The organism is Janthinobacterium sp. BJB304 (genome assembly GCF_002735765.1).
Classification (GTDB): Bacteria; Pseudomonadota; Gammaproteobacteria; order Burkholderiales; family Burkholderiaceae_D; genus Janthinobacterium.
The window spans coordinates 56,702-103,509 of the sequence record NZ_PDZN01000025.1; the positions used below are offsets into that span (position 1 = coordinate 56,702).

At 62.6% G+C, this 46,808-nt stretch carries 39 protein-coding genes; 18 read left to right on the forward strand and 21 right to left on the reverse strand.

Going from position 1 to position 46,808, the window contains the following annotated elements; genetic code table 11:
- Positions 1-190 precede the first annotated feature (190 nt).
- Complete coding sequence (locus CSQ95_RS24355) at positions 191-1,921, forward strand: methyl-accepting chemotaxis protein (protein ID WP_099411358.1); 1,731 nt, start codon at positions 191-193, stop codon at positions 1,919-1,921.
- A 1-nt stretch (position 1,922) separates the two neighbouring features.
- Here the strand turns inward: CSQ95_RS24355 and CSQ95_RS24360 are convergent, their stop codons facing one another.
- Together CSQ95_RS24360 and CSQ95_RS24365 are read right to left on the reverse strand one after the other, a co-directional pair.
- Positions 1,923-3,074 carry an AI-2E family transporter gene (locus tag CSQ95_RS24360; protein WP_099411359.1) on the reverse strand — a complete coding sequence of 384 codons (1,152 nt, stop codon included), beginning with the start codon at positions 3,072-3,074 and terminating at the stop codon, positions 1,923-1,925.
- 162 nt (positions 3,075-3,236) lie between these two features.
- Entirely contained in the window at positions 3,237-4,253 is a 1,017-nt protein-coding gene (locus tag CSQ95_RS24365) for a hypothetical protein (RefSeq protein WP_180279148.1), read from the reverse strand.
- Between the two features lie 123 nt (positions 4,254-4,376).
- Here CSQ95_RS24365 and CSQ95_RS24370 point away from each other — a divergent pair, with 123 nt between their 5' ends.
- Entirely contained in the window at positions 4,377-4,745 is a 369-nt protein-coding gene (locus CSQ95_RS24370; protein WP_099411361.1) for a hypothetical protein, read from the forward strand.
- Here CSQ95_RS24370 and CSQ95_RS24375 read toward each other — a convergent pair.
- The 5 genes from CSQ95_RS24375 to dnaA all read right to left on the reverse strand — a co-directional run bounded on the left by CSQ95_RS24375 (position 4,724) and on the right by dnaA (position 12,489).
- The gene (locus CSQ95_RS24375; protein ID WP_180279149.1) at positions 4,724-5,785 is read right to left on the reverse strand and encodes a GGDEF domain-containing protein; all 1,062 of its coding nucleotides are present in this window, start codon (positions 5,783-5,785) and stop codon (positions 4,724-4,726) included. The two genes, CSQ95_RS24370 and CSQ95_RS24375, sit on opposite strands and share 22 nt — an antisense overlap.
- Positions 5,786-5,986: 201 nt before the next feature.
- Entirely contained in the window at positions 5,987-6,913 is a 927-nt protein-coding gene (locus CSQ95_RS24380) for a helix-turn-helix domain-containing GNAT family N-acetyltransferase (RefSeq protein ID WP_099411363.1), read from the reverse strand.
- 149 nt (positions 6,914-7,062) lie between these two features.
- Positions 7,063-9,561: a DNA topoisomerase (ATP-hydrolyzing) subunit B gene (gene gyrB / locus CSQ95_RS24385; RefSeq protein WP_070224768.1), complete on the reverse strand. Its 2,499-nt coding sequence runs from the start codon at positions 9,559-9,561 to the stop codon at positions 7,063-7,065.
- 152 nt (positions 9,562-9,713) lie between these two features.
- Positions 9,714-10,820, reverse strand: coding sequence for a DNA polymerase III subunit beta (gene dnaN / locus CSQ95_RS24390; protein WP_034754341.1), 1,107 nt, complete (start codon positions 10,818-10,820; stop codon positions 9,714-9,716).
- Positions 10,821-11,094: 274 nt separating this feature from the next.
- On the reverse strand, positions 11,095-12,489 hold the full coding sequence (gene dnaA / locus CSQ95_RS24395; protein WP_070224767.1) for a chromosomal replication initiator protein DnaA: 1,395 nt from the start codon (positions 12,487-12,489) through the stop codon (positions 11,095-11,097).
- Between the two features lie 624 nt (positions 12,490-13,113).
- Between dnaA and rpmH the strand changes: the two genes are divergently transcribed.
- The 6 genes from rpmH to CSQ95_RS24425 all read left to right on the forward strand — a co-directional run bounded on the left by rpmH (position 13,114) and on the right by CSQ95_RS24425 (position 17,581).
- Positions 13,114-13,248: a 50S ribosomal protein L34 gene (rpmH, locus tag CSQ95_RS24400; RefSeq protein WP_010401996.1), complete on the forward strand. Its 135-nt coding sequence runs from the start codon at positions 13,114-13,116 to the stop codon at positions 13,246-13,248.
- An 8-nt stretch (positions 13,249-13,256) separates the two neighbouring features.
- Complete coding sequence (rnpA, locus tag CSQ95_RS24405) at positions 13,257-13,709, forward strand: ribonuclease P protein component (RefSeq protein ID WP_257218203.1); 453 nt, start codon at positions 13,257-13,259, stop codon at positions 13,707-13,709.
- Entirely contained in the window at positions 13,706-13,966 is a 261-nt protein-coding gene (gene yidD / locus CSQ95_RS24410; protein WP_034754335.1) for a membrane protein insertion efficiency factor YidD, read from the forward strand. The genes rnpA and yidD overlap by 4 nt, the downstream gene beginning before the upstream one ends.
- 11 nt (positions 13,967-13,977) lie before the next feature.
- The gene (gene yidC, locus CSQ95_RS24415) at positions 13,978-15,705 is read left to right on the forward strand and encodes a membrane protein insertase YidC (RefSeq protein WP_099411365.1); all 1,728 of its coding nucleotides are present in this window, start codon (positions 13,978-13,980) and stop codon (positions 15,703-15,705) included.
- A 187-nt stretch (positions 15,706-15,892) separates the two neighbouring features.
- Complete coding sequence (gene mnmE, locus CSQ95_RS24420) at positions 15,893-17,272, forward strand: tRNA uridine-5-carboxymethylaminomethyl(34) synthesis GTPase MnmE (protein ID WP_070310263.1); 1,380 nt, start codon at positions 15,893-15,895, stop codon at positions 17,270-17,272.
- 9 nt (positions 17,273-17,281) lie between these two features.
- A complete protein-coding gene (locus tag CSQ95_RS24425; RefSeq protein ID WP_099411366.1) occupies positions 17,282-17,581 on the forward strand; it encodes a hypothetical protein in 300 nt (99 codons plus the stop codon).
- 92 nt (positions 17,582-17,673) lie between these two features.
- On the opposite strand, the gene CSQ95_RS24430 is transcribed toward CSQ95_RS24425, so the two are convergent.
- Entirely contained in the window at positions 17,674-19,371 is a 1,698-nt protein-coding gene (locus tag CSQ95_RS24430) for a M1 family metallopeptidase (RefSeq protein WP_099411367.1), read from the reverse strand.
- A 179-nt stretch (positions 19,372-19,550) separates the two neighbouring features.
- Here CSQ95_RS24430 and CSQ95_RS24435 point away from each other — a divergent pair, with 179 nt between their 5' ends.
- On the forward strand, positions 19,551-19,748 hold the full coding sequence (locus CSQ95_RS24435) for a hypothetical protein (RefSeq protein ID WP_070224761.1): 198 nt from the start codon (positions 19,551-19,553) through the stop codon (positions 19,746-19,748).
- 18 nt (positions 19,749-19,766) lie between these two features.
- Here CSQ95_RS24435 and CSQ95_RS24440 read toward each other — a convergent pair whose 3' ends face one another.
- Positions 19,767-20,402, reverse strand: a complete 636-nt coding sequence (locus CSQ95_RS24440) for an Hpt domain-containing protein (protein WP_070224760.1) — start codon at positions 20,400-20,402, stop codon at positions 19,767-19,769.
- Between the two features lie 104 nt (positions 20,403-20,506).
- Positions 20,507-21,457 (reverse strand): CAP domain-containing protein, encoded by a 951-nt coding sequence (locus CSQ95_RS24445; protein WP_306532786.1) that lies wholly within the window; start codon positions 21,455-21,457, stop codon positions 20,507-20,509.
- 267 nt (positions 21,458-21,724) lie between these two features.
- Between CSQ95_RS24445 and pssA the strand changes: the two genes are divergently transcribed.
- On the forward strand, positions 21,725-22,465 hold the full coding sequence (gene pssA / locus CSQ95_RS24450; RefSeq protein WP_227742191.1) for a CDP-diacylglycerol--serine O-phosphatidyltransferase: 741 nt from the start codon (positions 21,725-21,727) through the stop codon (positions 22,463-22,465).
- 3 nt (positions 22,466-22,468) lie between these two features.
- On the opposite strand, the gene CSQ95_RS24455 is transcribed toward pssA, so the two are convergent.
- Positions 22,469-23,395 (reverse strand): aldo/keto reductase family oxidoreductase, encoded by a 927-nt coding sequence (locus CSQ95_RS24455; RefSeq protein WP_070224759.1) that lies wholly within the window; start codon positions 23,393-23,395, stop codon positions 22,469-22,471.
- 56 nt (positions 23,396-23,451) lie between these two features.
- On the reverse strand, positions 23,452-24,015 hold the full coding sequence (locus CSQ95_RS24460) for a TetR/AcrR family transcriptional regulator (protein WP_205602303.1): 564 nt from the start codon (positions 24,013-24,015) through the stop codon (positions 23,452-23,454).
- Between the two features lie 230 nt (positions 24,016-24,245).
- On the opposite strand from CSQ95_RS24460, the gene CSQ95_RS24465 reads away from it, so the two are divergent.
- The 3 genes from CSQ95_RS24465 (at position 24,246) to CSQ95_RS24475 (ending at position 28,252) form a co-directional block, all read left to right on the forward strand.
- Positions 24,246-24,938 (forward strand): gluconate 2-dehydrogenase subunit 3 family protein, encoded by a 693-nt coding sequence (locus CSQ95_RS24465; RefSeq protein ID WP_099411368.1) that lies wholly within the window; start codon positions 24,246-24,248, stop codon positions 24,936-24,938.
- A gap of 117 nt (positions 24,939-25,055) precedes the next feature.
- Positions 25,056-26,843 (forward strand): GMC family oxidoreductase, encoded by a 1,788-nt coding sequence (locus CSQ95_RS24470; RefSeq protein WP_070310267.1) that lies wholly within the window; start codon positions 25,056-25,058, stop codon positions 26,841-26,843.
- A 14-nt stretch (positions 26,844-26,857) separates the two neighbouring features.
- Positions 26,858-28,252 (forward strand): cytochrome c, encoded by a 1,395-nt coding sequence (locus CSQ95_RS24475; RefSeq protein ID WP_099411381.1) that lies wholly within the window; start codon positions 26,858-26,860, stop codon positions 28,250-28,252.
- A 71-nt stretch (positions 28,253-28,323) separates the two neighbouring features.
- On the opposite strand, the gene CSQ95_RS24480 is transcribed toward CSQ95_RS24475, so the two are convergent.
- The 9 genes from CSQ95_RS24480 to CSQ95_RS24520 form a co-directional block, all read right to left on the reverse strand.
- Entirely contained in the window at positions 28,324-29,469 is a 1,146-nt protein-coding gene (locus CSQ95_RS24480) for a D-alanyl-D-alanine carboxypeptidase family protein (protein ID WP_070224754.1), read from the reverse strand.
- Between the two features lie 113 nt (positions 29,470-29,582).
- A complete protein-coding gene (locus CSQ95_RS24485) occupies positions 29,583-30,236 on the reverse strand; it encodes an alpha/beta hydrolase (RefSeq protein ID WP_070224815.1) in 654 nt (217 codons plus the stop codon).
- Positions 30,237-30,271: 35 nt separating this feature from the next.
- Positions 30,272-30,589, reverse strand: coding sequence for a ferredoxin (locus CSQ95_RS24490; RefSeq protein ID WP_034781335.1), 318 nt, complete (start codon positions 30,587-30,589; stop codon positions 30,272-30,274).
- Between the two features lie 40 nt (positions 30,590-30,629).
- A complete protein-coding gene (locus tag CSQ95_RS24495; RefSeq protein ID WP_099411369.1) occupies positions 30,630-31,817 on the reverse strand; it encodes a VanZ family protein in 1,188 nt (395 codons plus the stop codon).
- Entirely contained in the window at positions 31,814-32,422 is a 609-nt protein-coding gene (locus tag CSQ95_RS24500) for an ABC-type transport auxiliary lipoprotein family protein (RefSeq protein WP_099411370.1), read from the reverse strand. The genes CSQ95_RS24495 and CSQ95_RS24500 overlap by 4 nt, the downstream gene beginning before the upstream one ends.
- A gap of 12 nt (positions 32,423-32,434) precedes the next feature.
- Positions 32,435-33,394: an MlaD family protein gene (locus CSQ95_RS24505; RefSeq protein WP_070291995.1), complete on the reverse strand. Its 960-nt coding sequence runs from the start codon at positions 33,392-33,394 to the stop codon at positions 32,435-32,437.
- Positions 33,394-34,299, reverse strand: a complete 906-nt coding sequence (locus CSQ95_RS24510; RefSeq protein WP_099411371.1) for an ABC transporter ATP-binding protein — start codon at positions 34,297-34,299, stop codon at positions 33,394-33,396. Before CSQ95_RS24510 ends, CSQ95_RS24505 begins: the two co-directional genes overlap by 1 nt.
- Positions 34,299-35,432: an ABC transporter permease gene (locus CSQ95_RS24515; protein WP_070224749.1), complete on the reverse strand. Its 1,134-nt coding sequence runs from the start codon at positions 35,430-35,432 to the stop codon at positions 34,299-34,301. The genes CSQ95_RS24510 and CSQ95_RS24515 overlap by 1 nt, the downstream gene beginning before the upstream one ends.
- A gap of 57 nt (positions 35,433-35,489) precedes the next feature.
- Positions 35,490-37,010 (reverse strand): B12-binding domain-containing radical SAM protein, encoded by a 1,521-nt coding sequence (locus CSQ95_RS24520; RefSeq protein ID WP_099411372.1) that lies wholly within the window; start codon positions 37,008-37,010, stop codon positions 35,490-35,492.
- A 135-nt stretch (positions 37,011-37,145) separates the two neighbouring features.
- Here CSQ95_RS24520 and CSQ95_RS24525 point away from each other — a divergent pair, with 135 nt between their 5' ends.
- Genes CSQ95_RS24525 through CSQ95_RS24545 form a run of 5 tightly spaced genes read left to right on the forward strand, consistent with a single transcriptional unit; the run spans position 37,146 to position 46,411 of the window.
- Positions 37,146-38,762, forward strand: a complete 1,617-nt coding sequence (locus CSQ95_RS24525) for a DUF2138 family protein (protein ID WP_099411373.1) — start codon at positions 37,146-37,148, stop codon at positions 38,760-38,762.
- Complete coding sequence (locus tag CSQ95_RS24530; RefSeq protein ID WP_257218204.1) at positions 38,759-39,424, forward strand: DUF1175 family protein; 666 nt, start codon at positions 38,759-38,761, stop codon at positions 39,422-39,424. The genes CSQ95_RS24525 and CSQ95_RS24530 overlap by 4 nt, the downstream gene beginning before the upstream one ends.
- The gene (locus tag CSQ95_RS24535) at positions 39,421-43,962 is read left to right on the forward strand and encodes an alpha-2-macroglobulin (RefSeq protein ID WP_099411375.1); all 4,542 of its coding nucleotides are present in this window, start codon (positions 39,421-39,423) and stop codon (positions 43,960-43,962) included. Before CSQ95_RS24530 ends, CSQ95_RS24535 begins: the two co-directional genes overlap by 4 nt.
- A complete protein-coding gene (locus tag CSQ95_RS24540; RefSeq protein WP_099411376.1) occupies positions 43,962-45,653 on the forward strand; it encodes a DUF2300 domain-containing protein in 1,692 nt (563 codons plus the stop codon). The genes CSQ95_RS24535 and CSQ95_RS24540 overlap by 1 nt, the downstream gene beginning before the upstream one ends.
- A 29-nt stretch (positions 45,654-45,682) precedes the next feature.
- Positions 45,683-46,411 carry a YfaP family protein gene (locus CSQ95_RS24545; protein ID WP_099411382.1) on the forward strand — a complete coding sequence of 243 codons (729 nt, stop codon included), beginning with the start codon at positions 45,683-45,685 and terminating at the stop codon, positions 46,409-46,411.
- The last annotated feature ends 397 nt before the right edge of the window (positions 46,412-46,808 follow it).

Sequence of the window (46,808 nt, forward strand, 5' to 3'; positions counted from 1 at the left end):
GTACAGGAAACCTCGACCTCGTTGCCCTGTCTTGCACTCCTGACGATATGCGCGGGCCGCCTTCCCCCCTGCCGCCGCACACGCCGTATCGACCTGTCCTGAACAATTCACGTGATCCGCCCATCTGGCGTTTGCCGCTATCTCGTCCGGCAGGCGGTGGCACGGTCGCGCCCTTACCAAGGAAAACTGCATGCTGTCGAATATAACAATAAAGATGCGTCTGATCGCTACCATGAGTGTGCTGGGCGTGTTGATCGCCTTGCTGGGCGTGATGAGCATCATCAGCCTGAAATCGGCCAACAACAGCCTCAACGAGGTCTACAGCAATCAGCTGGCCTCGACGCAAGCGATCGGCGAATCGCAAATTGCCCTGGGCCGCGCGCGGTTCACGATGGACCGCGTGATGGTGCATCCGGATGCGCCCGATGCCAAGGATACCCTGGCCCGCGCGGAACAATTTCTGGAAGCGTCCAACAAGTCGTGGAAGGTGTACCTGGCCTTGCCGCAAAGCGCGGAAGAAAAGCGCCTGTCCGACGACATGGACAAGAAGCGCAGCGATTACATGAACAATGGCGTGCTGACCATGAGCAAGGCTTTGCGTGAAGGCAACATCGCGCAAGCGGATGGTTTGATGATGAAAGGGCTGACGCCGCTGTACCGCACCCTGGACCAGGCTGCCGAAACCTTGACGCAATACCAGGCCAGTTCGGCCGCGAAGATGTATGCGGATAGCCAGTCCAGCTTCCGCACCCAGGTGACCATGGCCATCGGCGGCATGATCGTGGGCGCCTTGCTGACGATTATTTCCAGCATCTTGCTGCTGCGCGCCATCTTTGGCCCGCTGGACCAGGCCCTGCGCCATTTCGGCGCCATTTCCGACGGCAACCTGGCCAACGACATCGTCATCACGCGCCACGACGAGATGGGCGCCTTGCTGACGGGCTTGCAGAAAATGCAGGAACGCCTGTCGACCACCGTGCGCGGCGTGCGCGACGGCAGCGGCGCCATCGCCACGGCCAGCAATGAAATCGCCTCGGGCAACCTGGATCTGTCGAGCCGCACGGAGCAGCAGGCGTCGAGCCTGGAAGAAACGGCCTCGTCGCTGGAAGAGCTGACCTCGACCGTCAAGCAGAACTCGGACAATGCGCGCCAGGCCAACCAGCTGGCCGTCTCCGCCTCGGACGTGGCGGTGAAAGGCGGCGCACTGGTGGCGCAAGTGGTCGATACCATGGGCACCATCAGCGAGTCGTCGAAAAAGATCGCCGACATCATCGGCGTGATCGACGGCATTGCCTTCCAGACCAACATCCTGGCCCTGAACGCGGCCGTGGAAGCGGCCCGCGCCGGCGAGCAAGGCCGTGGCTTTGCCGTCGTCGCCACGGAAGTGCGCAACCTGGCGCACCGCTCGGCTTCCGCCGCCAAGGACATCAAGATGCTGATCGAAGCATCGGTACAGAACGTGGGCGCCGGCAGCGCGCTGGTCAGCCAGACGGGCACGACGATGGATGAGATCGTCTCCAGCATCCGCCGCGTGACGGACATCATGGGCGAAATCAGCGCCGCCGGCCGCGAGCAGGAACTGGGCATCGGCCAGATCAATCAAGCCGTGGCGGAAATGGATACCGTGACGCAACAGAATGCGGCGCTGGTGGAAGAAGCGGCAGCCGCCTCGGAGTCGATGCAGGAGCAGGCGGCGGCGCTGGCCGAGATGGTCAGCATTTTTAAACTCGACGCCAACCACAGCGGCCCGGCAGCGGCCAAGCCTGCCTTGCGCAAGCCTGTCGTGGCCGCCGCCAGCACGGCCTTGAAACGCCCGGCGTTGCGCCTGACGCCAAGCCGTACTGCCTCGGCAGCCGCTCCGGCCCAGCCACGTGCTGCCAAGCCCGCTGCAGACAGCAGCGGCGAATGGGAAGAGTTCTAACTTAGCGAGGTTCCAGGGCCGCCTTGCTGCCCTGTTCCTGCAATAGCGCCGCCTCGGCCAAGGCCTGGGCGCGCGCTTCCTCTGCCGCCTGTTCCGCTTTTTCCAGTGCATCATGGCGCGCCTGCAAGGCCGCGCGCGCGCGCACGAAGACGATCTTGATGGCCGCCATCACGGGCACGGACAGGAAGATGCCGACCACGCCACCCAACTGGTCGCCGGCCAGCAAGCCGACGATGACCATCAGCGGGCTCACTTCCACGCCTTCGCTCATCAAATACGGGTTGACCACGTAATCCTGGAACAAACGGTAGGCGGCGATAAAGCCGATCAGCCAGAACACGTGCTCGAAGCCGCTGAAACCGGCCACGACCACGGCGATGACGGCCGCCGCCAGCGGACCGGCAAACGGGATGAATTCCAGCAGGGCGGCCGCGCCGGCCAGCAGCAGGCTGTACGGCACGCCCATCAGGGAAAAGGCGATGCTGTAGGAGACAAACGTGGCGATCGACAACAGCAGCAGGGCGCGTACATAGCGCGACAGCAGGATGTCGAGGTCATCGATGATGGCGCCCCAGAGTTTCTTGTTGGGGCGGTTCAACAGGGACAGCAAGCCGTCGCGCATGTCCGGGCCTTCCTTGATCAGCAAAAAGCTCAGCACGGGCACCAGCACCAGATAGATCAGGTTGCTGGCCGCATGCATGACGGTCAAGCCCAGTTCCTTCGCCAGCGGCATGGCTTGTCCCGTACCGCTGCTCAGCTGCGTCTGCATGAAGGACAGCAGGCGCGCGCGCAACGGTTCCATGAATTCGGGCAATGGGATGCGTTCGGCAAAATTATTCCCCTTGAGCAAGGTCGGCAGCTGATCGCTGAGCTTGATCGCCTCTTCCTCGATGCGCGACCCGAAGATGGACCCCAGCACCGCCACCAGCAAGATCACCACGAGGAAGACGATGCCGATGGCGGCTGTGCGCGGCAGGCGTTTCGGGCCATGGCGCTCCAGCAGTCCGATCAGCGGATACACGAGGTAGCTGAAGAAAATGGCAAAGACCACCACGATCAGGGTCGACGAGACCTTGTAGGTGAGAAAGAGCAGGAAGGCGATGAGGAACGCCGTCCACACCATCTTGGCAACACGCAAGTTAAAACCGAACATATGAATTCCTTAGGGCAGGATGCGACGCAAGCGTGGCTGGCTTGAAGGGCAGGGTGGGCAAGGCAGGGATGAGGCCGCGCCGCACGGCCGGAAATCATACCGCAAAATGCCAAAATGCCATGCTCTTGTGCGTAATGGCAATGCTTTCCCTGTTCGCCTTCCTTAATTTTTCCGCCAGATGGCCACCGTGATGAGCACGCTGTCTTTCTTGCCCGGTTCGCGCAAGGTCACCGTGTAGCGGCCGCTCGTATCGCTGCCCGTGAACACGACCTTGTCGTCATGGCCCTGCACTTGCGCGCCCTTGGCCAGCTTGGCATAGGTGTTGAGCACCCAGTGGAAATCGGCATAGCTGCGCAGGGTGATGCTGGCATCGGGCATGGGCTCGTCGCCGGCCTCGGCCGCTTCCGTAGGCGTGCGCATGGGCAAACCGGCGAGGCCTGCCGGTGCGATGAGCTTGCCGCCGCTGGCGCTGCTATTCAATTCCGCGTCCGGCAGCAACAGGTGCAGCAAGCTGGGGGGAAAGCCGGGCGGCACGTCGCGCGGCTCCCAGCCGGGCTGGCCGGGAAGAGTGGTGATGTATTCCACCGCAGCAATGCTTTGCCGCTGTTCCGGCGCAGCCTGCGCCAGCATGGGCGGCAGTTGCCGCGCCCACACGAGCGGCGGCGCGGCCATCTCGTCCTCCGCGCCTGGCGGCACGAATACCGTCAAGATGGCGTGGGTGGACGGCAGGCAGGCGGGCAAGGCATCGCCGATGGCGGCCTGGCAATGACCGTTGACGAGGCCCAGGGCCAACAGCTTGCGTTGCGGATCGAACAGCATGGCGGCGCGCTGCGCGCCGTGTGTGTCGGGGTTGATGGACGCCAGCACGGAACGCCCGTCGGGCAGCATGGTGCGCTGGATGTCTGGCAGCGAACGCATGCTGTCGAGTACCTGGAGCGCGATCAGGGTATCGCCCTGCGTGTAGTTGGCGCGCGCATAACCGAGCAGCTTGAAGACGCCGGCGCGGATTTGCGGATGCTCGTTCAGGCTGAGCGGCGGCGATGGCACGGAGACGGGCACGGTGGCGGCCGCGAAGGCGGCGTCTTCGGCGGAAACGGCTTGAGCCATGCTGGCAAGCGGCAGGTACAGGGCGGCGCACAGCGATAGCATGCGCAGAGTGAATTTTCCTGGGATGTTCAATGGCAATCCTTGTCGAGACGCCTGGCCGGTCGGCTTGCCGGCATGCGCGCGCCGCGATCTTAGCATTTCAGGAATGAAAAGCTTTCTGCTAAGCTAGTCTATTGAATCACTGTCCCGCTTGCCATGGCCAAGATCACCATTTCCTGCAGTATGCCAGTCGACGATGAAGTCGTGACCGAGTTCTTGCACAAGTACGTGCTCCAATCGCGTGTCGGCGCGGCCAGGAAATTGCGCATGGGAGAGAAGGGCTGCTTCTATACCTGTTCTTTGTACCAGGAAGACCACGCCAAGGTGAGCCGTTTGATCCGCCGCATGCTGGCCTTCTTTGAGAGCAAGGACATTCCCTTGACCATCCTCAAGATCGGCGCGCAGGACAGCTGGTACGAGGTGGACCCCGAGCAGCGCGAGCCGTGGAAGATCGCGCCGCAAGCCTTGCTGGCGCTGCTCGACGCGACACCGGACGGCGGTATTCAGGCGGCGTTGAACACGTAGCGGTTCTTGCCGTTTTTCTTGGCCTGGTACAAGGATTCATCGGCGCGCCGGTAGCTGTGCGACAAGTCCGCTTCCTTGATCAGTTCCGCCATGCCGATGCTGACGGACACCTTGCGTTCCGGCACGAAAGCCGCCTCGACCGCATCGACCAGCTGCGCGGCAAAGGCGCAGGCCGCGTTCTTTTCGCCCACGTAGATGACGGCAAATTCCTCGCCGCCCAGGCGGCCGCACAGGTGATCGCCCGACAGCCCAGCGATCACCTCGGCGATCCTTTTCAGCACTTCGTCTCCCACGTCATGGCCATGCACGTCATTGATCTGCTTGAAGTCGTCGATGTCGATCATCAGGAAATACGCGGGCGTGCGCGCCGTGCGCTGCAAGGCGCGCGCGCTTTGCGTGAACATGCGCCGGTTATTGAGTCCGGTCAAGCCATCCTTGTAGGCCATCGTCGCCAGCTCGCGCTGGGCGCGGTAGTTATGGATGCGCAAGACGAGAAAATAGATGTTCAGCGCCAGGCCGATGATCACGCTGATGGTGACGGCCAGCACGGGCCAATGCTGGTCGGCCTGCCCCGCATGCACGGGAAACTGCCCCAGCCCCAGGATGGCCCACACGCACAGCGACACGCCCAGGTAATACGCGATGCCGCTGAAGATGGGCGCCGTCGTCAGCGTGATCATCACGCCCAGCGGCAATACCCAGAAAGCGGGGTCTTCCGTGCCCAGCATCAGCACGCGAAAGCCGAAAGCGATGAACAGCACGCTGATGGTGCCGCTGGTGATAATCGCCTGCAAGGACTTCGCATACACGGTCAGCAGCAGCCCGGCCAGCATGCCCGTCACGCCCAGCGCCGCCTGCGCATGATCGAGCGACGCGCGCGGCAGGGTCAGGCTGAACGTGACCAGCCAGCAAGCCAGGCCAAACGTCAGGATGGCTATCGAAATGAAATGCAGTTCCTTGAAAAAGCGCTGCTGCTGCTCCCGTTCTCCTGAAAAGAACAGGTAATAGAAGGCAGGCGACATGCTGCGCGAAGTGAACATTGCATTTGTCCAGAGACAATACGCCTTGCGGCAGGGGCGCCTCCCGGCAACGGCAGGCGGCATGACGCGCGTACAAAATTAGTTGCGCTCAGGAACTAGTGTACTGGTTTCTTGGGGGCAGTGGTGATCCGGGCGAGGAAAACGGCGGCCAGTGTACTGCCGCCGCCACAGTGGCGTACGGCGGCGCGGCGGCGAGGGGCGTCACAGCTCGCGTGCCAGCACCTGGCCAACCAGGTCCTTGCCAAAGCTGTGATGCGCCTCCTCTTCGACCAGCTGGAAGCCGGCCTTGTCGTAGATGCGCCGGGCATCGGTGAGGATGCTATTGGTCCACAACACCATTTTCGTGTAGCCGACCTGACGGCTGAAGCGCAGGCATTCATCGACCAGGCGGCTGCCGATGCCCAGGCCGCGCGCGCAGGGATCGACATACAACAGGCGCAGCTTGGCCGTCGTGTCATCCTGGCGCACGATGAAGACGGAACCGATCACCTTGCCGTCCTTCTCGGCGATCCAGCAGCGCTCGCGGGCAGGATCGAATTCCCGCACGAATTTGGCGAGAATCTCGGCAACGAGTGCCTCGTACTCGTTGTTCCAGCCATACTCCTGCGCATACAGCACGGCTTGCCGGTGGATGATCCAGCCCATGTCGCCCGGCTGCGGATTGCGCAGGATATAGCTGGGCGATGAGCTGGGCGATGGCTCCCCCAGCAAGCCCTGGATTTGCTCCATGGCCGCGACCAACTCCTGCTGCGCCGTCGGCGGCAAGCGCTCCAGCATGGCCGCCACTTCGCGCCGCGATGCCTCGATCAGCGGCGCGAGGGTGAGCTGTCCCTGTTCGGTCAGCTGCAATTGCGTGGCGCGCGCATCCGTCGGCGAGCGCGTCTTGGCGATCAGCCCCTGCTTTTCGAACCCGGCAATCACCCGGCTCAGATAGCCCGCGTTCAAGCCCAGCTCGCGGCACAGGTCCGCACTGGTCAATTGCTCCCGGTGCGCCAGTTCGTAGAGGATGCGCACTTCCGTCAGAGAGAATGCGCTGTCCAGCAGGTGTTCATGCAGCACGCCAATCTGGCGCGTATAAAAACGATTAAAACGGCGCACGATCTCCGTGCGTTGGCCGAGTTGGTCCATATGCATCTGACGCCTCCCATATACTTGCTTATGGCAGATTATTGCTTGCTTTTGGCAAGCATGTCAATGCAAGGGCAGGACTTTGGCGCGCATAAAAAAAGCGGCCCCGAGAGGGCCGCCTTCGTTGCAACGCAAACCAACAAGCTGGCTTACACGTCGATATTGCCCGCGCGCAGCGCATTATTTTCAATAAACGCGCGGCGCGGTTCCACGTCGTCGCCCATCAAGGTCGTGAAGATTTGGTCCGCCGCAATGGCGTCTTCGATCTGCACTTTCAACAAGCGGCGCACGGTCGGGTCCATCGTCGTTTCCCACAGCTGGTCCGGGTTCATTTCGCCCAGACCTTTGTAGCGCTGCTTCGAGACCGTGCGTTCGGCTTCGTCGCGCAGCCATTGCATGGCCTGGTGGAAGTCGACCACGGCGATTTCCTTCATGCGCTCGCCTTCGCCGCGGCGCACAAACGCGCCTTCGCCGATCAGGCCTTCGAAGGTGGCGGCGCCGCTGCTCAGCACGGCGTAGTCCGGGCCTTGCACGAAGTCGGCGTCGATGGCGCTGACTTTGATGTTGCCGTGGTGCATGCGCTCGATGCGCAGCATGTGTTTTTCCGACAAGTCGTCGGAACGCACATGCACTTTCACGGCGCTGTCGTTGATGGCCGTCTGCAGGGCCAGGGCGGAAGCTTCGGCCAGGTCCAGGGTCGACAGGTCCAGCTGCACGCCCGTCATGATGGCCGTCAGGGCGGCGCGGTCGATGACGCGCGTCAGACGCGTCATGATGGTGTTCGACAGGTTGAACTTGCGCACCAGTTCCGTCAGGGTGTCGCCGGAAATGCCTTCCGCGCCTGTGCGCGGCACCAGCACGGCCGTGTTCAGCGCCACCGTCATCATGTAGCTCGCTTCCTCGGCGTCATCTTTCAGATAGCGCTCGTCGCGGCCCGCTTTCACCTTGTACAGCGGCGGTTGCGCGATATAGATGTGGCCGCGCTCGACCAGTTGCGGCATCTGGCGGTAGAACAGGGTCAGCAGCAGGGTACGGATGTGGGCGCCGTCGACGTCCGCATCGGTCATGATGATGATGCGGTGGTAGCGCAGCTTCTCGACGTTGAATTCGTCCGGTCCGATCGAGGTGCCGAGGGTGGCGATCAGGGTGGTGATCTGCTCCGACGACAGCATTTTCTCGAAACGGGCTTTTTCCACGTTCAAGACTTTACCGCGCAGCGGCAGAATCGCCTGGAACTTTCGGTCGCGTCCCTGTTTTGCCGAGCCGCCTGCCGAGTCACCCTCGACGATGTACAGTTCGCACAGGGCGGGGTCTTTTTCCTGGCAGTCGGCCAGCTTGGCCGACAGGCCCAGGCCATCCATGATGCCTTTGCGGCGCGTCAGGTCGCGGGCCTTGCGGGCCGCTTCACGCGCGCGCGCCGCTTCGACGATCTTGCCGCAAATGATCTTGGCGTCGTTCGGTTTTTCTTGCAGGTAATCGGCCAGGGTCTTGGCGACGATCTCTTCGACAGGACCGCGCACTTCGCTCGATACCAGCTTGTCTTTCGTCTGCGACGAGAATTTCGGTTCCGGCACTTTCACCGACAAGACGCAGGTCAGGCCTTCGCGCATGTCGTCGCCGCTGATTTCCACTTTCGCCTTCTTGGCGAACTCGTGTTCATCGATGTATTTGTTGATCACGCGCGTCATGGCCGCGCGCAGGCCCGTCAGGTGGGTGCCGCCGTCGCGTTGCGGGATGTTATTCGTGAAGCACAACACCTGTTCATTGTAGGCATCGTTCCACTGCATCGACACGTCGACCGAGATGTTCGTATTCTGGTCCGACAGGCGCTCGCCCGTAGCCTGGAAAATCGTCGGGTGCAAGACCGATTTGGCCTTGTTGATGTATTCGACGAAGCCGCGCGTGCCGCCTTCGAAAGCGAAGATTTCTTCCTTGCCCGTGCGCTGGTCGGACAACTTGATGTTGACGCCATTGTTCAGGAAGGACAGTTCGCGGATGCGCTTGGCCAGGATTTCGTAGTGGAATTCCACATGCGTGAAAATCTCTTCGTCGGCCCAGAAGTGCACGTCGGTGCCGCGTTTGTCGGTGTCGCCGATGACCTTGATCGGGGAGGTGGCGACGTCGCCGACCATGACGATCTGGCGGTCTTGCGGAACGCCGCGCACGAATTCCATGTAATGGACCTTGCCGTCGCGGCGGATGGTCAATTTCAGCAATTTCGACAGGCCATTCACGCAGGACACGCCCACGCCGTGCAAACCGCCCGAGACTTTATACGAGTTCTGGTCGAACTTGCCGCCGGCGTGCAGTTCGGTCATGACGATTTCCGCCGCCGAACGCTTCGGATCGTGCTTGTCGTCCATTTTCAGGCCGGTCGGCACGCCGCGGCCATTGTCGGTGATCGAGATCGAATTGTCGCTGTGGATGGTGACGTGGATTTCCGTGCAGTGGCCGGCCAGCGATTCATCGATGGAGTTGTCCAGCACTTCGAATACCAGATGGTGCAAGCCGGTGCCGTCCGAGGTGTCGCCAATGTACATGCCCGGGCGTTTGCGTACGGCTTCCAGGCCTTCCAGGATCTGGATGGAGGAGGCGCCGTATTCTTCCGTTTTGGCCTGGATCGGGGTGTCTTGTGGATTCTCGGACATGGACTGCTTTCTCAAATAACGATTGCTGATTGATTCGGGGCTGCTGGCTGATGACCGTAGGTCGGGTTAGCCGGAACGGCGTAACCCGACAGACGGCGCTCAGCATGTCGGATGACGCTGCGCTCATCCGACCTACGTCACTGCTGTGGTCTTTAGATCCGCATCGGCATGACGACATACTTGAAGTCGGCATTGTCCGGGATGGAGATCAGGGCGGACGAGTTCGAGTCGCCCAGCGCGATGTTGACGTATTCGCATTTCAGGTTGTTCAGCACGTCCAGCAGATACGTCACGTTGAAGCCGATGTCGACGGAGTCGCCGCCGTAGTCGATTTCCAGCTCTTCGACGGCTTCTTCCTGGTCCGCATTGGTCGAGCTGATCTTCATGCTGCCCGGGGTGATGATGCAGCGCACGCCCTTGAACTTGTCGCTGGTCATGATGGCGGCACGTTGCAGCGAGCGCAGCAGTTCATCGCGGCCGATGGTGAAGTCGTTCTTGTAGCCTTTTGGAATCACGCGCGTGTAGTCGGGGAACTTGCCTTCCACCAGCTTCGAGATCAGCTCGATGTCGGCAAAGGTCAGTTTCACCTGGTTGGCGGCGATGTCCAGCTGCACCGGTTCATCGTTCTCTTCCAGCAGGCGTTGCAGTTCGATGATGGTCTTGCGCGGGATAATCACTTCCTGGCGCGCGAACGTCTGCTCGGTGGCGACCTGGCAAAACGCCAGGCGGTGACCGTCGGTGGCCACGGCGATGACATTATTACCATCCAGAACCAGCAGCAAGCCGTTCAGGTAATAGCGGATGTCTTGCTGCGCCATCGAGAAATGCACCATGTTGAACAGGTGCTTCAGCGTTTTCTGGGGCAGGGTGACGGACGCGTTGTAGCTTTCCGCCTGTTGCACGGTTGGAAACTCTTCCGCTGCCAGGGTTTGCAGCGCGAAGCGCGACTTGCCCGTTTGCACGGTCAGGCGCTTGTTGAGCAGAGTCATCGTGACGTCGCCCGATTCGGGCAGGGCGCGCAGGATGTCGAGCAGCTTGCGCGCGGCCACGGTGGTGCCCGTGACATCCGCGCCGGAACCGATTTCCGCGTGCGTGGTGATCTGCACTTCGGTGTCGGTCGACAGGAAGGAGACATTTTCACCGTCTTTGCGGATGAGGATATTGGCCAGAATCGGCATAGTGTGCCGACGCTCGACAATACCGCTCACGATCTGCAGTGGCCGGAGAAGGGTATCTCGGGTGGTTTTGACCAATTGCATATTTATCCTCAATGTATAGGTTGAACAGTACGACGTTTAACGTATTAATTTAACAATTCTTGCCATAGGGAGCCCCGACAGACCGGCTGCGGCGCCCTCCCAGATAATAAGGGTAAAGCACGTTTTGAGCCAGTCTTGCCCAGTCGTGCTTGCAACGCCTGACAAAACCGTAGCGAGCGGCAGTGAGTCGTGGCCGAGACGCGGAGCTGTGCTTTAGCACAGTGAGCATCGGAGGCCGCGAATCGCGACGCGCAGTAGGTTTGGTCAGGCGTTCTTAGCCTTTCAATGTTTGCTCCAGCACATGCAGTTCATGGTTGCATTCCGGATTCTTGGTGCGGTCCAGCGCGATCTTGCGCACGGCATGCAGCACCGTGGTGTGGTCGCGGCCGCCGAACAGCTCGCCGATTTCAGGCAGACTCTTCTGTGTCAATTCCTTGGCCAGGTACATGGCGATCTGGCGCGGCCGGGCGATATTCGCGGGGCGGCGCTTCGAATACATGTCGGCCACCTTGATATTGAAGAAGTCGGCCACCGTTTTCTGGATGTTTTCCACGGAAATCTGGCGGTTCTGCACCGACAGCAAGTCCTTCAGGGCTTCCTTGACGATATCGATGGTGATGTCTTTGCCATGGAAACGCGAGTACGCCAGAATTTTGCGCAGCGCGCCTTCCAGCTCGCGCACGTTCGAGCGCAAGTGCTTGGCGACAAAGAAGGCCACGTCATCCGAGAAGGTCACGCCTTCCTGCTTGGCTTTTTTCAACAGAATCGCCACGCGCATTTCCAGTTCCGGCGGTTCGATGGCCACCGTCAGGCCCGAGTCGAAGCGCGAAATCAGGCGGTCGTCCATGCCCGTGATTTCCTTCGGATACGTATCCGAGGTGATGATGATCTGTTTCTTCGCAGCAATTAATGCCTCGAACGCATAGAAAAACTCTTCCTGCGTGCGGCTCTTGCCGCCAAAGAATTGAATATCATCGATCAGCAGCATGTCGAGCGAGTGATAGTAGTGCTTGAAATCGTCGAAACCCTTGCGCTGGTAAGCGGTCACTACGTCGCGGACGTACTGTTCCGCGTGGATGTAGCGTATCTTCGCGCCCGGATTGTCGGCCATCACCTGATTGCCGATGGCGTGGATCAAGTGGGTTTTACCGAGGCCGACGCCGCCGTAGAAGAACAGCGGGTTATACGACACGCCCGGATTGTTCGCCACCTGGATGGCGGCGGCGCGCGCCAGCTGGTTGGCCTTGCCGGTCACGAAGCTGTCGAAGGTCAGGTCGGTGTTGATGCGGCTCTGCTCGCGGCGGGGCGCGGCGCCGATGCTCAGTTCCGGCACGCTCGGCTGCGGCTCCGCCGGGCGCGCGCTGGGCGCGCCGCCATTCGGATCGCTGGCCGGGGTGCTGGCGGTGACTGGCTTTTTCGGCAGGGCCAGGCGCGGGTCGAGCACGAACTGCACTTCCGTCGGCGCTTCGAAGTACTGTATGGCCAGCGCCGTGATGCGGCTGGCGAACTGGGTCTTGACCCAATCGAGCTTGAAGCGATTGGGCGCAGCAATGCGCAGCTTGCCCTCTTCGTAATCGAGAGGGATAAGCGGTTTGATCCACGCACTGAATTGTTGCGGTGTCAGCTCCAGTTCCAACTGCGCGGAACAGGCCTGCCAGAAATTATCCATGTATGTCTATGTGAAAAGGTGTGGGAGGGCGTATCGATTCTGCCCTGCGGTCACCGTGTTGCAAGGCCGGCGTCGCGCGAGGGCTCGCCACACGTAACGCGCTATTCTACTCCCGACTGACAAAGTTATCCACAGGCACGACGCTTATTTTTGTGTGGCGGGGTGGGGCGCCATGTGCATAAGAAGCGACTTATCCCCCGGTTATCCCGTCACAGGCAGTGCTGGCGCGGCCTGCGGCGCAGGTGGGGAGCCGCGCGCAAATTTCCAGGCGATCACGGCAATCCTTGACAAGAGGGGGGCATATGCTGAATAATTCAGGGTTCCCCGCCCGTATTCCGTGTTTATTCATTTGGAACGACAATATGGACTAAGCGTGGATTAACGACGCAGTACCAAATCGTAGCGAGCGGTGATGAGTTGTGGCTGAGGCGCGCAACTGTGCGAAGGCACAGTGAGCACCGGAGGCCGCAAATCGCTCCGCGTAGTCGATTTGGTGCGCGTTCAAGCGGGCGATGAGATTGGCCAGCTTGTGCCTTGGCATAAGTGCGCGATTGTCATTGGCACCAAAAACTGACGGGACGTCAGACCCGATTTTGCATTTTTTTTGTTTTTAGCGAGACCAACATGAAACGTACTTACCAACCTTCCGTCGTTCGCCGCAAGCGTACGCACGGCTTCCGCGCTCGTATGGCTACCCGTGGTGGCCGTGATGTGCTCAACGCACGTCGCGCAAAGGGCCGCAAACGTCTGGCCGTCTAGGCTTGTCGTTGACAGCTGATCGCGTGGCTAGCTGTACTCCAGTCGGCAATCAACGCGAAGGTTCACACGACTTCGCGCGCTTTCGGCGTATCGTTAAAACGGATGAATTTTCATCCGTTTTTCGTTTGCGCCCTTCGCAAAAAACAGCGCATTTTGTGCTGTACACCCGACACAATCAATTGCCGCATGCGCGGCTGGGCATCGTTGTGGCCAAGCGTTTCGCGCCGCGCGCGGCGACCCGCAACACGATCAAGCGCGTCACGCGCGAGCTGTTTCGCAACAGCGCGATGCCGCCGGTCGACTGCGTGGTGCGTTTGTCGCGCGCCGTCAACAGCAAGGATGGCCCGGCCACCACGACCAAGCTCAAAGCCGAGCTGCGTGAGGAATTGAGCCGCCTGTTCGCGGCGCAAATCGCCGCCCAGGCCCGTTCTGTTGCTGCGCCACCACCATCCGCGCCATGAAAACCCTGCTGCTGTTCCTGCTGCGTGCTTATCAGTTGCTGATCAGCCCCATGCTGGGACAGAATTGCCGTTTCTATCCGAGCTGTTCGCATTACGCGATGGAAGCGCTGCGCGTGCACGGTACGGCCAAGGGCAGCCTGCTGGCTGCCAAGCGCCTGTGCCGTTGCCACCCCTGGAATGAAGGGGGCGTCGACCCGGTGCCGCCGGCCGATGGCAAACAATCTTCAACGACCGCTTGCGGTTGCAACCACTCCTGACAAATACCCTAATGGATATCAATAAACGTACCATCCTGTGGATCGTGTTTTCCGTCTCGCTGGTAATTCTCTGGAACGAATGGATGATCTCGAACGGCAAGCCGTCGATGTTCTCCGCGAACACGGAACAAACCGCCAAGGCGCCTGTCACCCCGGCCAAGACGGCCGCCCTGGCTGCTGCCGGCGCGACCGCCGTGCCTGGCGAAGCGACCGATCCCGCCGCGTTCAAGCGCGAAGTGATTACCATCACCACCGACGTCATCAAGGTCGATATCGACACCCTGGGCGGCCAGGTCAAGCGTCTGGAATTGCTGAAGTTCAAGGGCGCGGGCAATCCGGGCTGGTTCGGCGGCTGCTTCGGCCTGTTCAAATGGTGCCAGCCTGACGAAGGCAAGCAAAACGAAGTGCTGTTCGACGAAGGCGCGAACCACACCTACCTGGCGCAGTCGGGCCTGGTCGGCGGTCCGTTCCCCACCCACGCGAGCGGTTTCACCGTGCAGCCTGGCGTGCGCACCCTCGGTGACGGCAAGCAAGTGCAACTGGTGATGGAAGCGGTCGAAGGCGGCGTCAAGCTGACCAAGACGTTTACCTTCAAGCGCGGCGACTACGTCATCGACGTGCGCCACGACGTGGCCAACGTGGGCGCGGCCCCTGTCACGCCGCAGCTGTATCTGCAACTGACGCATGACGGCAACAAGCCGGTCGGCGACTCGTTCTTCAACAGCAGCTTCACGGGTCCGACCTTGTACACGCCGCAAGACAAGTACCAGAAGCTGACGTTCGAGAAAATCGAAAAAGCGGCCGTGGAAGACGAGAAGAAGGGCAACGACAACGCCATGAAAGGCCTGCATCCGGCCACGGCGAATGGCGGCTGGTTTGCGATTTCGCAACACTTCTTCGTCTCGGCTTTCGTTCCGCCTGAAAACGCCAAGCGCGATATCTTCACGAAAAAGCTCGGCACCAACCTGTACGCCATCGGCAACGTGCTGCCACTGCCGACCCTGGCGCCAGGCGCCACGGCCAGCATGGACAGCAAGCTGTACTCGGGTCCGCAAATCGCGCACCTGCTGGAAAACGTTTCGCCTGGCCTGGAACTGGTCAAGGATTACGGCTGGCTGACCATCATCGCCAAGCCGATCTTCTGGGTCATGGAACACATCCACAGCGTGCTCGGTAACTGGGGCTGGACCATCATCGCCTTCACGATCCTGATCAAGCTGGCGTTCTTCCCCCTGTCGGCCGCCGGCTACCGCAGCATGGCCAAGATGAAACTGGTCACGCCGAAGATGCAGGCGATCCGCGAGCGCTACAAAGGCGATCCGCAAAAGATGAACCAGGCCACGATGGAGCTGTACAAGACGGAAAAAATCAATCCGCTGGGCGGCTGCCTGCCGATCCTGATCCAGATGCCCGTCTTTATCGCCCTGTACTGGGTGCTGAACGCGTCCGTGGAAATCCGCGGCGCGCCATGGATCGGCTGGATCACCGACCTGGCCCAGCATGACCCATGGTGTATCCTGCCGGTGCTGTACGCGATCTCGATGTACATCACGACCAAGCTGAACCCGGCCCCGGCCGATCCGATGCAAGCGAAGATGATGCTGTTCATGCCACTGGCATTCTCGGTGATGTTCTTCTTCTTCCCATCGGGCCTGGTACTCTACTGGGTCGTCAACAACGTCCTGTCGATCGGCCAGCAATGGGTGATCACCAAGAAATACGCGCCTGCCGCCAAGTAATTCCGGCCAGCGAACAGAAAGCCCGCCTCGCGCGGGCTTTTTTTTGACATCGGACCCAGTGGGTCCGATGTCAAAAAAAAGTGGGTTTTTCCGGTTTTCCACAGACCTCCCTTTTCATGTGCGCCCGGTTTGTCGCTGACAATAGCGCGGCCCCTGCAGCCTTCCCCGAATACACTACAATTACGCCATGAAACTCGACTCTTCCCCTATCGCCGCCATCGCCACCGCTCCCGGACGCGGCGGCATCGGCGTGGTACGCGCCTCCGGCAAAAATCTCGCCCCGCTGATGACGGCCCTGTTCGGCGCGCAAACGCTGAAACCGCGCCACGCCACCTATCTGCCGTTCACGGAAGCCGATGGCAGCATCATCGACCAGGGCATCGCCATCCACTTCAAGGGCCCGCATTCCTACACGGGCGAAGACGTGCTGGAATTGCAGGGCCACGGCGGCCCCATCGTGCTGCAGCTGCTGCTGGCGCGCGTGCTCGAAGCGGGTAAAGATAGCGGCTTGCGCCTGGCCGAACCGGGCGAATTCACGCGCCGCGCTTTTCTCAATGACAAGCTGGACCTGGCGCAAGCCGAAGCCGTGGCCGACCTGATCGATGCCTCGACGGAAGCGGCGGCCAAGTCCGCCTCGCAATCGCTGTCGGGCGCGTTCTCGAACACCATCCACGCGCTGGTGGAACAGGTGACGGGTTTAAGGATGCTGGTCGAGGCCACCCTGGACTTCCCGGAAGAGGAAATCGATTTCCTGGAAAAATCGAATGCGCGCGGTCAATTAAAAGCCGTCATCGAAGCGTTAAATAAAGTGTTTGCGCAGGCGGCGCAGGGCGCGCTGCTGCGCGAAGGCCTGAACGTGGTGCTGGCCGGCCAGCCGAACGTGGGCAAGTCGTCGCTGTTGAACGCGCTGGCGGGCGCCGACGTGGCCATCGTCACGCCGATCGCCGGCACCACGCGCGACAAGGTCAGCGAAACCATCCAAATCGAAGGCATTCCGCTCAACATCATCGATACGGCCGGTATCCGCAGCGCGGGCGACACCATCGACGCCGTCGAGCGCATCGGCATCGAGCGCACCTGGGGCGAGATCGGCAAGGCGGACGTGATTTTGCACCTGCTCGACGCCGACCACGGCCCGACACTGGCCGATGAAACCATCGTCGCCGCCTTCCCGGAAGGCGTGCCCGTGGTGCGCGTGTGGAACAAGATCGATCTCTCTGGCCACAAGCCCGGCGTCGACAACATGCCGGACGCCACCCACGTGTATCTGTCGGCGCACGAGCACATCGGTATCGACCTGCTGCGCGCGGAACTGTTGCGCATCGCCGGCTGGCAGCAGACGGGCGAATCGCTGTACCTGGCGCGCGAACGCCATCTGATCGCCTTGAAATCGGCCGGCAAGCATCTCGATATTGCCGCCGCGCACGCGGCGCAGGACGACCAGTCGCTGGACCTGTTCGCCGAAGAGCTGCGCCTGGCGCAGGTGCAGCTGTCGAGCATCACGGGCGAGTTTTCGCCTGACGATCTGCTGGGCGTGATCTTCAGCCGTTTCTGCATCGGCAAATAAGGAGGTGCGATGAAGCTGCTGCTTGTTCTGCTGTTCAGTTTCCTGCCCCTGCTGGCCGGTGCGCAGGAAAAACTGCCGCAAGACGTGGCGAAATTCGTCGAAAATGCGCAGATGTGCGAGCACTTCGCCGGCGAATGGGATGACAACGACAAGGCGCGCCAGCGCGAGATCACGCAAGCCGTGGCCAGCTCGTGCGGTCAGGCGCAGCGGCAGTGGAAGCGCTTGCGCGTGAAATACGCGAAGCAGCCTAAGCTGCAAAAAGTCATTGCCGAGAATGCCAATGACGCGGTCAGGAGCTTTCGGAAATAAGTCCGAACGGCGAAAAGGCCGGGGTCAGACCCTCAACACCGCTAACACAAAGGTCATCGCTCAGGTGCGAGGGGGGCTGACCCCAGGTTTTGTCACCCCTTCTTCCCCTTTGCCTGTTCTTCCTTGAACTTCTGGAACGCCTCGATATGCTCGGCGCGGCGCAGCACGCGCGAGTGCGGGTCGAGCGTGTACGTGGCGCCCGCCGGCAGGGGCAGTTCGCCAAAGCCCAGCGACATGGGAACGGTATGGATTTCTTTGCCGATACGCACTTCCACCGGCATCGGGAAGGCGATGTCGGCAGGCGTCTTCCATAGCAGGCGCAAGGTGTCGCCGTCGCGCACGGCGGACAGTTCCGGCAATGCCGCCTGGTACAGATAAACCTGGAAGAACCAGTCGTAATTGCTGCCCGTGACTTTGTTGACGATGGCCATGAATTCCGCCGTGCTGCCGTAGCGTGGCTGGAACTGGCCCGGCAGCGGCTGTTCCGTGCCGTAGACGAGCAGGCGCACGGCGCGGAAGAAGGCCTCGTCGCCGATCAGGCCGCGCAAGGTGTGCAGCACCAGCGCCCCTTTTACATACAGGTCGCCGCCCGGTCCGCCCTTTTTCTGGTCGTAGACTTCTTCCTCGCTTCTCGGCTTGCCCGAAACCATGGGCGCCTTGTTGACGATGCCGGCCCGCATTTGCTGCAACGAAGCAAAATACTCTTGCTCGCCCCGCAGATACTGCATGTACAGCGGCTGCATATACGTGCCGAAGCCTTCGTGCAGCCACATATCGTCCCAGTTGCTGTTGGTGAGCTGGTTGCCGAACCATTCATGGGCAAACTCATGCTGCAGCAATTCATCGTAGCCATAGCTGGTCTTGGCGAATTTGTTGCCATAGGCATTGATGGTCTGGTGTTCCATGCCCTTGTGCGGGGTTTCGGCGATGCCGACTTTCTCATCGCCAAACGGGTAGGGGCCGATGACGCTTTCAAAAAAGTCCAGCATGGGCGGTAATTCCGCGAACAGGGCGCCCGCCTTGGCCTCGCTTTCCGGCAAGTACCAGAATTGCAGGGGGATGCGGTTGCCGTAGCGGCTCGCATACTCACCCTGCAGGCTGCGGTAGGGCGCCACGTTCAGGGCGATGCCATAGGTGCTCGGATGTTTGGCGCGCCAGTGCCAGGTGCGCCAGCCGTCGGTCTCATCCATGCCGAGCGCGATGCCGTTGCCGGCCGCCACCAGCGGCGCCGGTACCTGGATGTGCTGGTCGATCAGCCGGGCCTTGCCCATCGGGTGGTCGATGCAGGGCCAGAACAGGTCGCAGCCTTCGCCTTGCACGGCGCTGGCGATCCACGGCGCGCCATCGGCCGTGCTCGACCACACCATGCCGCCATCCCACGGTGCTTTCACGGCGACGTGCGGCACGCCGTGGTAGACGATGCGGATGGTGGTGCGCGCGCCTGCCGCGAGGGTGGCCGGCAAGGTCATGCTCAGGCGGCCGTCCGGGTTGGCATAGTCTTGCGGCCGCAGCGCCTTGCCGTCGACTTCGATGGCATCGATGGGCAGGTTGCGGTCCAGGTCCAGCGCGAAACGCGAGATCGGCTGCGTGGTCAGGAAGGTCAGGCGCGCATCGCCGGCAATGCTGCGGCGGGCCGGATCGATGCGCAGGGTCAGGTCGGCGTGTTCGAACACCACCGCCAATTGTTCCGGCGTGCGTTCGGCACCCGAATTGAGGGTGTAGGCGGTGGGCGCGCGCGTGGCGCAGGCGCTGAGCAGCAGGCAGGAGAGCAGCAGGGGGATGTGTTTCATGGCGTGCGCGCAAGTGAACGGAGCACTGATTGTAGTGTGAAGTGACAACGTTGTCGTTTGGAAATTTCAAGGTGCCGATGGGGCAAGCGTGGCCGCGGTTGAGAAATGTCATGGGCTTCAAACTGTGCTGACGTAATCTTGCTGAGCGGCCTTGAAGTGCCGCTAGGAAAGGAAGCGCCATGGACAGCGAACAGCCGGAAGTCGTGGAAAGCAGGGGCATGGCGGCGCCGCCATTGCCTTCCCTGCCGCAATTGATCGCAGCGCTGCCGCCGAAAGGTGCATGCTGGTACTGCGACAAGCCGCTCGATGCCGTGCGCCGCTTCTGTTGCAAGAGTTGTTGCGTGGCGTATGCGGAAGAGGCGCAGTTCAACAGCTGAGCGGCAGCTCGCTGTACGCTAGCGGCGCCGCAGCAGCGCCGCCAGGGCGCCTTCGAAATCGAACTCGTGCGCGGCGGCGGCCACCTCCTGGTACACGTTCACGCCCAGGCTGGCCGCGAGCAGGCTGGCCGAGTTTTCCAGGATGTCGATGGCCGCGCCGTCGCCTTCGCGCAGATGGCTGGCCAGGCGCGCCAGCAGCAGCTGGATGGCGGGCGCGGCCGGGTCGGGCGCCACGTCCTGCGCCGCCGTGTGGTTTGCCTCCGGCGTGCCCAGCATGCTGCTGACCGCGCCGAGCAATTGATCCTGCGCCAGTTCCAGCTGCAGCATCTGCTGGGCCAGGTCGGGCGCCTGCGCACGCAGTGCCGATTCCAGGGTTTCCGACAGGCTGTGCACATGGCGCGCCCCGATCATGCCGGCGGCGCCTTTCAGGGTATGCGCTTTCAGGCGCGCGGAAACGTAGTTGCCCGTGTCGAATTCGGCGCGGATCTGGCACGGCGTGGTGCCGTGGTCGTGCAGGAAACGGCGCAGGATTTTCAGGTACAGGATGCGGTCGCCCATGATGCGGCCCAGTCCGTTCTCAACGTCGAGAATACGGACCATGTCGGATGCCGCAACGGCGGCATCATCATCGCAAGTGGCGTGTGGTTTCAGCATGCTGTGCAGAGCGCCCCAAAACTTGTCAATGTCAGTAAAGCAGGAACTGCTATTTTACATCCAGTCGTACTCTGCACTGCGTCCGCTTGGCGCCAGCTTGCCGCCTAGCGCGTCGTGAATGACCAGCTTTGCGTGACGTCCGCGCCATTGACTTTCCCGATGAAACTCACGTCATAGCTGGTGTTCGCGTTCAAGGCCGCCAGCGGGATGATGGATGCGGCCGAGACCGGTGTATGCACGTCATTGCCGCTGGTGAGCAGGCGCACGGCCAGGTCCGCGGCGGCGCCGCGCTGGCGCACGCTGAACGCCGTCACGCTGACGGGCGTGCCGTAATTGGCATGCACGCTGATCGGGTAGCCGACCACGTCCTGGTTCGGCACGGGATCGGGCGATTCGTTATTGCTGGAAAAACTGACGGCCACCTTCTGCTGTCCGCTGTAGGGGTAAGTGACGATCTGTCCCGCCGCCAGCCCCGGGCCATAGCTGCGGTTGCCGGCCAGGTCGGTGGTGAAATACGCATAGCCGGCGCTGCTGACGGCCGCGCCCGCGCCGCCTTCCTTGAACAGCGGCTCGAAAATGACGAAGCGGTGATAGATGGCCGTGACCAGTTCTTCGGCCAGGTAAAAGCCGGACGTGTTGCTCGCGCCGGCGATCACTTCGCCCTGCAGCGAGGTGACGACGTAGCCGGCCTTGGCCAGGCGGTCGCCCAGTGTGACGCCTGTAAAGCCGGGCTTGCCCTGCACCTGTTCGTGCGCCACCGTATTGTTGAGATTGAGATAGCTGGAATGGCCGAGGGCCGCGCTGTCGATCAGGCTATTGCGCACCAGCGGCGACAGGCCGATCTGGCTGCGCCGGTAGTTGAACCAGTTGAAGCCATCGGTGGCAATATTGTTGCTGAGAACGGGAGCACCCGGCTCCTGCGTCAATTGCCCGGCCGGGGTCGAGTTGCTCAGCGACGTATTGCCGCTATCGCTGCCGCCGCCGCAGGCGCTCAGCAGGGCTGCGCTCAGCAGGGCAGGTATCCAGTATTTCCAACGCAGTGACGAGGCAATCAAGTCGACTCCTGTAGAGGTAGGCGGGCAGCGGTGGGGGCAGCGTGCTGTCCTGTAAAACGATTCTAAGGTATTTTGATCACGCGTAGAGCATCCGTGAAAAGATATGTCGCGCTCGTGCGGGGACGGTGCCGCCGCTGCGCAGGGTAGAATGGGCGCAGCGCAGCGTTTGCCGCTGCATTGCCTTACTTCCGATTTTTTTGATTGCCCATACATTTGAACACATTGCCCAAGTCGCGCCTGCAGCGCGCCAAATACGCCTTGCCCAGCATGGTGACTTTGCTTTCGATAGCCTGCGGTTTTGCCAGCATCGTCATTTCCGTCGACAACGCCGCCGTGGGCGACGCGGATGCCTACCGGCTGGCGGCGGCGCTGCTGGTGCTCGCCGGCGTGTTTGACGCGCTCGACGGCTACGTGGCCCGGCTGACGGGAACCAGTTCGCAGTTCGGCGTGCAGCTCGATTCGATCGCCGACGTGATGAATTTCGGCTGCGCCCCGGCCGTCCTGTTGTATTGCTACGGCTTCGTGCAGATGGGCGTGCACGATCCGCTGCTGCTGCGCTTTGGCGGCATGGCCAGCTTTTTCTTTGTCGCCTGCGGGGCCATGCGCCTGGCGCGCTTCAATGTGAACGTGGGGCGTACCGATCCTCTGTATTTCGTCGGCATGCCGATCACGGCCGGGGCCGCTTGCGTGGCGGCCGTGGTGGTAGCCTGGCCGGCGCCCATCGATTCCATGCTGCACAGCTATCTATTGATGCTGCTGCTCGTCGGCGTGGGCAGCCTGATGGTGTCGACCTTGCGTTTCCCCAGCTCCAAGCAAAAGAAAAGCCTGGCCGCGCTGCTGGTGCTGATCCTTGCCATCGCCCTGCTGGTGTGGCTGAAGACGAGTTTCTTCGCCCTGTTCTTCGCCGTCTACATCGCCGCCACCCTGCTGCTCAACCTGGCATGGCATCTGGGCTGGCGCGGTATTGCCTTACCCCAGGTTTTTAACGACCCGGATGAGATTGATTAAACGTTAAGCCACCTCGTGCCCACGCGCGGCGCGCAGGATGGCGAACCAGTCACTGCGGCTGAGCGTGAACTGCGTGCCTTCCACGGCCACGCCCACGGCCTCGATGCGGCCCGTGCCCGTCAGCGGCAGGGGGCGGCAAGGCAATTGCATGATCCAGGCAAACACCACGCTGGCAAACGGACGCTGCAGCTGGTCGGCGATCTGCTTGATGACATTGCGCAAATTCTCCACATTCGCATCGCCACCCTGGAACAGGCGCCCGCCCGCTAGCGGTGACCAGATCATCGGCGCCACCCCCACGTCCTGCAAGCCGTCGAAGGTTTCGTCGAACAGGGGCGCCACGTGCAGCGGCGAGCATTCCACCTGGTTCGTCACCAGTGGGAAGCGCCGGTGCAGGCATTCGAACTGGTGGCGGCTGAAGTTCGACACGCCAAAGTGCAGCACCTTGCCATCTTTCTGCAATTGGGTAAACGCGCCGGCGATTTCGTCGAAATCCATCAGCGGGTCGGGGCGGTGGATCAGCAGCAGGTCCAGGCGGTCCGTCTGCAGCTGGCGCAAGCTGTGTTCCACGGAACCGGTGATGTGCGCCGCGCTCGTGTCGTAGTGCTGGATGGCGTGGCCGGGACGGTGCGGCGAGAGCAGCTTGATGCCGCACTTGCTGACCAGCTCCATCTTGTCGCGCAAGCCCGGCTGCAGGGCCAGCGCTTCGCCAAATAGCCCTTCGGCGCTGTAATCGCCATAGATATCGGCATGGTCGAAACTCGATACGCCCAGCGCCAGGCATTGCTCGATGAAAGCCAGGCGCTGCTGCGCCGACATATTCCACTCGCCGATGCGCCACATGCCGGCGACGATGCGCGACAGTTCGGGACCGTTGCTGCTTAAACGGCTGCGCGGCGCTTGCAGGCTGGCGGGAAATACATGGCTCATGGGCTGGCTTTCTGGTGGTGACGTGATGGGACTCGCCACGATTATAGCCAGCTAATCTACAGCATGCTGCGGATAAAGCGGCAGCAACGCTCCTGCAGGGCATCGTCGAGCTGGCCGCCCAGTTGCATCTGGTACACGAGCGCCGATTGCAGCATGAAGGCGAACAGGCGCAGGTCGAGGTCGGCGCGCACGCCGATGTTGACCAGGCGCTGCACCACCAGGGTGATCCATGGCGCGACGATCTGCTCGCGAAAGCGCAGCTGGGCCGCCGCATCATTGTGGATCAGCACCAGCAGGTCGCAGGTGAAGCGGCCGTCGGCGTTCAGGTTGTCGAAGATGCGCGCGCAGATCGCCTCGATTTCCTGGCCGTCCGGCATGTCGAGCGCGCGCTGCAGCTTTTCCGCCGTGCGTTTGACGAGCGCGTCGAGCAGCATGTCTTCGCGCCGCGGCCAGCGCCGGTAGATCGTCTGGCGCCCCACGCCGGCCACGTCGGCCACCATCTGTATCGTTACCGCCTCCAGTCCATGCTGGCGCACCAGCATGACGATCGCTTCCAGTACCGCATCTTCCACGCCCGCCTTGCGCGGGCGGCCACGCACTGGTGCCTCTTTTGTAGTCACGTCTCACCTGTCTCTGAATGTTTCTTTTAATTATGGTACGATGCGCACCGTAAATGCAAAGCTAGCGCTTGTCAATCATCTTGATCAATTAACCGGCAGGCGGATGCACTGCGCCGCGATACTCCAGCCATCTTTACGTGAAATCTGCCATCTCAGCGGCGCGTGTCCGCATTTTCTTTCTGACTCCCACATCCATCACTGTGGCGGCTTATGCCGCCTGAGGACAACCTATGAAAATCATCGGGATTTCGCCCCACCGGCGTAACTTCTTGCGCAAGGCCGTCGGCGCCGCGCCTGCCGTGGCCTTGCTGGCTGGCGCCGGCGGCGGCCTGGCCATGGCCGTCTCCAAAGACCAGCCTGCCTACAAACCGCGCTTTTTCGACGCCACCGAGTGGGCCACATTGAGCGCGCTGGTCGACCGCCTGATCCCCGCCGATGGCGAAGGGCCGGGCGCGCTGGAATCGGGCGCGCATGAATTCATCGATGCGCAGATGAACACGCCTTACGCGTATGGCGCGCTGTGGTACATGCAGGGGCCGTTCGTGCCCTCGATCGAACAGTTCGGCTACCAGTTCCACATGGCGCCGCGCGAGCTGTACAAGAGCGCCCTGGCCGGCGTGAATGCGGCCGTGCAGAAACAGTCGGGCAAGCCCTTCGTCCAGCTGAACGCGGCCGAGCGCGACGCCGTCATCACGCAATTGCAAAATGGCACCTTGGACATCGGCGAAGTGCCGTCGAAAATCTTCTTCAACCAGCTGCTGCAAAACACGCGCGAAGGCTATTTTTGCGACCCCGTGCACGGCGGCAACAAGGACATGCTGGCCTGGAAGATGGTCGGATTCCCTGGCGCGCGCGCCGACTACATGGACTGGGTGGAGCAGTACGGCAAGAAATACCCGTTGCCGCCGGTATCCATCGCCTGAAAACGTCCATGGCGGCGTTGCACTGCCTGGTCGTACTAGCGTACTGCCTGCGGCAATGCGCCTTGCCCTGAACCTTTTCAGTTATTCGTAGCAGATCAAAGAAAAAGAAAAACCATCATGAGTGATATCAAACCCGATGTAAAAATGAAGCCTGTCGATGCCGTGATTGTGGGCTTCGGCTGGACCGGCGCCATCATGGCCAAGGAATTGACGGAAGCGGGCCTGAACGTGGTCGCGCTGGAACGCGGCGAGTACCGCGACACCTATCCCGACGGCGCCTATCCGAAGACCCTCGACGAGCTGACCTATATCCAGCGCAGCAAGCTGTTCCAGGATATGTCGAAGAGCACGTTCACCTTCCGCCACAGCATCACGGGCGTGGCCGTGCCGTACCGCCAGATCGGCGCCTTCAAGCCGGGCACGGGCGTGGGCGGCGCGGGTTTGCACTGGTCGGGCATGCACTGGCGCGTCCTGCCGGAAGAGCTGCAGATCCGCAGCCACTACGAACGCCGCTACGGCAAGAAATTCATTCCCGAAGGCATGACGATCCAGGATTTTGGCGTGACTTACGCCGAGCTGGAGCCGCACTTCGATTTCGTCGAGAAAGTCTTCGGCACCTCGGGCCAGGCGTATAAGGTCAACGGTATCGTCGTCGGCGACGGCAATGTGTTCGAAGGCGACCGCTCCGACAATTACGCGCTGGCGCCGCAAAAAGTGCCGTACACGGCAGAATTGTTCCGCCGCGCGGCCAAGGCCGTCGGCTACCACCCGTTCGTCAACGCCTCGTCGAACGCATCGGGCCCGTACACGAATCCGTACGGCTGCCAGATGGGCCCGTGCAACTTCTGCGGCTTCTGCTCCGGCTACGCCTGCTACAACTATTCCAAGGCCTCGCCCAACGTCAACATCATGCCGGCTCTGCGTATGGTGGCCAACTTTGAATTGCGCGCCAACTGCAACGTCGTGCGCATCAACCTCGACGGCAGCAAGAAACGCGCCACGGGCGTGACCTACATCAATGCGGATGGCAAGGCCGTCGAGCAGCCGGCCGACCTGGTCATCGCCAGTGCCTTTGCCTACAACAATGCGCACCTGTTCCTGCTGTCGGGCATCGGCAAGCCGTACGACCCCGTCAGCAATGAAGGCGTAGTGGGGCGCAATATCGCTTACCAGATGATGTCCACCATCCAGACTTTCTTCAAGGAAGACACGAACACGAACCCGTTCATCGGCGCCGGCGGCACCGGGGTCGCGCTCGATGACTGGAATGGCGACAATTTCGACCATGGCCCGCTGGGCTTTGTCGGCGGCTCGCCCGCCTGGTGCAACCCGGCCGGCTCCAAGCCCATTTCCGGCATCGCCACGCCGGACGGCACGCCCGCCTGGGGTGCTGCCTGGAAAAAGGCCGTCAAGAAGAGCTATTTGAACACGGTGTCGTTCGATTGCCACGGCGCCAACATGACTTACCGCGACTGCTATGTCGATCTCGACCCGACCTACACGGACAAGTATGGCCAGCAATTGCTGCGCTTTACCTTTGACTGGAAGGAAAACGACATCAAGATGAGCCGTTTCGTCACCGACAAGATGATGAAGGTGGCCGAGGCCATGAATCCCGAGTCGATCAAGGTGTCCGTCAAGAGCGTGGGCGACCACCTGGACTTGCGCAATTACCAGACCACGCACTGGGCGGGCGGCACGGCCATGGGCGCGGACCGCAAGACCAGCGTCGTCAACCGCTACCTGCAAAGCTGGGACGTGCACAACGTGTTTGCCGTCGGTTCCAGCGTGTTCCCGGTCGGCATCGGCTACAACCCGACGGGCCTGGCCTGCGCGCTGACCTACTGGTCGGCCAAGGCCATCCGCGAGCAATACCTGAAAGATCCCCGTCCCCTGGTCGCTTGATAAAGAACAAGAAGATGAACAACACATTCACCCATACCGTGGGCGCGCTGCTACTGGCGCTCGCCTCCGGCACCGCCCTGTCTGCCGGCGCCACCGCCACCGTCCCGAACGCCCAGCTGATACGCCAGGGCGAATACCTGGCCCGCGCCGGCGACTGCATCGCCTGCCACACGGCCGGCACGCAGGGTAAACCGTTCGCCGGCGGCCTCGGCATGGAAACGCCGATCGGCAAGGTGTATTCCACCAACATCACGCCGGACAAGAAGGCCGGCATCGGCGACTGGAGCTTTGCCGATTTCGACAAGCTGATGCGCACCGGCGTGACGAAACACGGCTACACCGTGTATCCGGCCATGCCGTATCCGTCGTATTCGCGCCTGAGCGAAGCGGACATGCAGGCGCTGTACGCCTACTTCATGCATGGCGTGAAGGCGGACCCGACGCCGAACAAGGCGGCCGACATTCCATGGCCGCTGTCGATGCGTTTCCCCCTGACCATCTGGCGCTGGGCGTTTGCCCCCACGCCGCAGCCGTACAAGGTGCCGGCCACGGGCGACGCGCAATTGCTGCGCGGCGCCTATTTGGTGCAGGGCCTGGGCCATTGCGGCGCCTGCCACACGGCGCGCGGCGTGGGCATGCAGGAAAAATCGCTGACGGATGAGGGCAATACCACCTTCCTGGCGGGCGGCGGCGTGATCGACGGCTGGTCCGTGCCTTCGTTGCGCAATGAACATGGGGGCGGCCTGGCGCGCTGGAGCGCGGCGCAGATCGCCGAATTTCTGAAGACGGGCCGCAACAGCCATACGGCCTCGTTCGGCGCCATGAACGACGTGGTGGCCCATTCCATGCAGCACATGACGGATGGCGACCTGGCGGCGATGGCGAAATACCTGAAATCGTTGCCGCCATCGAATCCAAGCACGCCCGCCTTCGTGGCCGACGACAAGCTGGGCAAGCAATTGTTCAGCGGCGTCGTCAACTCCAAGGGCGCGCAACTGTACCTGGACCGCTGCGCCGGCTGCCACCGTTCCGACGGCAAGGGCTACGACAAGGCTTTCCCTGCGCTGGCCGGTAACGCCGTGCTGCAGACGAACGATCCGACCTCGGCCATCAATATCGTGCTGTCGGGCGGCGCCGTGCCGGCCACGCGCACGGCGCCGTCGGCGCTGACGATGGCGCCGTATGCCGACATTTTCAATGATGAGCAAACTGCGCAAGTGGTGACCTTCATCCAGACCAGCTGGGGCAACCGCGGCACGCCCGTGACGGCGGCGCAGGTGGCCAAGGTGCGCAAGGTCTCCGTGCCGGTGGCAGCGTCGCAGACGGAAGCGACGTTTGCGGCAGGGCGCCACGGCACTTTCCCGCCCGTGGCGCGCCAGCCGCACCTGAAGGATGCGCCGCTAAAGTAATTTGACGTAGCGCAAGACGAAAAAAATGCCCGCAGCATCTGCGGGCATTTTTTATGGGGAATGCTGACGGCTTATTTCATCCACAGGCGCATCGAATCCCAGGCGCGGCCGAAGATCGTTGCCTGGTTGATCGGTTCCAGCGCCACGACAGGCAGTTCCAGCAGGACCTTGTCGTCGACCATCATTTTCAGCTTGCCGACAGGGGCGTTTTCAGCCAATGGCGCGACCAGCGGGTCCTTGCGTTCCAGCACAGGTTTCATCTTGGCAGCCGTGCCTTTTGGTACGGTGACGAGCACATCGCGGGCGAAACCGATTTTCACGGTGCCTTTCGAGCCTTTCCACACTTCCGGCGTGGCCACGGCCTGGCCTTTCGAGTACAGCTTGACCGTATCGAAGTTCTGGAAGCCCCAGTTCAGCAGCTTCTGGCTTTCCTGCGTGCGGGCCTGGTCGGACGAGGTGCCCAGCACTACGGAGATCAAACGGCGCTCGCCGGTGCCGCCTGGACGGCGGGCCGAGGCGATCATGCAATAGCCGGCCGCTTCCGTGTGGCCCGTCTTCATGCCATCGACGGTCGGGTCCAGCCACAGCAGGCGGTTGCGGTTAGGCTGGGTGATCTTGTTGTAGGTGAAACTTTTGATGGAATCGATTTTGTAGAATTCCGGATAGTCGGCGATCACGCGCTTGGCCAGCACGGACAAGTCTTGCGCCGTGGAATAGTTCTCGGGGCTAGGCAAGCCATGCGGATTGGCAAAACGCGTGTTTTTCAGACCCATGCGCTGGGCTTCGCGGTTCATCAGCACGACGAAGGTGCCTTCATCGCCGGCGACGGCTTCGGCCAGTGCCACGGCAGCGTCGTTACCCGATTGAATCATCAGGCCGTGCAGCAAGTCGTCGATCGACACGGGCGTGGCCGGGTCGATGAACATCTTCGAGCTGCTCGAATCGACTTTCCATGCGCGCACGGACACGTTCACTTTCTGGTCCAGCGCCAGTTTCTTTTCGCGGATGGCGGCAAACGTCAGGTAGGCCGTCATGATCTTGGTCAACGAGGCCGGCTCGATGCGCGCGTCCGGATCTTGCGAGGCAATGATCTGGCCACTGGTGGCGTCAAGCAGCAGCCAGGACTTGGCGGCGATGGTCGGGGCTGGAACGGTTTGCGCGTAGGCGGCGGATAGGAAAAGTACACTGGAGGCCAGTGCCGCTAAAAGTTTTTTCATGGAGGCTGGTCTGCGAAAAAGATGAAGGCTGAGGGCCACGCAGTTGCTGCGTACGTGGCCGCGTGGAAAAAACGGATCAATTATAGCCGTGGAGGCGCTAGTAAGCCCACACTTCAATGATCATCTGCTGCGATTGCGGGTTTGTCACCATGCCACAGCGCAATCACGAGGTTCTTGATGTGGTTGAGCTTGCGGTGGAAAAAGTGGTCGGCGCCGGGGATCACGATCACGGGAATGTCTTGTGGACGGGCCCAGTCGAAGACGGCGGACAGGGGAATCGTGTCGTCCAGTTCGCCGTGGATCAAGATGGTGTCGGCCGGAATGTCGGCCATGGCCCATTTGCCGGCCGCGCTGCCGATCAGCGCCAGGCGCTCGGCGGGCGTGCCGGCGGCGGCCAGGCGTTCCTGCAGTTTCGATTGCACGTAGGTGCCGAACGAGAAGCCGGACAAGGCCACGGGCAAGCCCGGGTACAGGCCAACCATGTGTTCATACAGCAACTGCATGTCGTCCGTTTCGCCCGCGCCATGGTCGTGTACGCCTTCGGAAGCGCCCACGCCGCGGAAGTTGATGCGCGCCACCACGTAACCGAGGGCGACAAACGCGCGCGCCAGGGTTTGCGTGACCTTGTTATCCATCGTGCCGCCGTACAGCGGGTGCGGATGGGCAACGAGGGCGATGCCGCGCGGAGTGTCTGCCGGGAAATCGAGCAAGCCTTCCATGCTGCCTGCATGGCCGGCGAGGGTAAATTTTTCCGAGTTTCTGTTCATGATGCTCATACTGGTGGCTATCTCTTAAATTGGCATTAAATCTTCAGGCGCTCGACTATTTTTCCGCCCACCAGGTGGGTATCGATGATTTCATCGATATCGCTGGTGTCGACATAGGTGTACCAGGTCGCTTCCGGGTAGATGACCAGCAGCGGGCCTTCCTCGCAGCGGTCCATGCAGCCGGCCTGGTTGATGCGGATCTTGCCCGCGCCATTCATGTCGAGTTCCTTGATGCGGCGCTTGCAATGCTTTTGCGCCGCTTCCGCGCCATGGTCGCCGCAGCTGTTGCGGCCGTCTTCACGTTTGTTCATGCAGAAAAAAACGTGGCGTTCAAAATACGGTGCGTCGCTCATACTATGCTCCTGCTGATTCATCAATGCGCCATGATAGCGCTTATGGGTGGTCTTCGCGACGCTGGCGCTGCACATCGTCCTGCCGGTTCAGGCGGTGCGAGGGCAGGCACAGGAACCACAGGGCCACGAAGGGCCACAGCAAGGCGAGAAATTGCGCCGCGCCATTAAAGTTCAGGAACTTGCCTTGTACCCAGCCTTGCAAGGTTGACATGAAATAGGGATTGATCGGCGTCGTATTCACCATCACCAGGCTCAGCAGCAAGGTGGCGGCCGCGATGCGGCGCTGTGCCACATGCGGCGCGAAGGCCAGGCCGCCCAGCATGATCAGGCCGATCAAAAAGCCGCCCTGGGCGCCCGGCGTGATCCAGACGAAGGCGTTTTCAGGCGAAAACAGCAGCGCGCTGGCCATCGAGCGCACGGTCAGGGCGGCGGCGATCAGGGTCAGCGTCAGGATGGCGCGCGGCGCGGCGCGGCGCAGCAGGCACAGCAAGGTGAGCACGGCGCCCGTCATGCCGCAAGCCGTGATGATGGTTTCCGAAAGCCAATATTGCTCAACCGTTAAGACCACGTCGGGACGCAGATACGTGGCCAGGTCGATGTCGACGCCCGCCAGCTGCGACAGCCAGTCCGACAGGATGGGCAGCAGCTGGCCCAGGCCGAACAGATAGCCTTGCGGATAAATCTGCGCCAGCGGCCACAGGGCCACCAGCACCAAGCCCTGGCTGGCGTGCTGGGCAAACCAGCGCTGGCGCAAGCGGTACAAATGGCTGTGGTCGAGCAGCTTGCGCGCCGTCAGGGCGCCGATGATGGAACCGATGCAGCAGCCGGCCGCATTCGTATAGAAATCGAGATTCGACGATACGCGGCTGGGCAGATAGGTCTGCACGGCTTCCATACTGCCGGAAATCAACATGCCGCACAGGCTGGCGACGATGACGGCAAAGAAACCCGTGATCCTTGGAAACAGCGAATACACGATCAAGGCGCCCAGCGGGATGTAGCCGACGATATTTACGCCGACATCGAAGCCCGTCCAATAACGGGGCATGCGCGTGTTTTCCAGGAAGGTCAGCGGCGACAGGCCATTGCTGTGCCAGCCCGTGAACGGAAACCAGCTCGCATAGACGATCAGGAAGACGTAGGCGAGCAGGGTCGCGCGCGACACGGGCGAGGAACGGACGGGCGGCAGCGGCGCCGCCGGGCTGGCGGGGGATGCGGGGTCGGTCATTCTTTCGGAATATTCAGCGTGCCCAGCCAGGTGAGCAGGTCGGCGGCGATGGCATCCGATGCCGCCGCCAGCGCCTGCGCGCCGCCTTGCGCATCGGCGCTGCCGGCCGGACCGCTGCGGCTGAAGGTTTTCTGGTCGATCAGGCGGTGGCCGCGAAACAGCGAGGCGCGCAGCGACACATGGCCGCTGCTGTGCGTCTGCGTGTCAAACGCTTGCGAAAAATCATCGACGTCGATGCGCAGCAGCGGGATGCCGGCGGCCGCGTCCGTGGTCGACAGCACTTTCACGCCGCTTTGCGCCACGCGCGTTTTCAGGCGCTGGCTTAACAGTTGCAGCGGCGGCGTGTTCCAGCGGTTGTAGGCGTACGGCCGCGATTGCTGCGCATCGGCGTACAGCAAGCGGTAATACATGCGCTGGCTGTCCAGCCAGGAAGGACCGTTGGCGTCGGCGATTACCAGCACGGGCACGGCTGGCGCGGCCGCCGCTGCTTGCGGCGCGGCCGGGCCGAAATCATAGAACGTGGGCACGGGGCCGCGGCTGGCGCAGCCGCCCAGCAAAAAAGCGCCGGCGACGATGAGTGCGGTGAGATGGCGAGGAATAGGCATGCTGTGTTCTCCTTATTTGCCCGGCGCCGAAAAACCGGGCTCGCCCGGGCCGGGCGGGATGTCTGGGGCGCCGAACAGGATGCTCTGCGGCTGTTCATTGAGCGTGCTCATGGTGGTTTTCAGGGCGCGCATCGAGGAGCGCGCCTCGCCGCTCAGCTCGATTACCTGCGGCAAGACTTCCAGGGACACGCCATTGGCCACCGTTTCCACGGAATTGCCGACCCGGTCGACCGTGCCATTGACCTTGTCGAGCACGCCGCCGGGCGCCTGGATGTCGTTACCGAGCTTTTTCCACGTGGCCGTCAGGTCCGACACGTTCTTGCTGGCCGTACTGACGGCCGTCAAGGTTTGCCGCGTCTGTTCCGTCAGTTGCGGCAATTGCGTCAGGGTCGGTTCCAGCTGCTGCGGTATGGCGCCAAAGGCCTTGGCCGCCTTGCCCACTTCAGTGAAGGCGCCCAGCATGGCCGCCTGGTTGTCGGGGCTGAGCAAATTATTCACCTTGTTGGTGATCTGCTCGGCCTGGTCGAGGATGCGCTTGCCCCGTTTTTCCAGCTGGTCGAGCAAGCCCGCGCGCAGGGGGATCAGCGACGGCTTGTCCTTGCTGGTGCCCAGCAGTGTCGAACCCACGTGCTCGTCGTCGAGCTGGATGTAGGCGATGCCCGTCACGCCCTGGTAGCCAAGGGTGGCAAAGGTGGTATTCGTGACGGGCGTGTCGGGCGCCACGCTGATGTGCACGAGGATTTGCCCCGCCTTTTGCGTGTCGAAGTCGATGGCGTCGACCTTGCCCACTTCCAGACCCCGGTAGCGCACGGTCGCCTGCGGGTTCAGGCCCGGCACGGACAGGGTGGTGGCGAGCAAATACGGGACTCTTTCCACGCGGTCGCGGTTGAACCAGACGCCGAACAGGATGGCGGCCACCAGCAAGGTCAGTGTAAAAAATCCCGTCATCAGGGCATGTGATCTGTTTTCCATTACTTCTCCGCTTTCTTGTCTGTGCCGGCGTCGTCGCCTGGCTGCGCCGCATTGCTTGCTGCCGCCTGTTTTTCATCGAGGACGGCCAGCGCGCGCTTGCCGCGGTCGCCGAGGAAAAATTGCTTGATGAACGGGTGGTCGACTTCGATCACCTCGCGCGTAGGGCCGATGGCGATCACGTGTTTTTCCGCCAGCACGGCGATGCGCGTGGACAGGGCGAACAAAGTGTCGAGGTCATGCGTGACCATGACCACCGTCAAGCCCAGCTCGCGGTGCAGCGACTGGATCAAAGAGACAAAACTTTCCGACAAGTCCGGATCCAGGCCCGCCGTCGGTTCGTCGAGGAACAGCAGCTTCGGCTCCAGCGCCAGGGCACGCGCCAGGGCCACGCGCTTGATCATGCCGCCAGACAAGTCCGACGGCATTTTCAGCGCATGTTCCGGACCGAGGCCCACCATGTTCATTTTTAATAATACCGCGTCGTGGACCAGCGCTTCGGGCAACACGCGCAATTCGCGCATGGGCTGGGCCACGTTGTCGAACACGGTCAGGGCCGAATACAGCGCGCCTTGCTGGAACAGCATGCCCCAGTGGTTGCGCAACTGCTGCAGCTGATCGGAACTTGCCTTGTTGATATCTTCGCCAAAGACTTTGACGCAGCCGCGCGCCGGATGTTCCAGGCCCAGCATCTGGCGCAGCAGCACCGTCTTGCCCGTGCCGGAACCGCCCACGATGGAAAGGATTTCGCCCCGCTCGATTTCCAGGTTCAAGTCCTGGTGCACGACGGTGCGGCCGAACTTGGTCCACAGATTGGTGATTTCCACCACGGGCGCGTCGCCATGCAGATCGAACTGGCCGTCCTGGCCCTCGCTCGCCTTGCAGGCGATATCGGCGTCGTTCGCCATCAGTAGCCCACTCCATTGAAGACGATGGCGAACACGGCGTCGGCCAGGATCACCACGGTGATGGCCGTGACGACGGCGGTGGTGGTGCCGCGCCCCAGGCTTTCCGTATTCGCCTTGATGCGCAGGCCGAAGTGGCAGGAGACGAGGGCGATCAGCATGCCGAAGATCACGCCCTTGCCCAGGCCGATCATGTAGTTGGCCAGCGGCACGGCATCGGGCAGCTTCTGGATGAAGTAGCGTGCCGACAGATTCAGTTCCACCTTGGCTGCCACCATGCCGCCGATCAGCGCGGCCGTATCCGTCCAGATGACGAGCAGGGGCATGGAAATGGCCAGGGCCAGCACTTTCGGCATGATCAGGCGGAAACCGTGCGAAATGCCCATCACCAGCATGGCGTCGAGCTCTTCCGTGACGCGCATGACGCCCAGCTGCGCCGTGATGGACGAGCCCGAGCGGCCTGCCACGAGAATGGCAGCCAGGAGCGGCCCCAGTTCGCGGATCACGCTCATGCCCAGCAGGTTGACCAGGTAAATGTCGCCGCCAAAGGCGCGCAGTTGTTGCGCTGACAGATAGGACAGCACGACGCCGATCAGAAAGCCGACCAGGGCCGTGATGCCCAGCGCCTGGAAGCCCGCATGAAAGATATTGGCGGAAATTTCACGCCACGGCCCGCGCATGGGATGGCGCGCGAAGCGGCCGATATCCTGCGTCACCTGGCCGACAAGGGCAATAAAGCCCTTCAAATGTTCAAAAAACAGCAAGATGGCCATGCCCAGCTTCATCACGGGCGTGAGGCGGTTGGCGCGCGAGGGCGGCGTTTGCAGCGGCCCCGTCTCTTCGATGCGCCGGAAAAACTCTTCCTGCGACGGGGCCAGGGTCAGTTGCGCGGGGCGCTGCTTGCCCCAGGCATTCCAGAACAGCTGGGCGCCGATATGGTCCATGCTGTCGATGGCCGACAAATCCCATTGCGCCTTGGCATCGCCCTGCAGGGGCTTGAGCTGGGCCTCGATGGCCTTGATGGCATTGTCATGCGCCAGCGCGTGCACCTGCCAGGTGCCGCTGGCAGTGACAAGGGCTCCCTGTTGGGAGCTGGTCTGGGAGAGGGTCAGTTTCGGCGATTGTACAGTCGGCATCGTGCCAGTTTAAGGGAGAATGGCGCAGACCGCCACCGCTGTTCAATCGCCCGCCCCTCAGGACGCCAGGTGGCGCGCCTGCCGCTGCGGCAGGGCGACGTCCGGACGCACCTTGGCGTTGCTAGTACTCACTTCGCTTGGCTTGGCATGTGCGGCCGCCTGCGCGCCGCCCGCATAGTCGCTGGCCACGAGGGCGTTGGCCTCGACCGCGCTCATGCCGCGCGTCTGCAGCCATTGCGCCACCAGCTTGGCCAGGCGCTCCATGGCGATGCGGTGGGTGGCGTCCGTGTGGGCGTACAGCCAGTTCGAAAAATCCATGAAGTTTTCAAACGGCGACTCGCCCAGCATCCATTGCACCGTATTGGCGAAGCGGCCCGAGTTGGCCACCAGGTCCCAGTAGCGGGCGAAGCGCACGAGGCGCTGCATGCTCATGAAATCGAGCTGTTTATTGGCCAGGATGGTGTACGGCGGGTGCGGGTCGAACACCATGCCATAGTTTTCCGTATGGCGGATGATGGGCGTGCCGCGCAGCCGTTTCAAGATGCCGAACTGGATTTCATGCGGTTTCAGGGCCACCAGCTTGTTGAAGCCGGCCGCAAAGCTCGCTTCATCCTCGCCCGGCAAGCCGGCGATCAAGTCCACGTGCAAGTGGGCGTTTGATTCTTCGCAAAGCCAGCGGATGTTATCGGCCGCCTTTTGATTATCCTGCTTGCGGCTGACCAGCGATTGCACGTCGGGATTGAAACTCTGGATGCCGATCTCGAACTGCAGCGCGCCGGGCGGGAACTTGCTGATGCCTTCTTTCAAGGCGTCGGGCAAGTGGTCGGGCACCAGCTCGAAGTGGGCGTAGATGGGATCGTCCGGATTCGCTTCGATCTTGTCTAAAAAGAACTGCATGATCTTCAAACTGGTCTTGATGTTCAGGTTGAAGGTGCGGTCGACGAACTTGAACAGGCGCGCGCCGCGCGCGTGCAGGGATTCCATCTCGGCCAGGAAATTCTCCAGCGCGAAGGGCCAGGCCGTCTTGTCCAGCGCCGACAGGCAGAATTCGCACTTGAACGGGCAGCCGCGCGACGCTTCCACGTAAATCGTGCGGTGGCGGATATCGTCGTCTGTATACAAGGAGTAGGGCAGCTGCAGTTCCGCCAGCGGCGCCTGCACGCCCGCATGGATCTTCATCAGCGGCTTCGGGCCGTTGAGGATCTCGCCGCACAGCTTGGGGAAGGTGACGTCGCCCCAGCCCGTGATCAGGTAGTCGGCCAGTTTGACGATTTCCTGCTCGCCCGCCTCGTGCGACACTTCCGGCCCGCCCAGCACGATGATGACTTCGGGCGCCACGCGCTTGAGCATGGCCACCAGTTTCGTCGTTTCCTCGACGTTCCATATGTATACGCCAAAACCGATGATGCGGGGCTTGTTGATGAGGATGCGTTCGACCAGTTCCGTCGTCTTGGTGCCGATGACGAATTCCTGCAGCCGCGTCTGCGCCTGCAGCGGGCCCATATTGGCCAGCAGATAGCGCAATCCCAGCGAGGCGTGGGTATAGCGGGCGTTCAGGGTGGAGAGCAGGATGGTCATGGGAGGCGATGGAAACGGCGAATCCGCTATTTTACGCTGTCGCGTCAGCTGTGCGCTGCGGCTGCCAATGCCATGTTACCATTTGTCAACAATTACTAACTTGTCAATGCTACGGCAGGCTAAAAGGGATACAAGGTGCTGGCGAAAAAAGTACTCAATAAAAAAGTCCTGGTCGGGGCACTGGCCGGCGTGGCGCTGGTGGCGGCCGCGCTGGTCGGCTACCGGGTCTTCGGTTGGGGCATGCTGGGGCCGGTCAACGGCCTGAAGCTGGATTTATCGCGGCCCGACGCGCTGGTCCGCACGAAAAGCCTGTCGGCCTTGCCGCGCGACCTGCTGACGGTGCCGCTGGCGCGCGACGTGCTGCGCGAGGATTTCCTGTTCTATTACGAGCAGAGCGAAGACCGGCTGGGCCTCAAGGGCAGCTTGCGCCGCATCGCCTATGAGCATGAATTGGGCTGGGGTGACCAGCTGCTGCGCATGGTGCTGGACCAGCCGGCGGAAGTGGCCCTGTGGCGCGATGCCGACGGCTCGCTCAAGCATTTCGCCATCGCCGTCTCGCGCAGCCAGTTGACGCGCCTGCTCGAGGAAGCGGGCAAGATCGCCTTGAAGGATACGCAGATGCGCGTGGCCGGCAGCTTGCGCGTCGATGGCGGCCAGGTGCCCGTGTATGCGCTGAACTATGCCTACCAGCGCACCTTGTTGTTCGCCGCGCACGGCCAGCGCCTGGTCATCCTGTCCCATCCCGGCATGCTGTACGGCGGCAGTGACGGCAAGCATGGCGATGGCACGGCCGAGAAAACCGTGGCCAGCCTGCTGGCGCCGGAGCCGGCGAAACAAAACGTCTTTCATGCGCAATTTCATCTCGATCCAGCCGCGCCCGAGGGCCACAGCATCGCCGTCAAGGCCGACTTCCTGTCGTTCGGCTACCAGCCTTTCTTTGGCGCGCTCGAAGCGCTGCGCTTCGATTTTCAACAGGGCGCCTGGCAGTCCAGGGTGCTGCTCAATGCCGACAAATTGAAAAACGGTGCGTATGACAGCAGCGCCCTGTGGCCGCAGCTGCCGCATAATCCCAGCGCCTGCTTCAGCGTGCCGGTGGACTGGGCCGCGCTGCTGCCCGTGCTCAAGCGCCTGGGCAGCAAGACATCGGCGCCGGTGGTGCCGCTGGCCGGGCACTTGCAAGGCCCCGCCGCCGCCTGCTGGTACGGCAGTTCGCGCCTGCATACGCCCGTGTTTGTCGCCACCCGCAGTGCGCAGGCCGGTGACGACGCTGTCTATGGCAGTCTGTTCGCGGCGGCCATCGGCGGCAAGGACCCCGTGCGCAAGACCACCGGCAAGGATGCCAAAGGTGAGTTCATTCGCTGGGAGCGCAGCGTCGCCACGGCCCTTGGCCAATCCACGCCGGCGCTGGCCGTGGCCGGCAATACGGTTGTCTTCTCGGCCGACGGCAAGCTGGTCGACCAGGTGCTGGCCGTGCGCCGCAAGCAGGCGCCCGCCGCCAGCGACCTGCTGCCCGATGGCGCGCACTCGATCGGCCTGATCGCGCCGGCCTCGCTGGCCCGCCTGATCCAGCTGGAAGCCTTTGATACCCTGCCGGCGAATAACGAACCGGTCTTGCGCGCGGCCGCCAACGAACACCTGGTGCCGCGCCTGAACGCCCTGAAAAAATATCCGCCGCTGCGCATGGTGCTCAAGCGGCAGCCAGCCAGCGGCACGTCGTGGGAAACGCTGGAATGGCAGGAGACGGCGCGATGACGGTGTCGCATGGACGGCGCGCTGCGCTGGCGGTGTGCGTCGCCGCTGTCGCCGCACCCAAGGCCTGGGCGCTGCGCGCCGTCGCCGAGCCGCAAGTACTGCTGTCGCAAGCCCAGAGCCGCGCCTTTCAGGCCTGGATGCTGCGCATCGTCAACGCGCAGATCGAACGGGGGCCGTCGCCGCGCTGGACGCACCGCGATTGCGCCGGCCTGGTACGCTTTGCCGTCAACGAGGCGCTCACCGTGCATGACGCGAAATGGCTGCATGCGAACGGCATCGCCAGCGACCGGCGCTTGCCGCCCGAGCTGGAACTGGACGCGAACCAGGCAGCCCTGCGCAACCGCTGGGTGCAGACGGATGGCAAGGTCGGCCACTTCGTCACGGCGCTGGCGCTGGTACAGCACAACAGCCGCTTCGTCGCCCGCGAGATCAGCCAGGCGCTGCCCGGCGACTTGCTGTTTTTCGACCAGGGCGACGAACAGCACCTGATGGTCTGGATGGGCGCGCGCATCGCCTATCACACCGGTACCGTCACCCCCGACGACAATGGTCTGCGGACCGTCGATATCAAAGAACTCACGAGCTGGAAGGACACGCGGTGGCAACCTGTGGTCAACAATCCGAATTTCGCCGGCGTGTTCCGGCTGGCGTTTTTATCATGAAGCCGATTTTTGTCATGAAGCTGTTCCTTGCCAGCCTGCTGGCCTTGGTCCTCATTGGCGGCGCCTCTGCGCAGCAGCGCGAACCGAGCAACTACAGCACCTTCAAGGGCGAGCCCTTCTTTTTGCTGTCCGACGCCAGCTACGGCAGCACCGACGAGGCGCGCGTGCGGCTCGAGGTGCCCGGGCGCGACATGGGGCGCATGAACCTGGAAGCGTATTCGGGCGCCGACATTGTCGTCTACCGCGTGCCCGAAGCGATGGAATTCCTGAAAAAACAGCGCAATCTGCACCGCATCCAGGTCGAGGGCAATTACCAGGGCGAGGGCCTGGCCAATACCTTGAGCTTTCTGTGGGATAGCTGGTGGAAGCAGTCGCGCCTGGCCTGGCGCAAGCTGTTTTCCGGCGAAGCGCGCCTTGCGGTTACGAAAGAACAGCCGCAACTGGCGACGAAGGACGCGATCCGCAAGCCGACCGTGTTCGCCAATCATCCGCAGTACAAGCCGATCCAGGGCATGGAGCTGGTCGACAGCTTCCGCTATCCGATCTGGCAGGCCAAGGCCATCGCGCCGCCGAAAGGCGTCAAGCTCGATGGCTCCAGCAGCGACTTCATCGTCGCCGGCGCCGGCAACGTGATGATCCCGCTGGGCAAGCGCAAGCCGGGCTTGTACCTGGTCGAAGCGATCATCGGCGAGCACCGCGCCACCACCCTGGTGTTCGTGTCGGACACGGTGGCTGTCACCAAGGTCTCTTCCGGCCAGATGCTGGTATGGACGGCGCGGCGCGACAACAGCGCCGCCGTGGCCGGCGCCAGCGTGGCGTGGACGGACGGCACCGGCGTGCTGCAGTCGGCTGTCACCGGCACAGACGGCGTCGCCTCGCTCGAGCGCGGCAGCCCTGAACATACGTATGTGCTGGGCCAGGACGGCGCCGGCGGCGTGTTCGTGTCCGAGAATTTTTACTATGACAGCGAAATCTATAACACCAAGATTTATGCGGTGACCGACCGGCCCCTGTACCGTCCCGGCGACGAGGTCAACGTCAAATTCCTGGGCCGCGAATTCACCTCGGCGCGCGCCTCGCAGGCGGCGGGTGCTGCGCCGATCAGCTTGAGCGTGCTCAATCCGAACGGCACGCCGCTGCTGACGCAAACGCTGCAGCTGTCCGGCGACACGGGCGTCGACACGCGCTTCCGCCTGCCGACGGAAGCGACCGCCGGCGGCTATGAACTGCGCTTCAATTACAAGGATGGCGTGTATGGCGCGGCCTTCCGCGTGGCCGAATACGTCAAGCCGCACTTTGAAATCAACGTCCAGCCATCGAAACCGGAATTCAAGACGGGCGAGGCGGTCAAGGGCAGCATCGCGCTGCGCTACCCCGATGGCAAACCGGTGAAAAACGCGAAGATGACCTTGTCCTTGCGCGGCCAGCAAAACACCATGGTCGAGGGGGAGCTGCGCTACAGCGGCCTGTTCCCGGTGGCCCTGAAGACCGAGGAAGTGACGAGCGACGGCAGCGGCAATGTGGACTTCACCCTGCCGCCCGCCGCCGATCCCTCGCGCTACATACTGACCGTGCTGGCGACCGATGGCGCGGCCTACCGCGTCAAGGCGACGCGCGAGCTGATGATAGAACGCTCGAGCAGCAGCTACCAGTTGAAGGCGACGCGCCAGTTTTCCGATCCGGGGCAAAACGTGCATTTCGACTTGCTGGCCGATGGCCAGGGCGCGGCGAAGCCCGTGCGCTGGGAGATGGTGCAGCTGGAAAAACAGAGCAAGACCGAAGGCGCCTTCGATCCAAACGCCAAGGGCTGGGACGTGACATTCCCGGCTTCCGGCTCGTATCAGCTGGCGCTGCGCGACGAACGGGGCAACCTGCTGGCCGCCGCCAGCCACTGGGTCGCCGGCGATGGCGTGCAGACGACGCCGGGCAGCATCGAGATCGTGCTGGACCGCGCCCGCTACCGTCCGGGCGACACCGCCGAGGCATTGATCACTTTCTCCGACAAGGTCGACCAGGCGCTGCTGACGCTCGAGCGCGACAAGGTGGAACACCATGGCTTGATGGCCGGCGCCGCGGATTGGTACCAGGCGAAGCGCGTGGCGCCGCGGCAGTGGAGAGTGCGCATCCCGGTAAAAAAAGAGCATGGCCCGAACATGACGTTCTCGGTGGCGTACACGCGCAATGGCGATTTCGTGTTCGAGAACGCCGGCCTGCAAGTGATCGAGCCGCGCATCGCGCTGCAGTTCAAGAGCGACAAGGAGGTCTACCAGCCCGGCGAAAAGGTCACGCTGGACGTCAAGGCCACGCTGGACGGCAAGCCCTTGAGCACCCTGGTGGCGCTGGGCGTGGTCGATGAAATGATCTATGTGCTGCAGCCGGAAATCGCGCCCGATATCGGCGACTTCTTTTACCATCCGCGCCGCAACAACGTGCGCACCACGGCCAGCCTGTCCTTCATCAGCTACGACATGGCACAGGGCCGCACGGCCGGTACGCCCGCGCGCCACAACTATAACGAGCGCGGCGTCAAGGTGCTCGAACGCCCGCGCCGCGACAATATCGATACGGCCTACTGGGCGCCGTCGTTGAAGACTGACGCCAATGGCAATGCGCGCGTGAGCTTCACCATGCCTGACGCGCTGACGCGCTGGAGGATCACCGGCCGCGCGATGGATGAGCAGGGGCGCGTGGGCCAGCGCACCGCCTATCTGCGTTCCGACAAAAACTTCTATGCCAAGTGGACGGCGCCCGACTGGATGCGTGCCGGCGATGCGCCGCGCGCCTCGGTGGCCGTGTTCAACCAGACGGGCAAGGAGCAGGCGCTCGACGTCGTCCTCTCGGGCGGGGCGCAGCCGAAGACGGAAAAGCTGTCCGCCAAACCGGGCGTCAACTACGTCGAGTTCCCGCTCGCTGTAGGCGCTAGCGGGCCGCTGCGCCTGGAGCTGAAACAGAACGGCAAGCTGGTCGACGCGTTGGAGGCGGCCATGCAAACCTTGCCCGCCGCCTGGAGCAGCCCGCGTTCGCTGGTGTTGCCGCTCGATGGCGCGACCGGTGATATGCCGCTCAAGCTGCCGGCCGACGCGCGCAATCTCCGCGTCTCGTTCGCTCAAGGAGCAGCCAGCCAGTTTGCGCGCATTGCCGACGACCTGATCGATTATCCGTATGGCTGCGTCGAGCAGACGGCGAGCCGTTTGATTCCGCTGGCGCTGGCCACGCAAAGCCTGGGGCCGGACGCCGGCGCCCTGCAAACGCTGCTCACGGCGCAGCGCCTGCGTCTGGTCTCGATGGCCGGCCCGAATGCCGTCTTCGGCTGGTGGGGCAATGCCACGGCCGGCAATGCCTTGATGACGGGGTACGCTTATTACGCCGACTGGTACGCGGCGCGCGCGCTGCATATCGAACTGCCGCCCGAACACTGGAACAAGCTGCTGGCCGTCTACAGCGAGCATGGCTTGAAGGATGCGATGGGCGACCGCGCGCTGGTGCTGTGGATGGCGCGCGAGATGGGCTTGCCCACGCAGACATTGGCAGCGGGCCTGGTCGACGACAGCGCCATCGCCGTCCTGGGCGGCAAGCCGCGCCAGGCGGGCGACAGTAGCAGCCTGCTGCTGGGCGGAGCCCTTGATCGCGAAGCGCAAGCGATGAGCCTTGGCCTGGTGGCGCTGGTCGCCAGCCAGAATGGCGTCGCCTTGCCGCATGGGCTGCAACTGCAAGTAGCCAGCGCCTGGCAGGTGTTGCGCGAGTCCAAAGCGCCGGTGGCGCAAGCCTTGCTGATGCTGGCCGGCGAAATACCGCCATCGCAGGCGGACGCGGTGCTGGCCGGCGTGCGCGCCGAGATGCCGACCCTGGACCGCGCGATGACGTTGATATGGGTGCAGAAGAAGCTGGGCGGCGTATCGTTCGGCAAGGGGCCGGCCGTCGCGCTGGACGGCGCCTGGCAAAAACGCGACAGCCGCAGCGGCCAGCCGTTGTGGCGCTGGCTTGACGCCAAGGGCATGCCTGACAAACTGCGTCTCGCCGCCCCGGCGCCGGCCGGCACGGTGGCTGTGGTGCAGTACGACAGCTATGCCGCCGAAGCGCAGACCTTGCCGGTCGCCGTCGAACGGCGCATCCTGCGCATGAAGGCGGGCAAGGGCGGCTACACGACGGAGCTGGTCAAGCCGGGCGAGGCATTCAGCACGGACGCGCTGTACCTCGATGAAATTACCTTGAAAGCGGCACCGGGTGCGAAGCACCGCTTTGGCTTGCTGGAAGTGGCGCTGCCGCCCGGTGCCATGGTGGAATCGACGACCTGGGGCATGGTCATGGCGGGCGACAAGCCGGCCGCGCTGGAACGCGCGCGTCACACGGAGCGCCGCGACGGTTATGCCGTGCCGATCGAGCCGTTGGAAGGCGCCGTGACCGTGCGCCATTTGCTGCGCTTTGCGCAGAAGGGCAGTTATGTGCTGCCGCCGGCGCGCTTTTACCGCATGTACCAGCCGGAGCAGAAAGCGCTCGAGGGCGGCGGCAAGAGCACGCGCGCGTTGAAGGTCGAGTGATGCGTTTTGTGCGTCCTGCATTGATGGCGGCAATGCTGCTGGCCATGCCTGCCTGGTCGGCTTCATTGGATGTGGCCTGGTGGCGCGACGGCAAGCTGGAGGTGCGCCAGCTGCGCCAGGGCGGCACCACGCTGCCACTCTCGCCGCCGTTTGACGGTGCGCGGCAAGTGCCGCTGGCCAGCCTGTGGAAGCTGTTCGTGTATGTCTACGCCAGCGATAACAAGGTGGCGATGCCCGACTACCGCTGCGGCGGCCGCGATCCGGAAGAAGTATATTGCTGCGATGCGGGCCAGAGCATCGGCCACGATGCGGCGCTGGCGCAGTCTTGCGGCCCCTTCTTCTCGCCGCGGCGCCTGATGATCGCGGCCGCGCCGTGGCGCCGGTACTGGACCACCCGTTTAGGTAGCGCCCCGGCAGGCGACTTTGCCTGGCTGGCGGACCCCGCGCAGCTGGCGCCGGGGCGGTTGTTACGGCTGGATAGCCTGCTGCGCGCGTTGGACAGCATACCGGCTGCCAGCCGCGTGGGCGCCGAAGCGGCGCTGCTGCGCGTGGTGCTCGATGGACGCGGTGCTGGCACGGCGCGCTGGTTCGGCAGCCAGCTGCGCGTCAAGACGTATTCCTGGCACGAGCAGCGCCGGGCAGATGAACGGATTGGCGGCGCGGCCGGCTGGCTGGCCGATGGCACCCCGATCTGGTTTGGCGGCGCAGGCGGCAGCAGCAATGTCTTTGAACAGTGGGCGCCCAGGCTGGCCGCCAGTCTGCCGCCAGTCGGTGCGGCCGATGATGGCGGTTGCGTGGTCGTCGATTACTTCAAGCGCTATCCGATCCGTGCCGTGCGCGGCGAGCGCGGCGTTGCCGCACCCGGGCCGCTGAATGGCCGCCACCATGTGCAGTTCGAAAATGGCCAGAACCTGGCCTTGCGCAGCAGCGGCGAGTTGATGCTGGTACAAGAGCAGGGAGGCCGCCCGCAATTGCGCGGCCGCTTCGGCGTCAATGAATATGTGGCGCGGGTGCTTGACCGCGAAGCGAGCGCGAATGAGCCGGAAGCGGCCAAGGCGCTGGCGATCGCCGCGCGCACGTATCTGCAGCAGAACGCGGTGACGGTGGCGGGCTGCCAGCAGATTGCCGACAGCAGCGCGACCCAGCGCGTCAGTCCTAGCCCCGCCACGCCGGCGGCGTTGGCGATTGCGCGCTGGACCGACCAGCTGATCGTCGATGGCGTCACCGTGCGCTATCACAGCAACCAAGCGTCCGAGGGCACGATGGCGTGGAGCGAGGCGGTACGCCAGGCGAAACAGGGCAAGCACTATGATGAATTGCTGGCGGCGGCCTATCCCGGCGGCGCGCTGAGCACCGTTGGCAATACCGGCGCGCGTTGCCGTCGCCTGGCGCAGAACGAGGATTGGCTGGCGCGGTCCGTACCGCGCTGGCAGCGCGTGCTGCTGCGCGAAGCCGGTTACGAGGCGCCGCCGCAAGCGCCGCTGGTGTGTGCCCTGTCCAGCGGCGCGCCGTATTCGGAGCAGTCGCGCAACCGCATCTTCATGCGCCCGCTGGCCACGCGCGAAGACCGCATCACCTTGGCCCATGAATATTTACACCTTGGCCTGCGCCGTCATCCGCGCGGCCAGGACGAAGAATATGTCGAGCGGCTGGCCCGCCGGCTCGTCGATCTTAACCTGGAGGCTCTGTGAGTTTTTATATCCGTTGCGCGATTCCGCTCATGTTATTGCCACTCTGGGCGCAGGCCCAGGTCACCATCGATGCACCGAAGGGCGGCTGGCGCAATTCGGCCGGCGCGCAGGAGGAATACACGCAAGCGGTCAATTACCCCGCCGCGTCGGTCAACCTGCAGCCGGGCCAGGCCGAGACGGCGCAGATACGGGGGCGTATCGCGGGCGCCGTCAAGGGCAAGCCCGCTACTTTGGTGGTCAATGGCGTGGCGATGCCGATGGAGGTGGGGGAGGATGGCAGCTACGGTCGCCCCTATGGTTTCGGCAGCGGCTCGAACAGCGTGGAAGTGCGCTCGCCCGATGGCAGGAGCCGCGCGCGGACCCAGTTTGTCGACAGCTACCAGGGCAAGACGCAAGCGCGCTTGCGTATCGTGCTGTCGTGGGACAGCGCCGGCACCGATCTCGATCTGCATGTGGTCACGCCGGACGGCGGCCACGCCTGGTACGGCAACCGCGTCCTGAAAGATGGCGGCGCGCTGGATGTGGACGTGACGACCGGCTATGGCCCTGAAATCTTTTCCAGCGCGGCACCCCTGAAGGGCAATTATCACGCCTATGTCAATTACTACGGCAGCGGCGAGAACACCGCCATGCTGACCGTCGCCCGGCTGTCGATCATCACCAACGAAGGCACGCCGCGGGAAAAGCTGCAGAGCTTCCAGGTGCCGATGCGGGCCGCCGGCGAGCTGACCTTGGTGAAATCGTTCGTCTTGCCATAAATGGCTCTTGCGGAGCCGCCGCACCTTGGCTATAATTCGCCCCCTCGCTGAACGACGCATGCAAATGCCGAGTAAAGCAGGGTAAAAAAGAAGGTTGACGAATTAGCCGAAACGCTTCATACTCTTCCTTCTTCGCAGCTGACAAACACAACGCTTTGTCGATAGCGCGAAAGCAGTAACCGAATACAGTTCTTTAACAATTAACAGTCGATAAGTGTGGGCATTTGATGTAAGTGCAGCGTCAATCTTCGGATTGGCGTCTAACTTAAAATATCAAATGTTCACAAGAAATAATGAAATAGGCGCTACGAAAGTAGTGGCCTGTCAGTTTTTTGAGTGAGCGACCCGTCGCAAGACGGTGCCAATAAAATGGCAAAGTAACAGAGATTAAACTGAA

Excerpts from the sequence above, each read along its gene's own strand:
- dnaN (WP_034754341.1), bottom strand. The coding sequence starts at position 10,820 with ATGCAATTGGTCAAAACCACCCGAGATACCCTTCTCCGGCCACTGCAG.
- CSQ95_RS24380 (WP_099411363.1), bottom strand. The coding sequence starts at position 6,913 with ATGGACCAACTCGGCCAACGCACGGAGATCGTGCGCCGTTTTAATCGT.
- CSQ95_RS24510 (WP_099411371.1), bottom strand. The coding sequence starts at position 34,299 with ATGGCGAACGACGCCGATATCGCCTGCAAGGCGAGCGAGGGCCAGGAC.
- CSQ95_RS24515 (WP_070224749.1), bottom strand. The coding sequence starts at position 35,432 with ATGCCGACTGTACAATCGCCGAAACTGACCCTCTCCCAGACCAGCTCC.
- CSQ95_RS24480 (WP_070224754.1), bottom strand. The coding sequence starts at position 29,469 with ATGAAAAAACTTTTAGCGGCACTGGCCTCCAGTGTACTTTTCCTATCC.
- CSQ95_RS24360 (WP_099411359.1), bottom strand. The coding sequence starts at position 3,074 with ATGTTCGGTTTTAACTTGCGTGTTGCCAAGATGGTGTGGACGGCGTTC.
- pssA (WP_227742191.1), top strand. The coding sequence starts at position 21,725 with ATGGTGACTTTGCTTTCGATAGCCTGCGGTTTTGCCAGCATCGTCATT.
- yidC (WP_099411365.1), top strand. The coding sequence starts at position 13,978 with ATGGATATCAATAAACGTACCATCCTGTGGATCGTGTTTTCCGTCTCG.
- CSQ95_RS24430 (WP_099411367.1), bottom strand. The coding sequence starts at position 19,371 with ATGAAACACATCCCCCTGCTGCTCTCCTGCCTGCTGCTCAGCGCCTGC.
- CSQ95_RS24495 (WP_099411369.1), bottom strand. The coding sequence starts at position 31,817 with ATGACCGACCCCGCATCCCCCGCCAGCCCGGCGGCGCCGCTGCCGCCC.
- dnaA (WP_070224767.1), bottom strand. The coding sequence starts at position 12,489 with ATGGATAATTTCTGGCAGGCCTGTTCCGCGCAGTTGGAACTGGAGCTG.
- CSQ95_RS24370 (WP_099411361.1), top strand. The coding sequence starts at position 4,377 with ATGGCCAAGATCACCATTTCCTGCAGTATGCCAGTCGACGATGAAGTC.
- CSQ95_RS24455 (WP_070224759.1), bottom strand. The coding sequence starts at position 23,395 with ATGAGCCATGTATTTCCCGCCAGCCTGCAAGCGCCGCGCAGCCGTTTA.
- CSQ95_RS24465 (WP_099411368.1), top strand. The coding sequence starts at position 24,246 with ATGAAAATCATCGGGATTTCGCCCCACCGGCGTAACTTCTTGCGCAAG.
- rpmH (WP_010401996.1), top strand. The coding sequence starts at position 13,114 with ATGAAACGTACTTACCAACCTTCCGTCGTTCGCCGCAAGCGTACGCAC.
- CSQ95_RS24545 (WP_099411382.1), top strand. The coding sequence starts at position 45,683 with ATGTTATTGCCACTCTGGGCGCAGGCCCAGGTCACCATCGATGCACCG.
- mnmE (WP_070310263.1), top strand. The coding sequence starts at position 15,893 with ATGAAACTCGACTCTTCCCCTATCGCCGCCATCGCCACCGCTCCCGGA.
- CSQ95_RS24355 (WP_099411358.1), top strand. The coding sequence starts at position 191 with ATGCTGTCGAATATAACAATAAAGATGCGTCTGATCGCTACCATGAGT.
- CSQ95_RS24475 (WP_099411381.1), top strand. The coding sequence starts at position 26,858 with ATGAACAACACATTCACCCATACCGTGGGCGCGCTGCTACTGGCGCTC.
- CSQ95_RS24535 (WP_099411375.1), top strand. The coding sequence starts at position 39,421 with ATGAAGCCGATTTTTGTCATGAAGCTGTTCCTTGCCAGCCTGCTGGCC.
- CSQ95_RS24490 (WP_034781335.1), bottom strand. The coding sequence starts at position 30,589 with ATGAGCGACGCACCGTATTTTGAACGCCACGTTTTTTTCTGCATGAAC.
- CSQ95_RS24540 (WP_099411376.1), top strand. The coding sequence starts at position 43,962 with ATGCGTTTTGTGCGTCCTGCATTGATGGCGGCAATGCTGCTGGCCATG.
- CSQ95_RS24440 (WP_070224760.1), bottom strand. The coding sequence starts at position 20,402 with ATGCTGAAACCACACGCCACTTGCGATGATGATGCCGCCGTTGCGGCA.
- CSQ95_RS24435 (WP_070224761.1), top strand. The coding sequence starts at position 19,551 with ATGGACAGCGAACAGCCGGAAGTCGTGGAAAGCAGGGGCATGGCGGCG.
- CSQ95_RS24505 (WP_070291995.1), bottom strand. The coding sequence starts at position 33,394 with ATGGAAAACAGATCACATGCCCTGATGACGGGATTTTTTACACTGACC.
- CSQ95_RS24470 (WP_070310267.1), top strand. The coding sequence starts at position 25,056 with ATGAGTGATATCAAACCCGATGTAAAAATGAAGCCTGTCGATGCCGTG.
- CSQ95_RS24530 (WP_257218204.1), top strand. The coding sequence starts at position 38,759 with ATGACGGTGTCGCATGGACGGCGCGCTGCGCTGGCGGTGTGCGTCGCC.
- CSQ95_RS24425 (WP_099411366.1), top strand. The coding sequence starts at position 17,282 with ATGAAGCTGCTGCTTGTTCTGCTGTTCAGTTTCCTGCCCCTGCTGGCC.
- CSQ95_RS24485 (WP_070224815.1), bottom strand. The coding sequence starts at position 30,236 with ATGAACAGAAACTCGGAAAAATTTACCCTCGCCGGCCATGCAGGCAGC.
- CSQ95_RS24520 (WP_099411372.1), bottom strand. The coding sequence starts at position 37,010 with ATGACCATCCTGCTCTCCACCCTGAACGCCCGCTATACCCACGCCTCG.
- gyrB (WP_070224768.1), bottom strand. The coding sequence starts at position 9,561 with ATGTCCGAGAATCCACAAGACACCCCGATCCAGGCCAAAACGGAAGAA.
- CSQ95_RS24375 (WP_180279149.1), bottom strand. The coding sequence starts at position 5,785 with ATGTTCACTTCGCGCAGCATGTCGCCTGCCTTCTATTACCTGTTCTTT.
- CSQ95_RS24500 (WP_099411370.1), bottom strand. The coding sequence starts at position 32,422 with ATGCCTATTCCTCGCCATCTCACCGCACTCATCGTCGCCGGCGCTTTT.
- yidD (WP_034754335.1), top strand. The coding sequence starts at position 13,706 with ATGAAAACCCTGCTGCTGTTCCTGCTGCGTGCTTATCAGTTGCTGATC.